Source organism: Paenibacillus sp. GYB003 (genome assembly GCF_036577625.1).
Taxonomy (GTDB): Bacteria; Bacillota; Bacilli; order Paenibacillales; family NBRC-103111; genus Paenibacillus_AB.
The window spans coordinates 1-54,019 of record NZ_JARBDC010000020.1 but is presented as its reverse complement, the minus strand read 5'-3'; the positions used below and the strand labels follow the sequence as shown (position 1 = coordinate 54,019).

Sequence of the window (54,019 nt, the reverse complement as noted above, 5' to 3'; positions counted from 1 at the left end):
ATTTGGCGGCGGCGGTCGCCATCGCCTCGAGCTTCAAGGACCGGCCGACGCAGCCGTTCGACGTCGTATTCGGCGAAATCGGCTTGACCGGCGAAGTACGCGGCGTATCGCGCATCGACCAGCGGGTGAAGGAAGCGCAGAAGCTCGGCTTCAAGCGCGTCATTATGCCGCGCAAAAGCCTGAAAGGATGGACGCCTCCGCAAGGGCTCGACATTATCGGAGTGGAAACGGTGGCGGAAGCGCTCGCGGCCGCATTGGAATAACGGAAACGGCAACAGAAGTACCGGGGATCGATAAGGAGGCTTTACAGTGAAAGACGATACGAAGCGGGACGTCATGCAGCAAATTTTGCAGCTGGTGGCGCCCGGCACACCGTTTCGCGAAGGGCTGGAAAACGTGCTTCGGGCCAAAACCGGAGCGCTTATCGTAGTCGGCTACAGCCCGGGCGTCATGGAAATCGTGGACGGAGGCTTCTCCATCAATTGCGATTTCTCGCCCAACTATTTGTACGAATTGGCCAAGATGGACGGGGCGATCATCCTGAGCGAAGACATCAAGCGCATTTTGTACGCCAATACGCAGCTCATTCCGAATTCGTCGATTCCGTCGATCGAAACCGGCATCCGGCACCGGACCGCGGAGCGGGTCGCCAAGCAGACCGGAAAGCTCGTCGTGTCGATTTCGCAGCGGCGCAACGTCATTACGGTCTATCAAGGCAATTTGCGCTATTCGCTTAAAGATATCGGCGTCATCTTGACGAAAGCGAACCAGGCGATTCAAACGCTGGAAAAATACCGGGCCGTGCTCGACCAGTCGCTGACGAATTTGGGCGCCACCGAGTTCGAGGAGCTTGTCACGCTGTACGAGGTGGCGAACGTCATCCAGCGGTTCGAGATGGTGCTTCGCGTCAAAGCCGAGATTAAACGATACATCAACGAGCTCGGAACGGAAGGGCGCCTCATCAGCATGCAGCTCGACGAGCTCGTAGGCAACGTCGATCACGAAGCGCTGCTCGTCATTAAAGACTACTGCCGGGATTGCAGCGACGAGAAGACGAAGGAAATCGCCGCGGGGCTGAAAAAGCTGACGTCCGAAGAGCTGCTGGACCAGCAAAACATCATTCGGCTGCTCGGCTATCCGCATACGAATACGATGATGGAGGAAACGGTATCCCCGCGCGGCTACCGGATGCTGCACAAGCTGCCCCGTCTTCCCGCGATCATCATCCAGAATCTGGTCGAACGGTTCGAACGGCTGCCCCATATCGTCATGGCCACGATCGAAGAACTGGACGAGGTCGACGGCATCGGGGAAGTGCGCGCCCGGGCGATCAAGGAAGGTTTGAAGCGGATCCAAGAGCAATTGTTCATTGACAGACATATATAAGTTGACCTACAATCAGAAGATAGGTTCGCGTTACCCGGAGCGCGAGGACTGATTCGCGTTGCTTTGGGGCATAGTAAAGGGTAGAGGTGGAGCCTTTCATGATCAGAAATTCAATTCCCAGCATGTTTACGGTCGGTAACTTGTTTCTGGGGATTATTGCAATCATTTTGGCGTTTAATTCGGGCGCGGACAACAAAAACGCGGAGTTGGCGGCCATATTCGTCATCGTGGCGATGCTGCTTGACGGGCTGGACGGCCGCGTGGCGCGAGCGTTGAACGCGCAGAGCGAGTTCGGAAAGGAACTCGATTCTTTGTCCGATGTCATCTCGTTCGGCGTTGCGCCGGCTTTTATTATGTACGTCGTCGCTTTTCAAAATATGGAGGCTTCCGCGCTGGCGTGGATCGTGACCGCCGTCTTTCCGATATGCGGCGCGCTTCGGCTGGCCCGGTTCAACGTCATATCCGGCGTGCCCGGCTACTTCATCGGGTTGCCGATTCCGGCGGCCGGCAGCGTGCTCAGTACGCTCGCGCTGTTTCATAACGAAATTCCTTCGGCGATTTTGCTGGCCAGCACGCTCGTCTTGTCGTTCTTGATGGTCAGCACCGTGAAATATCCGAATTTCAAAAAAGTGGGCATTCCGAAAACGGCGCTGTGGCTTACGCCGATCATCGTGGCCGGGGCCGTAACGCTTGCGATCATCTATCCGGGACTTTTATCCAAGCTTATTTTCATTCCTCTGCTCATTTATGCGCTGTACGGACTGAACGGACTAAAAAAAAACGCTAGACGTATGTTTCGCCGCAGGAAACGGGCGAACCCGATCGACGAGCCGACGAAGTCGGAAACGCACGGCTGACCGTGAACCCATATCGAAAATAAAAAGCATTTATTTTCTGCGATATCAGAAAATAAATGCTTTTATTGTTTTATGGCGATTCGCCGCGGTCTTTACGATAAATTGAACAAGCCGAGCGTCGAACATTTTTGCGATTCCTTGGCGATAATATCGTCCAGGTCCAGGTCGAGCAGGTTGCACAGCGAGGACAGGTAAAACAAATGCTTGCCGAGCTGCACGGTGATCGCGTCGATGCAGTTTTCGCACAACTGCCCTTTCACGTGCGTCTGGGTCAACGCCTTCGCCTCCTCCAGACTCATGTCGTCCGGATAAGGCTGCTTGTTCGCCTCGAGCGAAATACAGCCGCATTCGGTGACCGACTTGATGACGCTGCGATTGACGGATGCGCTCGATTGCTGCGATTTGGACAAGACGTCCAGCAAACTTCGGTGACGGAGTAGCAAATCGGAAACTTGCTCTTGAAACTGCTTTAACGTTAAGCCGCTCATTCCATTCACCTCGAATTTCCATAATCTCGCTACGTTTCATTATAAAAGAATCGGTCCTAAAGTTCAATTTGCAGGAAAAAGTTTACTCGTCCCGATTAGGCGTACGGAAATTGGTTCATAATTGGTAATGAGAACAAGCATGTGTCATTATGGAGGTGAAAGTTGCATGGCGAAACGCCAACTTCAGTTTGTGCTCGCTATTGCGGGAGGCTTGCTGGGTTACGGATGGAGCGGGGCGATCGAGCAATTTTTGTTAAGATTCGTACGTCCTATACTCGGCGTGGAACAGCTTGCGGGACCGGCTTATTGGGCCGCCGGTATCGGCGCCGTTCTCTTTTATGCCGCGTCGGCGCTGCTGCTCGGGTACGGAGCGGAGCGGATACGGACGCTGGAAGACCGCATCGTCAAGACGCCGACGCTCGATCTGTTGTCGGGACTGATCGGTCTCATTCTCGGGCTCGTCATTTCGGCGCTGCTTCTGCCGGCTTTGACGAAAGCCGGCTGGGTCGGGACGGCGCTCATGTACGTATTGACTTCGTTGCTCGGCGTTTACGGATTCCGGATCGGCTACCAGAAGCGGGAAGATTTGCTGCATGTGCTGACATCGGGCTTCGGCGGCAAAAAGAAAGGGGCGCCGCAGAAGGACGAGCATAAAATTTTGGATACGAGCGTCATTATCGACGGCCGCATTGCCGACATTTGCAAAACCGGCTTCATCGAAGGAACGCTCGTCATCCCGGAATTCGTGCTCGAGGAGCTGCAGCACATCGCCGACTCCTCCGATTTGCTGAAGCGCAATCGCGGACGGCGCGGACTCGATATTTTAAACAAAATCCAGAAAGAGCTCGACGTCAAAGTATTGATCTACGAAGGGGATTTCGAGGAAATATCCGAGGTCGACAGCAAGCTGGTGCGGCTGGCCAAGGCGCTGCAGGGCAAAGTTATCACGAACGATTTCAACCTGAACAAAGTATGCGAGCTGCAGGGCGTATCGGTGCTGAACATCAACGATTTGGCCAACGCGGTCAAGCCGGTCGTGCTGCCCGGCGAAGAAATTCTCGTGCAGGTGATCAAGGACGGCAAGGAGCAGGGGCAGGGCGTCGCTTATTTGGACGACGGCACGATGATCGTCGTGGAAGGCGGACGCGAGTATATCGGCGCCACGATCGAGGTGCTCGTGACGAGCGTGCTGCAAACGTCGGCCGGCCGGATGATATTCGCCAAGCCGAAACTGTTGGAAAAAGCGCAGTAAAACGATTATGATAGGATAGGGCGGGAAACGCCCGAACATAATCGGAATCCAGCGGGGCAGGGAAGAAGCAATGGCGAGATACGGCGCCGTCATCGTGGCGGCGGGCAAAGGAACGCGGATGGGAACGTCCGAAAGCAAACAATATTTGCAGCTGCGGAACAAGCCGATTTTGGTGCATACGCTCGAGACGTTTCAGCGGATGCCGGAAATCGAAGCGATCGTGCTCGTAACCGGAAGCGAGGATATCGGACGGTGCGTCACGTACGTCGAGCGGTACGGGCTTTCGAAGGTCGCGGCCGTCGCCTCGGGCGGGGAAGAGCGCCAGCATTCGGTGCGCATCGGACTGGAGCGCTTGCCGGAAGGACTCGACGTCGTGGCGGTGCATGACGGCGTAAGGCCGTTCGTCACGGAAGCGAAAATCGCGGAATGCTTGCATAAAGCCTATGAAGCCGGAGGGGCCGTGCTCGCGGTGCCGGTTAAAGATACGATCAAAGTCGTGAGCGACTCCGGGCGGATCGACGCGACTCCGGAGCGGAAAAGCTTGTGGGCGGTGCAAACCCCACAGGCTTTTCGTCTTGGCCTGCTGCGCCAGGCGCACGACCACGCGGCCCGGGAAGGCTTCGTCGGTACGGACGACGCGATGCTGGTCGAGCGAATCGGCCATTCCGTCTATGTCGTCGAAGGGGACTATACGAACATCAAAATTACGACGCCCGACGACTTGCTGCTCGCGGAGCGTTTGCTGGACCAACTACAAGGGGAAAGGGAAGATCCGACATGATTCGAATCGGGCAAGGCTTTGACGTGCATCAATTGGCGGAAGGGCGCAAATGCATCATCGGAGGCGTGGACATTCCTTTCGAGAAAGGGCTGCTCGGCCATTCGGACGCGGACGTGCTGCTGCACGCCATCGCCGACGCCATTCTCGGGGCGCTCGGGCAAGGGGATATCGGCAAACATTTCCCGGATACCGACCCGGCGTATAAAGACGCGGACAGCGTCAAGCTGCTGGAGCACGTATGGGCGCTGGCGAAACAAACGGGCTACGCGCTCGGCAACCTCGATGCGACGATTATCGCCCAGAAGCCGAAGATGGCGCCCTATATTCCGCAAATGCAGGAGCGGATCGCGAGCGTGCTCGAAGCGGACGTGTCGCAGGTGAACGTCAAGGCGACGACGACGGAGAAGCTCGGCTTCACCGGCCGCGGGGAAGGAATCGCCGCTCAGGCGGTTGTCTGTTTGCAAAAAAATATGCTATGATCGCTTACAAATCGAACCAAAGGGAGCAGGCATGACGATGACAAGACCGATTCGCGTCCGTTACGCGCCGAGTCCGACCGGCCATCTGCATATCGGCAACGCACGGACGGCGCTGTTCAACTATTTGTTCGCGCGGCATCATAACGGCAAATTCATCATCCGCATCGAAGATACCGACGTCAAACGGAACGTGGCCGGCGGGGAAGAAAACCAGCTGACGTATTTGAAATGGCTCGGAGTCGATTGGGACGAAAGCGTGGACGTCGGCGGCCCGTTCGGCCCGTACCGCCAAACGGAGCGGCTCGACCTGTACCGGAAATACGCCGAACGGCTGATCGCGTCCGGACGGGCGTATTACTGCTACTGTACCGAGGAAGAGCTGGAGAAGGAGCGGGAGGAGCAGACCGCCCGCGGGGAAACGCCGCGCTATTCCGGCAAGCACCGGGAGACGACGGCCGAGCAGCGCCGCGCCTACGAGGCCGAAGGGCGCGTGCCGAGCATCCGTTTTCGCGTCGAGGAAGGGAAAACGTACACGTTCCGCGATCAGGTGAAGGGCGACATCGCGTTCGAATCGGACGGGATCGGCGACTTCGTCATTATCAAGAAGGACGGCATCGCGACGTACAATTTCGCCGTCGTCATCGACGACCATCTGATGGAGATCTCCCACGTGCTGCGCGGAGAGGACCATATTTCGAATACGCCGCGGCAGCTGATGATCTATGAAGCGCTTGGCTGGGAGCCGCCGCAGTTCGCGCATATGACGCTCATCGTCAACGAACAGCGGAAAAAGCTGAGCAAGCGCGACGAGTCGATCATTCAGTTTATCGAGCAGTACGACCAGCTCGGTTATTTGCCGGAGGCGATGTTCAATTTCATCGCGCTGCTCGGCTGGTCGCCGGAAGGCGAGAACGAAATTTTTTCGCGGGACGAGCTGATCGCGGCGTTCGACGCGGACCGGTTGTCGAAAAGTCCGGCGGCGTTCGACACGAACAAGCTGAGCTGGATGAACAACCATTATTTGAAAAAGGCCGATCCGGAGCGGGTGACGGAGATGGCGATTCCGCATTTGCAAAAAGCCGGCCGCATTCCCGAGCGGCTGGACGACGCGAAGCGGAATTGGGTGAAATCGCTCGTCGCGCTGTACCAGGAGCAGATGAACTGCGCCGCCGACATCGTGCCTTTGACGGACGTGTTTTTCCGGGAGGAGCCGGAGTTCGAGGAGGAAGGCCGCGCCGTGCTGGAGGAAGCCCACGTTCCCGAGGTGCTGCGCGCGTTTGCCCGGCTTATCGAGCAGGCGAGCGAGTTTACGCCGGAATCGGTTCAGGCGATGCTCAAAACGGTGCAGAAGGAAACCGGCTATAAAGGCAAACAGCTGTTCATGCCCGTACGGGTCGCGCTCACCGGGCAGACGCACGGCCGCGATTTGAACCAAACGATCGCGCTGCTCGGACAAAGCCGCGTCGCGGAGCGGCTGCGAAAGCTGTTGTCAGTGGACCGCTGATATTGTATACTTGGTTTAATTTCAAGCAGGATGAACAAAATGACAGGCGTCGAACGGGAAAGTACGTGACGACCGGGTTTTCCAGAGAGGGCAATCGGCGAACGAATCGCCGGCTGCGAGTTGCCCATTCCCGCGGTAACGGAAATGCGCCCGCGAGCCGCACCGCCGAGCTGCCCCGCGCAGGGTAGGCGCTGCCGTTAATCCGCGTTACGGATTCGAAGTGGGACAGTCCTTTGCCTCGTCCGGGTTTAGCCGGGAACGGGCGCGCGCGGCTGTCCAAGCAGAGTGGAACCGCGTCTATACGTCTCTGCAGCCTACGGGCTGCAGAGCTTTTTCGTTTTTGTGCCGAATTCGTTCCATTCGCAATCCCGGAACTACCGACCGCTGACTGCGGTTCGCATCTTCGACGAAAGAAAGCAGGTGAGTCCATGTTCCGCAACATGAGATCGGACATTCAAGCCGTATTCGACAACGACCCGGCCGCGCGCAGCATATTCGAAGTCGTGCTGACGTATTCCGGTCTGCACGCCGTCTGGGCGCACCGTGTGGCTCACGCGTTTTACCGCCGGAGATGGTTTACGGTCGCCCGCATCATCTCGCAGGTCAGCCGTTTTATGACGGGCATCGAAATTCATCCCGGGGCGAAAATCGGCAGACGGCTGTTCATCGACCACGGGATGGGCGTCGTCATCGGGGAAACATGCGAAATCGGCGACGATGTGGTATTGTATCAAGGAGTGACGCTGGGCGGAACGGGCAAAGAAACCGGGAAACGCCATCCGACGCTGGGCAACAACGTGGTCGTCGGCTCCGGCTCGAAGGTGATCGGCTCGTTTACGGTCGGAGACAATTCGAAGATCGGCGCGAACGCGGTCGTTCTGAAGGAAGTGCCGCCGAACAGCACCGTCGTCGGCAATCCCGGGCGCATCGTCAAACGAGACGGCGTCAGCATGCAGCACAAGCTGGATCACGACAAGCTGCCGGATCCGCTGATCGAATCGCTGCGGCATATGGAGAAGCAAATCGAGGATCTGAAAACAGAAGTCGAGCGGCTGCGGCAGGAGCTGCGGCAAACAAACGGAGGGGTTCATACGTATGAGTCTAAAAGTGTATAACACGATGACTCGCGTCAAAGAAACGTTCGTGCCGATCGTGCCGGGCAAAGTGAGCATGTATGTGTGCGGTCCGACCGTGTACGACTACATCCATATCGGGAACGCAAGGCCGGCCATTTTTTTCGACGTCGTCAGACGGTACCTGGAAATGAGCGGCTATGAAGTGAACTATGTCGTCAACTTTACCGACGTCGACGATAAGCTGATCCGCAAATCGGAGCAAACCGGGGAAACGGTCACCGATATCGCCGAAAAATTTATCGCCGCCTATTACGAAGATATCGAATCGCTCGGCGTGCGCAAGGCGACCGTCAATCCGCGGGTCACCGAAAATATCGGGGAAATCGTGGCGCTCATCGCCGATCTGATCGAGAAAGGGTACGCTTACGAAAGCGGCGGGGACGTCTATTTCCGCACCGAAAAATTCCCCGAATACGGGAAGCTGTCGCATCAAAACTTGCAGGAGCTGCAGTTCGGCATCCGGGTCGAGGTCGGCGAGCGCAAAGAAAGCCCGCAAGATTTCGTGCTGTGGAAAGGCGCGAAGCCGGGCGAAATTCATTGGCCGAGCCCGTGGGGCGAAGGGCGGCCCGGCTGGCATATCGAATGCTCGGCGATGGCGCGCAAATATTTGGGCGACACGCTCGACATTCACGGCGGCGGCCACGATTTGCAATTCCCGCACCACGAATGCGAAATCGCCCAGTCGGAATGCTCGACCGGCAAGCCGCTCGCCAATTATTGGATGCACAACGGCTACATTCATATCAACAACGAAAAAATGTCGAAATCGCTCGGAAACGGCGTCAACGTCAACCAGCTCGTGCAACGCGTTAAACCGCAGGCGCTGCGCTTTTTCTTCCTGTCCACGCATTACCGCAACCCGCTCAACTTCAGCGAAGACGGCCTGCAGCAGGCCGCCGGCGGGCTGGAGCGCATCGAGAACGGCGTGGCCAACCTGAAGCACCGGATCGGAGTCGCTCCGGACGGCGAAGCGGACGAAGCGGTTGCAGCCTCGGTTGCCCGGATCAAGGCGGAGTTCCGCGATAAAATGGACGACGACTTCAATACGGCCGACGCGCTTACGGCGGTATTCGATCTGATCGCGGAAAGCAACGGCTACATGACGAAGGCGGACGCGAACGCCGCGACGCTGAAGCTGCTGCTGGAGGCGATTCGGGAGCTGAACGGCGTTTTGGGCATACTAGCGGAGGAAGAGGAGCAGCTGCTGGACGAAGAAGTCGAGCGGCTGATCGCCGAGCGGACGGAAGCCCGAAAGAGCAAAAATTGGGCGCGCGCCGACGAAATCCGCGATTTGCTGACGGCGAAAGGAATCCAGCTCGAGGATACGCCGCAAGGCTTGCGCTGGCGCCGCAAATGACGGTGAACGGATGACCGACACGAATCTGTTTATGTACGACCCGGCCAAGGAGCCGAATCAATTGAATCCGCTCGTGCTGGCGTATATGGGCGACGCGGTGTTCGAAATGGCCGTCAGGCAGTTCGTCATCTCGCGCCCGAACCACCGCCCGAACCATTTGCACCGCGAGGCGGTCAAGTACGTTTCGGCGAAAGCCCAGGCGAGCGCGCTGCATGCGCTGATGCCGCTTCTGACGCCGGAAGAGACAGACGTCGTGAAGCGCGGACGCAACGCCAAGTCCGGGACGATCCCGAAAAACGCCGACGTGGCCGACTATCGCCACAGCACCGCGTTCGAGTGCCTGCTCGGCTATTTGTATTATACGAAACGGTTCGATCGGCTTGGGGAGCTGCTCGGGCTGATCCTGGAACAACCGAGGAGATAGCGACATGGAAGAATGGATTGCCGGCAAACATGCCGTGCTCGAAGCGCTCCGGTCGGGACGGACGATCCACAAAATATGGATCGCCGAACAAGCGCAAAAGCACCATACGCAGCCGATCGTGGCGGAAGCGAAAAAACTAAACCTCGTCGTCCAGTTCGTCGACAAGCGCAAGCTGGACCAGATGGTCAGCGACGTGCCGCATCAAGGCGTCGTCGCGCAGGCCGCCGCCCACGATTATGTCGACGTCGAGGAGCTCGTTGCGCGGGCGAATTCCCGCGGCGAGGCGCCGTTTTTGCTTATATTGGACGAGATCGAAGACCCGCACAATTTGGGCTCCATTCTCCGCAGCGCCGACTGCGCCGGGGTGCACGGGGTCATCATTCCGAAACGGCGCTCGGTCGGCCTTACCGCGACCGTCTCGAAGACGTCGGCCGGAGCCGTCGAGTACGTCCCCGTCGCCCGCGTGACCAATATCGCGCAGACGATCGATACGCTGAAGGAAGCGGGCATATGGGTCGCCGGCGCGGACGTGGAAGCCAGCGGGCTCGTTTACGACGCCGACTTCAAAGTGCCGCTCGCGATCGTCATCGGCAACGAAAATCGCGGCATCGGCCGGCTGATCAAGGAGAAATGCGATTTTCTCGTCAAGCTGCCGATGCACGGGCGAATCAATTCGCTGAACGCCTCGGTCGCCGCCTCGGTGTTCATGTACGAAGTCGTCCGCCAACGCGGCCGGGGCCTTTCGTAGCCCGCCGGTGTAAGGCGAGATGAAACACGTTGTCATCGTCGACGGCTATAACATCATCGGGGCCTGGCCCGAGCTGAACAAGCTGAAGGACGTCAGCTTGGAGGAGGCGCGGGACAAGCTGATCGACATGCTGGCCGACTACCAGGCTTACAAAGGCAACAAAGTATACTGCGTCTTCGACGCTTACCGGGTGCCGGGGCTCGGGGGCAAATACCGGCAGCGCCAGATCGAAGTGCTCTATACGCGGGAAAAAGAAACGGCCGACGAGCGAATCGAGAGACTCGTAGCCGATTTGCGAGGAAGAAGGGTGCAAATCCACGTCGCCACCTCCGACTCGGTCGAGCAGCACGTGACGTTCGGGCAAGGGGCTCTCCGCCTTCCGGCGCGGGAGCTGCTGTTCGCCGTCAAGGAAATTCGCAAGGAGATTCGGACGAAGATCGAGGAGACGGCTTCCCCCGCGAAAAATTCGCTCGACAGCAAGCTGTCGGACGAGCTTCGCGAGAAGTTCGAGAAGTGGCGGCGCGGCCTGTAGCCGCTTGTTGACGATGTCAGATTACATAATGTATACTAATCCTATCTTTTGTTGCTATAGCGCTAGCTTTAGCTTGCAGTCGGAGGGATACGGGTGAGCATCGACCTCAAAGAACTGAGAATGCACGAATACGACCTGATGTCCGACGAAGAAGTGGTCGAATCGGTTCGCGTAGGCAACGGCGAGGCGCTGGAGTATTTGATCAACAAATACAAAAATTTCGTTCGAGCCAAAGCCCGTTCCTATTTTTTGATCGGAGCCGACCGCGAAGATATCGTTCAGGAAGGCATGATCGGTCTTTACAAGTCGATTCGCGATTTCCGAGAGGACAAGCTTGCCACGTTCAAAGCTTTCGCCGAGCTGTGCATTACCCGGCAGATCATTACCGCCATCAAAACCGCCACGAGGCAAAAACATATCCCGCTCAACTCCTACGTTTCTCTGGACAAGCCCATCTACGACGAAGATTCCGATCGAACGCTGCTGGACGTCATCTGCGGCACTCGCGTAACCGATCCCGAGGAGCTTATTATCAACCAGGAAGAATTCAGCGGACTGGAAGACAAAATGGGCGAAATACTCAGCGACCTGGAGCGCAAAGTGCTCATGCTCTATTTGGACGGCCGCTCGTACCAGGAAATCGCCGTCGATCTGGACCGTCACGTGAAATCGATCGACAACGCGCTGCAGCGGGTCAAGCGCAAGCTGGAGCGTTACTTGGAAGTTCGCGACGTTTAAGAGGCATTCTTTCGCCCGCATCGGAGAAAGAATGCCGTTTCTATTTTTTTTCGTTTGCCCCTACGATCAAGGCGCTAGGTTTACAATCCGGGCGGAATGGCAATGCTTGTACAAGCGACCGGGCGCGGCACGCACGAGGGCGTTTTCTTGACACGCCTTGAAGTCTATGATAAATTAGTTCAGGTAGCCCTATTTTCGGGATTTTTTTTATTTGTCGCGAATACGGCTAGCCGCAGGTTTGGAGGGGTAATCGTGACGTTTCTGCAAAGAATGAAGCAAGGCTTCGGCTCGACGTTTTCCTTCTTCTCCGACAGCTGGGCTGAACTGAAGAAGGTCAAATGGCCAAGCCGCAAGGAGCTCATCAGCTACACGATCGTAGTATTTGCGACGTGCACGTTCGTAACCATCTATTTTTGGCTGATCGACCTCGGGCTGAGCGAAATCCTGCGCCTGTTCGACTAATGGGGGCTGGGTGACGATATGGAAAAAAGATGGTACGTCGTACATACCTATTCCGGGTATGAAAACAAAGTAAAAGCGAACTTGGAAAAGCGCGTCGAATCGATGAACATGCAGGACAAAATTTTCCGCGTTCTCGTTCCCATGGAAGAAGAGATCGTGAACAAGGACGGCAAGAAAAAGACCGTCATGCGGAAAGTGTACCCCGGCTATGTTCTCGTCGAGATGATTCAGACGGACGATTCCTGGTACGTCGTGCGCAACACGCCGGGCGTAACCGGATTTGTCGGCTCGACCGGTTCCGGCTCGAAACCGACGGCGCTTTTGCCGGAGGAAGTCGACAGCATCCTGAAGCATATGGGTATCGAAAACCCGAAGCCGAAGATCGACTTCGAGCTCAAGGAAACCGTCCGCGTCAAAGTCGGACCGTTCGCCAACTTCGTCGGTACGGTCGAGGACATTTTGATCGACAAGGCGAAGCTGAAAGTGCACGTCAACATGTTTGGACGGGAAACCCCGCTTGAGTTGGAATATACTCAGGTGGAAAAAATATAAGTCTTTTTTGATCGAAGCAATTCGGGGTTGCCGGACCGCTTTTAGAGGTTAAAAGCCTTGCGAAATCGGGAAGTCGATTCCGGATGCCTGTCAATCCGATTTCTAAAACAAAATCGGATCGCAGACGGTCATATTCGGTTTCCGGGGTCTATTCGTAACGGGTAGGCCTTCTGTCGTGGGAGGCGCCGCAAGGCTCCGCTCGCACCACTTTATGCGCTAGGAGGTGCAACGCATGGCTAAAAAGGTTATCAAGATGGTAAAGCTGCAAGTTCCGGCAGGGAAAGCGAACCCGGCGCCGCCGATCGGTCCGGCACTCGGTCAAGCAGGGGTCAACATCATGGCTTTCTGTAAAGAGTTCAACGCCCGTACCGCCGATCAAGCAGGCTTGATCATTCCGGTCGTCATTACGGTATACGAGGACCGTTCGTTCACGTTCGAAACGAAAACTCCTCCGGCTGCCGTTCTGCTTCGCGTAGCCGCCAAGATCGAAAAAGGATCCGGCGAACCGAACAAGAAAAAAGTGGCTACCGTGAAACGCGACGTCGTTCGTCAAATCGCCGAACAAAAAATGCAGGACCTGAACGCCGCTTCGGTCGAAGCCGCAATGCGGATGATCGAAGGTACCGCTCGCAGCATGGGCGTTACGATTCAAGACTGATGTTTCGCACGTTTTTTTTCGCGGACCTAGCGCCGCACAGTGGGAGGATTTTCCGCTAACACCACAAAGGAGGACTTTTTGACATGGCAAAACGCGGTAAGAAGTACCAAGAAGTTGCCAAACTGGTCAATGCGGACGCCAGCTACGAGCCGGCCGAAGCGATTGAACTGGTGAAGAAGGCAGCTCCCGCCAAATTCGACGAAACCGTCGAAGTTGCCGTTCGTCTCGGGGTAGACCCGAAGAAGCAGGACCAAGCCGTGCGCGGCGTAGTCGTACTTCCGAACGGTACGGGCAAAACGAAACGCGTTCTCGTGTTCGCGAAGGGCGACAAGGCGAAAGAAGCCGAAGCGGCCGGCGCGGATTTCGTAGGGGACCAAGACTTGATCAACAAAATCCAGCAAGGCTGGTTCGATTTCGACGTCTGCGTAGCTACGCCGGACATGATGAGCGAAGTCGGCAAACTCGGCCGTCTGCTCGGGGGCAAAGGCTTGATGCCGAACCCGAAAGCCGGTACGGTTACGTTCGATGTGGCGAATGCCGTGAAAGAAATCAAGGCCGGTAAAATCGAGTACCGTCTCGACCGTGCCGGACAAATTCACGCGCCGATCGGCAAAGTATCGTTTAGCGCCGAGCAGCTGCAGGAAAATTTCCGCGCGCTTGTGGAAGCACTCGTTCGTGCGAAGCCGGCGGCGGCCAAAGGCGTATACTTGCGCAACATCGCCGTCTCGTCGACGATGGGACCGAGCGTACGCGTCAACCCGCAAACGTTCAGATAAACCCGCCCGGCAAATGGTGCCATTTGCAATTTGCGAGCGGACGTGGTAATCTGTTATGGGTTTTATGAAAACGAATATGTGAACCGTAGACAGTAGGCGCCGCGAGGCTTAAAAATTTGCCTACCGAGGTGTTGCGATAAAGCTTCCGTTTCTTCGGACCGCCGAAGAAGCGAGGGCAACGTTGTGCCTCCGTCTAACCAACGGAGGCTTTTTACGTGTAGCACCGGACGGCGACATAACGCATTGGGCAAGCGAAGCCAGTTTACAGGAGGTGTACCCCCATGCCAAACGCAAATGTATTGCAAGAGAAACAACAAGTCGTGGCCGAAGTGGCGGCAAAGCTCCGCGAGAGCGCGAGCACGATCGTGGCCGACTATCGCGGCTTGAACGTGGCGCAAGTGACCGAGCTGCGCAAACGTCTTCGCGAAGCGGGCGTCGATTTCCAAGTTCTCAAAAACACGCTGGTTCGCCGCGCGACCGCGGAAGCCGAGCTGACCGACCTGGACAGCGTCCTGACCGGCCCGACGGCCGTCGCGTTCAGCAAGGACGATGCCGTTGCGGCTGCAAAAGTGCTCAGCGAATTCGCCAAAAAGAACGATGCGCTTAAAGTAAAAGGCGGCGTCGTCGAAGGCCGCGTCGTCGACATGAACCAAATCAAGGCGCTTGCGGAACTGCCTTCCCGCGAAGGTCTTCTGTCGATGCTCCTCAGCGTGCTCCAGGCGCCGATCCGCAACTTCGCGCTTGCGGTTAAAGCGGTGTCGGAGAAGCAAGAGGGCGGAGCGCAAGCTTAACTCGAACGTGAATACGAACCATCATTCGATCTTACCAATTGGAGGGTAAACTCATGAGCAAAGAGCAAATCTTGGAAGCCATCAAAGGCATGACCGTTCTTGAACTGAACGATCTCGTGAAAGCAATCGAAGAAGAATTCGGCGTAACGGCTGCCGCTCCGGTAGCGGTCGTAGCCGGCGGCGGCGCAGCTGCCGAAGCGGAAGAGCAAACGGAATTCGACGTTATTTTGGCCGAAGCCGGCGCTTCCAAAATCAACGTTATCAAAGTCGTTCGCGAAATTACGGGTCTCGGCCTGAAAGAAGCGAAAGACCTCGTTGACGGCGCACCGAAGCCGATCAAAGAGAAAGTATCCAAAGCCGACGCGGACGCGATCAAAGCAAAGCTCGAAGAAGCTGGCGCAAAAGTAGAAGTGAAGTAATTTCGGTCGAACCGGGATCCCCTTTGGAGCACGCGCTTCAAGGGGATTTCCTTTTTCGCCGGAGGCGGCCGCGGCTTTCCGCGGGATCGATCCCGGGAACAGGGAGGAAGGGCGTATGACGGAGCATTATTATTCGAAAAAGCCGACGACGGCCAGCGAGCGCGGGACGGTTACGGCCGTGCTGCGCGGAAAAACGTTTCATTTTACGACCGACGCCGGCGTATTTTCCAAGCAGGAGATCGACTTCGGCAGCCGGCTGCTGATCGGGGCGATGGACATCGCGGAAACGGACGAAGTGCTGGACGTCGGCTGCGGCTACGGCCCGATCGGTCTTGCGGCGGCCGCGCTCGCGACCCGGGGACGGGTGACGATGATCGACATTAACGAACGAGCGGTCGAGCTGGCCAAACAAAACGCGCAGCGCAACGGAATCGCGAACGCGGAAATCGTGCAAAGCGATTTGTTCGAAGCGATTGCGGACCGGACGTTTACGAAAATCGTAACGAATCCGCCGATTCGGGCGGGCAAGCAGGTGGTGCACCGCATTTTCGAATTGGCGTACGAGCATCTGTCGGAAGGGGGCCAATTGTGGGTCGTCATCCAGAAGAAGCAGGGCGCGCCTTCCGCGCTCGCCAAGCTGGAATCGCTGTTCGGAAACGTCGCGGAGGCGGACAAGGATAAAGGCTACCGCATCTACTGCGCGACGAAATAAACGTTTGCGGACTCCGGATCGGCGGGCGAAAACGGGCCGATTTTGGGGATAGGCGAAACTTGTGCTTGACGAACGCCCGACTGAGTTGTATTTGACTCGCGTCGGCTATTGTGGTAATATTATAAAATGTCAGTATTAAGATGGGTGTCATGTCTTTATTTCGCTAAAATGTCAAGTCTTTTTTTTGCAGACTACGAATAATTTTGGCGAAAGAAGTATAATGTTCGCATTTTAGGAAAATCTAACTAAATGTGAACATTGGAATGCTGCCACGTTTGCCGCGGAAAAAAGGTCTCTCTGCAATGCCGCAAGGCTTTTTGACGAGGCTTTTCTTCTTTTTTGCTTGCAAGTTTTTTCAAGTCGATGTGAGGGGTGAAGGAAAGTTGGCGGGTCATACTGTTCAATACGGACGGCGCAATCGCAGAACGTACGCACGGATTAAGGAAGTGCTGGAAGTCCCGAACTTGATCGAAATTCAACAAAAATCGTACCAGTGGTTTTTGGATGAGGGTCTTCGCGAAATGTTCCAGGATATTTCGCCGATTCAGGATTTCACGGGCAATTTGGTGCTGGAATTCATCGACTACAGCTTGGGAGAACCGAAATATTCCGTCGATGATTCGAAGGAACGTGACGTTACGTATGCTGCTCCGCTGCGCGTCAAGGTGCGTTTAATCAATAAAGAAACCGGAGAAGTCAAGGAGCAAGAAGTGTTCATGGGCGATTTCCCGCTTATGACGGAAACCGGTACCTTTATTATTAACGGTGCCGAGCGGGTAATCGTCAGTCAGCTCGTTCGTTCCCCCAGTGTTTATTTTAGCACAAAAGTCGACAAAAACGGCAAGAAAAGTTATACGGCGACCGTCATTCCGAACCGGGGCGCTTGGCTCGAGCTGGAAACGGACGCCAAGGACATCGTTTACGTACGGATCGACCGGACGCGGAAAATTCCCGTTACGGTTTTGCTTCGCGCGCTCGGCTTCGGCTCCGACGCGGAAATCATCGATCTGCTCGGCGACAGCGAATATATTCGCAACACGCTGGACAAGGACAACACCGACACGACCGAAAAGGCGCTGATCGAAATTTACGAGCGTCTCCGTCCGGGCGAGCCGCCTACGCTCGACAACGCGAAAAGCTTGCTGATCGCCCGCTTTTTCGATCCGAAGCGTTACGATTTGGCGAATGTCGGACGATATAAAATCAACAAAAAGCTTCATATCAAAAACCGTCTGTTCAACCAACGTCTCGCGGAAACGCTGGTTAACCCGGAGACGGGCGAAATCATCGCGGAGGCCGGTCAAGTGCTCGACCGCCGGCTGCTCGATCAAATATTGCCCGACCTCGAGAAAAACGTCGGCTTCGTCGAATTCGGCGTAAGCGGCGGCGTTTTGGACGTGGACCGCATTCCGCTCCAATCGATCAACGTATTCTCTCCGCTGGAAGAAGGCAAAGTCGTTAAAGTCATTTCCAACGGAGTTATTGATAAAACGGTCAAAAACATTACGCCGGCGGATATTATCGCCTCGATCAACTATTTCATGAACTTGCTGCACGGCATCGGCAGCACGGACGATATCGACCATCTGGGCAACCGGAGGCTTCGTTCCGTGGGCGAGCTGCTGCAAAACCAGTTCCGCATCGGCTTGTCGCGGATGGAACGGGTCGTCCGCGAGCGGATGTCGATTCAAGACGCCAACGTCATTACGCCGCAGGCGCTGATCAACATTCGTCCGGTCATCGCGTCCATCAAGGAGTTTTTCGGTAGCTCGCAGCTTTCGCAGTTTATGGACCAGACGAACCCGCTTGCCGAATTGACGCACAAGCGCCGTTTGTCCGCGCTCGGACCCGGCGGTTTGACGCGCGAACGCGCGGGCATGGAAGTTCGCGACGTTCACCACTCCCACTATGGCCGGATGTGTCCGATCGAGACGCCGGAAGGTCCGAACATCGGCTTGATCAACTCGCTCTCGACGTTTGCCCGGATCAACGATTACGGCTTCATCGAGGCGCCTTACCGTTGGGTCGATCCGAAGACGGGCGTCGTTACCGATCAGATCGCTTACTTGACGGCCGACGAAGAAGACAATTATGTAATCGGGCAGGCGAACGCCGAGCTTAACGAGGACGGCACGTTCGCCAACGATACCGTTATCGTGCGCTATAAGGACGATATTTTAACATTGCCCAAAGAACGCGTCGATTATATGGACGTTTCGCCGAAGCAGGTCGTTTCGGTCGCGACGGCGTTGATTCCGTTCCTTGAAAACGACGACTCCAACCGGGCCCTGATGGGATCGAACATGCAGCGGCAAGCCGTTCCGCTCCTCGTTCCGAAGGCGCCGCTCGTCGGCACCGGGATGGAGCACAAAAGCGCCAAAGACTCCGGCGTATGCGTCGTCAGCAAGCATGACGGCGTCGTGGAGCGCGTTACGGCGAACGAAGTATGGGTGCGCCGCCACGCGATGGTCGACGGCCGCCTTGTCGAAGGCGATCTGATCAAGCACAAGCTGCACAAGTTCATCCGTTCCAACCAAGGCACGTGCGTGAACCAGCGTCCGATCGTGCGCAAGGGCGACATCGTGAAAGTCGGCGACATTTTGGCCGACGGCCCGTCGACGGAACAGGGCGAGCTGGCGCTCGGCCGCAACGTCGTCGTCGCTTTCATGACCTGGGAAGGCTATAACTACGAGGACGCCATCCTGCTCAGCCAGAAGCTGGTGAAGGAAGACGTCTACACGTCGATTCATATCGAAGAATACGAATCCGAAGCCCGCGACACGAAGCTCGGGCCGGAGGAAATTACGCGCGACATCCCGAACGTGGGCGAAGACGCGCTGCGCAACCTTGACGAGCGCGGCATTATCCGCGTCGGCGCGGAAATCGGCGCAGGGGACATTCTCGTCGGCAAAGTGACGCCGAAGGGCGTTACCGAGCTGACCGCCGAGGAGCGGCTGCTGCACGCCATTTTCGGCGAGAAGGCGCGCGAAGTTCGCGATACGTCGCTGCGCGTGCCGCACGGTACGGACGGCATCGTCGTCGACGTCAAAGTGTTTACGCGCGAGAACGGCGACGAGCTGCCGCCGGGCGTCAATCAACTCGTTCGTGTATATATTGCCCAAAAACGAAAAATATCCGAGGGCGACAAAATGGCCGGCCGCCACGGCAACAAAGGCGTCATCGCGCGCATTTTGCCCGAGGAAGACATGCCGTTCCTGCCGGACGGCACACCGGTTCAAGTCGTGCTCAACCCGCTCGGGGTTCCGTCGCGGATGAACATCGGGCAAGTGCTCGAGGTGCATCTCGGCATGGCCGCGCTTCGTCTCGGCATTCATACGGCGACGCCGGTATTCGACGGCGCGCGCGAATACGACGTGTTCGACACGATGGAAGAAGCGGGCATGCAGCGGAACGGCAAGACGATTTTGTACGACGGCCGGACGGGCGAACCGTTCGAGCGGGAAGTGACCGTCGGCGTCATGTACATGATCAAGCTGGCGCACATGGTCGACGACAAAATTCATGCCCGTTCCACCGGTCCGTACTCGCTCGTTACGCAGCAGCCGCTCGGCGGTAAAGCGCAGTTCGGCGGCCAGCGTTTCGGGGAGATGGAAGTGTGGGCGCTCGAGGCATACGGCGCCGCCTACACGCTGCAAGAAATTTTGACCGTCAAATCCGACGACGTCGTCGGGCGCGTCAAAACGTACGAATCGATCGTCAAAGGCGAGAACGTGCCGGAGCCGGGCGTGCCGGAATCGTTCAAGGTGCTGATCAAAGAGCTGCAAAGCTTGGGTATGGACGTCAAGATTTTGTCGGAGAACGAAGAAGAGATCGAGATGAAAGAGCTGGACGACGAAGACGACGTGTCCGGCGACAAGCTCAACCTCAACTTGGAAGGCTCCGAAGCGGGCATCGAATGATTAGGCGCGATTCCGTAGGCTGCGCACACTGGAGGAGGGTTGCTCCATGCTCGACGTAAACAATTTCGAGTATATGAAAATAGGTCTCGCTTCGCCGGAGAAAATCCGTTCTTGGTCGCGGGGAGAAGTCAAAAAACCGGAAACGATCAACTATCGGACGCTCAAGCCGGAGAAGGAAGGCTTGTTTTGCGAAAAAATATTCGGACCGACGAAAGACTGGGAGTGCCATTGCGGCAAGTATAAGCGCGTCCGCTACAAGGGCGTCGTCTGCGACCGATGCGGCGTCGAGGTGACGCGCGCGAAAGTGCGCCGCGAACGCATGGGCCATATCGAACTGGCCGCTCCCGTTTCGCATATTTGGTATTTCAAAGGCATCCCGAGCCGGATGGGTCTCGCGCTCGACATGTCTCCCCGTTCGCTCGAGGAGATCATTTACTTCGCATCTTATGTCGTTACCGATCCCGGCGATACGCCGCTGGAGAAAAAACAACTGCTGTCCGAGAAAGAATACCGCAGCTATCGCGAGAAGTACGGCTATGCGTTCCAGGCGAGCATGGGTGCGGAAGCGGTGAAGAAGCTGCTTCAGGACATCGACATCGACAAAGAGGTCGACGCCCTCAAGGAAGAGCTGCGCACGGCTCAAGGGCAGCGCCGCAACCGCGCGATCAAGCGGCTCGAAGTGATGGAGGCGTTCCGCAATTCCGGCAACGAGCCGGAATGGATGGTGCTCGACGTGCTGCCGGTCATTCCGCCGGAGCTGCGGCCGATGGTACAGCTCGACGGCGGACGTTTCGCGACGTCCGACCTGAACGATTTGTACCGCCGGGTCATTAACCGGAACAACCGGCTCAAACGTCTGCTCGATCTCGGAGCCCCGGACATTATCGTGCAAAACGAGAAGCGGATGCTGCAGGAAGCCGTCGACGCCTTGATCGACAACGGCCGCCGCGGCCGTCCGGTTACCGGTCCGGGCAATCGCCCGCTCAAGTCGCTCAGCCATATGCTGAAGGGCAAGCAGGGACGTTTCCGCCAAAACTTGCTCGGCAAACGCGTCGACTATTCGGGCCGTTCCGTTATCGTCGTAGGACCGAGCCTCAAAATGTACCAGTGCGGGCTGCCGAAGGAGATGGCGCTCGAGCTGTTCAAGCCGTTCGTCATGAAGGAGCTCGTCAACAAAGGGCTCGCTCACAATATTAAAAGCGCGAAGCGCAAAGTCGAACGCGTCAGCCCGGAAGTGTGGGACGTGCTGGAGGAAGTCATCAAGGAGCATCCGGTATTGCTGAACCGCGCTCCGACGCTTCACCGTCTCGGCATCCAGGCGTTCGAGCCGATTCTCGTGGAAGGACGCGCGATCAAGCTGCATCCGCTCGTCTGTACGGCGTACAATGCCGACTTCGACGGCGACCAGATGGCCGTGCACGTTCCGCTGTCGGCCGAAGCGCAGGCGGAAGCCCGCATTCTGATGCTGGCGTCCGGCAACATTCTCAACCCGAAAGACGGCAAGCCTGTCGTTACGCCGTCGCAGGACATGGTCCTCGGCAGCTTCTACCTGACGATGGACAATCCGGAGGCGCACGGCACCGGCTCGATTTTCCGCAACGTATCCGAAGCGGTGTCGGCTTATCAGCGCGGGCTGGCTTCCCTGCACGCGCGCGTGGCCATTCCGGCGAAGGTGCTGAACAAAACGAGCTTTACGCCGAGGCAGCAGGAAGCGATGCTCGTGACGACGGTCGGGAAAATCATTTTCAACGAAATTTTCCCGAGCGATTTTCCGTATATCAACGAAGCGACGAAGAGCAACTTGTTTGCCGGCATTTCCGACGAATATTTCATCTTCGACAAAGGGGCCGACGTCCGGGAGTTTATCAAAAATGTCCCGTCGCGCGGAGCTGTCGGCAAGGATTACCTCGGCACCATTATCGGGGAATGCTTCCGGCAATACCATACGACGAAAACGTCGATCATTTTGGACAAAATCAAGCAAAACGGCTTCACGTACTCGACTCGCGCCGGCATTACGGTGGCGGTTTCGGACGTTATCGTTCCGAAGGAGAAGGAGACGATCTTGGCCGAATCCGAGGAGAAGGTGCGCGTCGTCATGCAGCAGTACCGTCGCGGCCTTATTACCGACGACGAACGGTACGACCGCGTCATCTCCATCTGGAGCGAAACGAAGGAACGCATTACCGACGTGCTCATGAAATCGCTCGACAAGTTCAACTCCATCATGATGATGGTCGAGTCGAAAGCGCGCGGTAACAAATCGCAAATTACGCAGCTCGGCGGTATGCGCGGACTTATGGCGACGCCGTCCGGCCGTATTTACGAGCTGCCGATCAAATCGAATTTCCGCGAAGGCCTGACCGTCTTGGAATACTTCATTTCGACGCACGGCGCCCGTAAAGGTTTGGCCGATACGGCGCTGCGGACGGCCGACTCCGGTTACTTGACCCGCCGTCTCGTCGACGTGGCGCAGGACGTCATCGTCCGCGAAGAAGATTGCGGCACGGACAAAGGGTTCGTCGTCAGCAAAATCCAGGACGGCAAAGAGGTTATCGAAGATTTGTACGACCGCATCGAAGGCCGGTACTCGTTCGAGACGGTACGCCATCCGGAAACGGGGCAAGTTATCGTCGGCCGCAACGAGCTGATCGACTCGACGAAGGCGGACGCGATTATCGCCGCAGGCGTCGAAAAGCTGCAAATCCGTTCGGTGCTCAGCTGCCGGACGCAGCACGGGGTATGCAAAAAGTGTTACGGACGCAATTTGGCTACGGGCACTCACGTCGAAATCGGCGAAGCGGTCGGCATTATCGCCGCCCAGTCGATCGGCGAGCCGGGAACCCAGCTCACGATGCGTACGTTCCATACCGGGGGCGTCGCCGGAGACGACATCACGCAAGGTTTGCCGCGGATTCAGGAGCTGTTCGAGGCGCGCAACCCGAAAGGCCAGGCGACGATTTCCGAAATCGACGGCAAGGTGAAAGACATTCGCGAAGCGAAAGACCGCCGCGAAATCGAGATCGAGGGCGAAGCCGAGTCAAAAGTATACTCGGTCACCTACGGCTCGCGCATCCGCGTAACGGTCGGCCAGCAGGTCGAAGCCGGCGACGAGCTGACGGAAGGCTCGATCGACCCGAAAGAAATGCTGCGCATCAAGGGCATTCGCGGCGTGCAAAATTACATTTTGCAGGAAGTGCAGCGCGTTTACCGGAACCAGGGCGTTGAGATCAACGACAAGCATATCGAGATCATGATTCGCCAAATGCTGCGCAAAATCCGGATTATCGACAGCGGCAGCACGGTGCTTCTGCCGGGCTCGTTCGTCGACATGCACGAATACGAAGCGGCGAACCGCGAAGTGCTGTTTTCCGGCGAAGAGCCGGCGGTCGCGAAGCCGGTGCTGCTTGGCATCACGAAGGCGTCGCTCGAAACCGACTCGTTCCTGTCGGCCGCCTCGTTCCAGGAAACGACGCGCGTCTTGACCGACGCGGCGATCAAAGGCAAGGTCGACCAGCTGCTCGGCCTGAAGGAGAACGTCATTATCGGCAAGCTCATTCCGGCCGGTACGGGGATGTCCCGCTATCGGAACATTCGGGTGAACGATCCGAATATGACGGAACCGGAAGCCGAAGAACAGCTGGAAACGGTAGCGGTAGAATCGTAAACAGTTCAATCTTGACACCGTGCCGGGCGGGATGCTAAACTATCAAAGTATGTGCCGAAGCTCCGTTTTCACTCCTGAACTTTGGAGGATAGCGTGATGTCTTATGATAAAGTGAAACAGGCGGAAAACATTTCGATAGGCACGAAACAGACGACAAAGATGGTGGAGCTTGGCAAAGCTGCCGAAGTGTTTGTCGCGGAAGACGCAGATCCGAGAATGACAGCGAAGATCGTGAACCTCTGCAAGAAGATGGGGGTTCAGGTGACATATGTCGAGTCGATGAAGCAGCTTGGCAAAGCTTGCGGCATCGAAGTGGGGGCGGCGATGGCCGCCATCGTAAACGAATAAGCAAGAAGCTGCGGCCGGAAGTCTCGCGCTGCCGCCGCGGCTTACTCCGTGTTTTTGTCGCCTGCGAAGGCGGGCGGCAAAAACATTTCGTTTGCCTAAACGCGAACCACCTGGATCTGTGGGCTTGAATCGAAAGTGCGGTGCTTGAAGGCAATCAGGGGAAGGAGGTGGCGACATGCCAACGATCAACCAATTGGTACGCAAAGGACGCAAGGCGAAGATCACGAAGTCCAAATCGCCTGCACTGCAAAGAGGGTTTAACGCTCTGAAACGCGAACAAACCGACATCAGCGCTCCGCAAAAACGCGGCGTTTGCACGCGCGTAGGCACGATGACGCCGAAGAAACCGAACTCCGCGCTGCGGAAGTACGCTCGCGTACGCTTGACGAACCGCGTCGAGGTTACGGCTTATATTCCGGGCATCGGTCATAACCTGCAAGAGCACAGCGTCGTTTTGATTCGCGGCGGACGGGTAAAAGACCTTCCGGGTGTACGTTACCATATCGTTCGCGGCGCCCTGGACACGTCCGGCGTCAACAACCGGATGCAAGCCCGTTCCAAATACGGAACGAAACGTCCGAAAGCCAAGAAATAAGCGGAATATGCGCCGCGTCGGGAACGTCCCGGTCGCGCTTTCCGTTAATGGAAAATGGATGAAACTCGCAAGAAAGGGGGATAACTATGCCTCGTAAAGGTCCAGTACCCAAAAGAGACGTATTGCCGGATCCGATTTATAGCAGCAAGCTTGTTACCCGACTTATCAATCGCATTATGATCGACGGTAAACGCGGCGTTGCGCAAACGATTTTGTACAATGCGTTCAACTTGATCAAGGAACGTTCGGGCAAAGAGCCGATGGAAGTTTTCGAGCAGGCGATCAAAAACATCATGCCGGTTCTCGAAGTCAAAGCTCGCCGCGTCGGCGGCTCGAACTACCAAGTTCCGGTTGAGGTGAAGCCGGAGCGCCGTACCGCGCTCGGACTTCGCTGGCTCGTGCACTACTCGCGTCTTCGCGGCGAGAAAACGATGGAAGAGCGTTTGGCGGCCGAAATTATGGACGCCAGCAACAACACCGGCGCTTCCGTGAAGAAACGGGAAGATACGCACAAAATGGCCGAAGCGAACAAAGCGTTCGCGCACTATCGCTGGTAATGTGCTAGAAAGACTTCTTCGGAAGTCTTTCGGCCCAAGCCTAAGGCGTACTACATCTTGAAAGGAGAAGATCGTATGGCAAGAGAGTTCTCCTTACAAAAGACGCGCAACATCGGGATTATGGCGCATATCGATGCCGGCAAAACGACCACGACCGAACGGATTCTGTTTTATACGGGCCGTACCCACAAAATCGGCGAAGTGCACGAAGGTGCGGCGACGATGGACTGGATGGAGCAGGAGCAGGAGCGCGGAATTACGATTACGTCCGCCGCGACGACTTGCCAGTGGAAAGAACACCGGATCAACATTATCGATACGCCAGGACACGTAGACTTCACGGTTGAAGTCGAACGCTCCCTGCGCGTTCTTGACGGTGCGGTTGGCGTATTCAGCGCCAAAGAGGGCGTCGAGCCCCAATCCGAAACCGTCTGGAGACAAGCGGATCGTTACGGAGTGCCGCGGGTCGCTTACGTCAATAAGATGGATATCATCGGCGCCGATTTCCTGGGCGTTATTGACCAAATGCGCGACCGCCTGAAGGCGAACGCCGTAGCCATCCAGCTTCCGATCGGGGCCGAAGCCGATTTCAAAGGCATCATCGACCTGGTCGAGCAAGTGGCTTACATGTACAAGGACGATCTCGGCAAAGACATCGAGAAAGTCGGAATTCCGGCCGACTACCAAGACAAAGTGTCCGAGCTTCGGACCGAGCTTGTGGAAAAAGTGGCCGAGCTTGACGAAGAGCTGACGATGAAGTATTTGGAGGGAGAAGAAATCTCCGTTCCGGAAATCAAAGCGGCTCTGCGCAAAGGCGTCTGCGAAGTGAAGATTTTCCCGGTCATTTGCGGATCGTCTTACAAAAACAAAGGGGTTCAGCTGATGCTGGACGCCGTCATCGACTACTTGCCGGCTCCGGTCGACGTACCGGACATTCGCGGTACGCTCGAAGACGGAACCGAAGTCGTGCGCAAATCGAGCGATACCGAGCCGTTCTCCGCGCTCGCGTTCAAAATTGCGACCGACCCTTACGTCGGCAAGCTGACATTCTTCCGCGTCTACTCGGGCGTTCTCGTTTCCGGCTCGTACGTACTTAACGCTACGAAGGGCAAGCGCGAACGGATCGGTCGTATTCTGCAGATGCACGCCAACAGCCGTCAGGAGATCAGCGAGGTTTACTCGGGCGATATCGCGGCCGCGGTAGGTCTGAAAGATACGATTACGGGCGACACGCTTTGCGACGAGAAAAATCCGGTTATCCTGGAATCGATGAACTTTCCGGAACCGGTTATCAGCATCGCCGTCGAGCCGAAAACGAAAGCCGACCAAGACAAGATGGGCGTCGCCCTCTCCAAGCTGGCTGAGGAAGATCCGACGTTCCGTTACTACACGGACGAAGAAACGGGCCAAACGATTATCCAAGGTATGGGCGAGCTCCACTTGGAAATTATCGTCGACCGGATGCTTCGCGAGTTCAAAGTCGAAACGAACGTCGGTAAGCCGCAAGTCGCTTATCGCGAAACGTTCCGCTCCCCGGCGAAAGTCGAAGGGAAATTCGTTCGCCAATCCGGCGGCCGCGGTCAATACGGTCACGTATGGATCGAATTCGAGCCGCTCGAGCCGGGAACGGGCTTCCAGTTCGAAAACAAAATCGTCGGCGGCGTAGTGCCGAGAGAGTACATTCCTGCCGTTCAAGCCGGTATCGAAGAATCGATGAAAAACGGCGTTCTCGCCGGATACCCGCTCGTGGATTTGAAAGCTACGATCGTAGACGGATCTTACCACGATGTCGACTCCAGCGAAATGGCGTTCAAAATCGCCGGTTCGATGGCGCTTAAAGCGGCTAAGGATAAATGTAATCCGGCTCTTCTCGAGCCGATCATGAAAGTCGAAGTAACCGTTCCGGACGAGTATATGGGCGACGTCATGGGCGACCTGAACTCCCGCCGCGGCCGTATCGAAGGCATGGATTCCCGCGGTGGCGCACAGATCATCCGCTCGAAAGTACCGCTCGCCGAAATGTTCGGTTACTCCACGACGCTCCGTTCGCGGACGCAAGGACGCGGCGTGTATTCGATGGAAATTTCCCACTATGAAGAAGTGCCTAAGAGTATTGCAGAAGAAATTATTGCAAAGAACAAGGGCGCATAATCATATCTCTTATTTAAGGAGGAATTGTTGTCATGGCAAAAGCGAAATTTGAACGCAACAAGCCGCACGTTAACATCGGTACGATCGGTCACGTCGACCACGGCAAAACGACGCTGACGGCTGCAATCACTACGGTTTTGGCGAAAAAATACGGCGGTAGCGCCGTAGCGTTCGACCAAATCGACAAAGCTCCGGAAGAGCGCGAGCGCGGCATTACGATCTCGACGGCACACGTCGAGTACGAAACGCCTAACCGCCACTACGCTCACGTTGACTGCCCGGGACACGCCGACTATGTTAAAAACATGATCACCGGCGCTGCTCAAATGGACGGCGCGATCCTGGTCGTATCCGCAGCTGACGGCCCGATGCCGCAAACGCGCGAGCACATCCTGCTCTCCCGCCAAGTAGGCGTTCCTTACATCGTCGTATTCTTGAACAAATGCGACATGGTTGAAGACGAAGAATTGCTCGAGCTCGTTGAAATGGAAGTTCGCGACCTGCTGAACGAGTACGAATTCCCGGGCGACGACACGCCGATCATCCGCGGTTCCGCTCGCGAAGCTTTGCAAAATCCGGACGGCGAATGGGCGAACAAAATCGTCGAGCTGTTCGAGCAAGTCGACAACTACATCCCGACGCCTGAGCGCGACACCGACAAGCCTTTCTTGATGCCGGTCGAAGACGTGTTCACGATCACGGGTCGCGGTACGGTTGCTACGGGTCGCGTAGAGCGCGGTACGGTTAAAGTCGGCGACGAAATCGAAATCGTCGGCCTTGCCGAAGAAACTCGCAAATCGGTCGTTACCGGCGTTGAAATGTTCCGCAAATTGCTCGACTCCGCTCAAGCGGGCGACAACATCGGCGCATTGCTCCGCGGCGTTGACCGTAAAGACATCGAGCGCGGCCAAGTTTTGGCTAAGCCGGGTTCGGTTAAACCGCACACGAACTTCACCGCTCAAGTATACGTCCTGACCAAAGAAGAGGGCGGCCGTCATAAGCCTTTCTTCACCGGCTACCGTCCGCAGTTCTACTTCCGGACGACGGACGTAACGGGCATCATCAACCTGCCGGAAGGTACGGAAATGGTTATGCCGGGCGACAACATCACCGTTACGGTTGAGCTGATCTCGCCGATCGCTATCGAAGAAGGCACTCGCTTCGCTATCCGCGAAGGCGGCCGTACGGTAGGCGCAGGCGCCGTTGCTACGATCCTGAAGTAAGCTTCTATTATAATAGAAGAAACAGTCCCCGACCTCGGCGTCGGGGACTTTGCTTTTTCCACCCGCGGGACGGGAAGCAAGAAAGCTGGCCTAGAAAAATCGGCCGATATGGAAACGCAAATTAGCCTCCTCTCTATTGCTTCAAGAAGCCGGTTTTTATATAATGAAAACTTCCGTGAAAATTTCTTGCTTTCCGTCCCGATTTTTTATATAATAGTGAGCGTTGGTCTGTGACGTTGCGATGATGCGAGAGGTTGCTGACACACCCGGCCCCTTTGCCATGGCGGGGTGCCAGGATATTTTCGCGGAGTATGTCCGATACAAATTGGGCGATAGAAGGAGGGAACAGTATGGCAAAGCAAAAGATTCGTATCCGCTTGAAGGCTTACGATCACAGAGTACTCGATCAATCCGCAGAGAAAATCGTCGAAACGGCGAAACGTTCCGGGGCGGGAGTATCCGGTCCGATTCCGCTTCCGACGGAAAAGCAAATCATTACGATTTTGCGCGCGGTGCACAAGTACAAGGATTCCAGAGAGCAGTTCGAAATGCGCACTCATAAGCGTCTGATCGACATCGTGAATCCGACTCCGCAAACGGTCGATGCTTTGATGCGGCTCGATCTGCCGTCCGGTGTAGATATCGAAATCAAGCTTTAACATTAGCATTCGCAGAAGAAAAGAGGTGTCAACATGAAAGGTATCTTAGGAAAAAAGCTGGGTATGACTCAGTTGTTTGCCGCTGACGGTACGGTGACTCCCGTAACGGTCATTCAAGCGGGTCCTTGCGTCGTACTGCAAAAGAAAGACCAAGACAACGACGGTTACGAAGCGATCCAAATCGGCTTCGACGACGCGAAAGAAAAGAACGCCACGAAACCGGCGCTTGGTCATGTGAAGAAAGCGGGTACCGCACCTAAGCGCTACATTAAGGAGATTCGCGGCGTGAACCTGGGCGAGTACGAAGTTGGCCAGGAGCTGAAAGCCGATCTCTTCGCCGAAGGCGAATATGTTGACGTGACGGGTACTTCCAAAGGTAAAGGTACGGCCGGCGCGATCAAACGTTGGGGCTTCTCCCGCGGACCGATGGCTCACGGCTCGAAATATCATCGCGGCGCTGGTTCCCAAGCGATCGCCCGTACGAGTAACAAAGTGCCGAAAGGCAAAAAGAACGCGGGCCGCATGGGTAACGAAACGATCACGATTCAAAAATTGCAAGTCATTAAAGTCGATGCTGAACGCAATGTCATTCTCGTGAAAGGCTCCGTACCGGGACCTAGAAACAGCTATGTCAGCGTAAGATCGACGATCAAGCAATAAGATAGCCGGAAAGGAGGAACACACATGCCAAAAGTAGCACTCTTTAACGTAAGCGGAGCGCAAGTAGGCGAAGTCGAGCTGGCGGAATCCGTATTCGGGATCGAACCGAACAAATACGTCGTTCATTCCGCGGTCGTACTGCAGCAAGCCTCGCAGCGTCTCGGCACGCATAAAACGAAAGGTCGTTCTGAAGTTCGCGGCGGCGGCCGCAAACCTTGGAAGCAAAAAGGAACCGGTCGCGCCCGTCAAGGCAGCATTCGCTCTCCGCAATGGAAGGGCGGCGGCGTCGTATTTGGACCGACTCCTCGCAGCTATGGCTTCAAGCTGCCGAAAAAAGTTCGTCGTCTTGCGATCAAATCCGTGCTTTCGTCGAAAGTGATCGACAGCGAAATCATCGTATTGGATCAACTGTCTTTGGCCGCGCCGAAGACGAAAGAGTTTGCCGCGATCCTGAACAACCTGAAAGTGGAACGGAAAGCTTTGGTTGTCACCGGCAGCTACGACGACAATGTGGCATTGTCCACGCGGAACATCCCGGGCGTGAAATTCGTTTCCGCCGAAGGAATCAACGTGCTTGACGTGCTTGCTCACGACAAATTGATTATGACGAAGGATGCAGTTCAGAAAGTAGAGGAGGTGCTTGCGTAATGAAGAACCCACGCGATATTATCAAGCGCCCGATTATTTCTGAGAAGTCCAGCGATTTGATGGCGGCGAACACGTACGTGTTCGAAGTCGACAAGCGCGCGAACAAAACGGAAATCAAATTGGCGGTGCAAGACATTTTCAAAGTCAAGGTCGAGAAAGTAAATACGTTGATCGTTCCGGCCAAACCGAAGCGTTACGGCCGTTACTCCGGTTATACGAGCGAGTGGAAAAAAGCGATCGTCTCGCTTAGCAAAGACAGCAAGCCGTTGGAATTTTTCGAGACGGTTTAAGTAAATAGAGGCAAGGAGGGAAAACAGCGTGCCTATCAAATCGTTTAAGCCGACATCGCCGTCCAAACGGCAAATGACGGTTTCTACATTCGAAGAGATTACGGCCTCCCAGCCGGAGAAGTCCTTGCTTGCTCCGCTTAAAGGGAAAGCCGGTCGTAACAATCAAGGCAAAATTACCGTTCGTCACCAAGGCGGCGGACATAAACGCAAATATCGGATCATCGACTTCAAGCGCAACAAGGACGGAATACCAGGACGCGTTGCTACTATCGAATACGATCCGAACCGTACGGCGAACATCGCGCTGATCAACTATGCGGACGGAGAAAAGCGGTACATCCTCGCGCCGAAAGGGCTGAAGGTCGGCGATACGGTATTTTCCGGTCCGGATGCGGATATCAAAATCGGCAACGCTCTTCCGCTCGAGAACATCCCGGTCGGTTCCGTCATCCACAATATCGAGCTGAAGCCGGGCAAAGGCGGCCAATTGGTACGCGCTGCAGGCGCAGGCGCACAGCTGCTCGGTAAGGAAGGCGAGTACGTTTCGATCCGGTTGTCTTCCGGCGAAATGCGCCGCATTTTGAAAGTATGCCGCGCTACGATCGGTACCGTGGGCAACGAAGACCACGAGCTGATCAACATCGGTAAAGCGGGACGCAGCCGCTGGCTCGGCAAACGCCCGACCGTTCGCGGTGTCGTCATGAACCCGGTCGATCACCCTCACGGCGGTGGCGAAGGCCGCGCTCCGATCGGACGCAAATCGCCGATGTCGCCATGGGGCAAACCGACGCTCGGATACAAAACGCGCAAGAAGAAAAAAGCGTCCAACAAGTACATTATCCGTCGCCGCACGAAGTAAGGACGGACGTCTCGTTTTGGATGAAAGGAGGATTCGGAAATGGGCCGCAGTTTGAAAAAAGGACCTTTTGTGGACGATTACTTGCTGAAAAAAGTAGAGGCCGTCGGACAAAAGAAAACGGTCATCAAAACTTGGTCGCGCCGCTCGACCATTTTCCCGCAATTCATCGGACATACGTTCGCCGTATATGACGGCAGAAAGCACGTACCGGTTTATGTAACGGAAGATATGGTCGGACATAAGCTCGGCGAATTCGCGCCGACTCGTACGTACAAAGGGCATGACGACGACAAGAAAACCGGTAAACGGTAATTGACGAATATACCGTATGTTTGAGAGGAGGTACTTCCATGCAAGCAAAGGCACATGCGAACCACATTCGCATCGCTCCTCGTAAAGTGCGACTCGTGATCGACTTGATTCGGGGCAAGAAAGTGGGCGACGCCGTCGCGATTTTGCGCAACACGCCGCGTTCCGCTTCTCCGGTCGTGGAAAAATTGCTCAACTCGGCGATTGCGAACGCCGAGCACAACTTTTCGCTCGACCCTAACAAATTGGTTGTTTCGGAAGCTTACGTGAACCAAGGTCCGACGCTGAAACGGATTCGTCCGCGTTCGCAAGGACGGGCGTTCAAAATTTTGAAACGGACCAGCCACATCACGCTCGTGGTATCTGAAAAATAAGGAGGGATAAAGTGTGGGTCAAAAGGTAAGCCCGGTTGGACTTAGAATTGGTGTTATCCGCGATTGGGAATCCAAATGGTATGCCGACAAAGAATTCGGCACGCTGCTGATGGAAGACGTCAAAATTCGCGAATATTTGAAAAACAAGCTGAAAGACTCGGCTGTTTCGCATATCGATATCGAACGTGCGGCTAACCGCGTCAACGTCACGATTCATACGGCCAAGCCCGGTATGGTCATCGGCAAAGGCGGCGCGGAAGTCGAAGTGATCCGCAATCACATCTCTGCCATGTCCGGCAAAAAGGTTCATATCAACATTGCCGAAATCAAAAATCCGGAGCTCGACGCGATTTTAGTCGCCGAAAGCATCGCTCAACAGCTGGAACGCCGCATTTCGTTCCGCCGCGCGATGAAGCAAGCGATTCAACGGACGATGAGAGCGGGGGCGAAAGGGATCAAAACCGGCGTAAGCGGTCGTCTCGGCGGCGCGGAAATCGCGCGGAGCGAAAGCTACAGCGAAGGTACGGTGCCTCTTCATACGCTTCGGGCGGATATCGACTACGGTACGGCGGAAGCACATACGACTTACGGACGGATCGGCGTTAAAGTCTGGATCTATCGCGGCGAAGTTCTTCCGGCAGCGAAGAAAAAGGATGTTCAGGAAGGAGGAAACTGATCATGTTGTTGCCTAAACGCGTCAAACACCGCAAAGAACAACGCGGCAAGATGAAAGGCCGCGCCAAAGGCGGCACGGACATCGCGTTCGGCGAATACGGCTTGCAGGCGCTCGAGCCGGCATGGGTAACGAACCGCCAAATCGAGGCAGCGCGTATCGCCATGACCCGTTACATCAAGCGGGGCGGTAAAGTATGGATTAAAATTTTCCCTTCCAAGCCGATTACGCAAAAGCCGCTTGAGGTTCGGATGGGTAGCGGTAAAGGTAACGTCGAGAAATGGGTAGCCGTTGTAAAGCCGGGTAAAATTTTGTTCGAACTGGCCGGGGTGAGCGAAGAAATCGCGCGTGAAGCGATGCGTCTTGCTTCCCACAAGCTCCCGATCAAGACGAAATTTGTGAAACGAGAAGAAGTGGGTGGTGAAGCAAATGAAAGCCAGTGAATTTCGCAACCTGACCACTGCTGAAATCGAGCAAAAGATTTCCGGATTTAAGGAAGAGTTGTTCAACCTCCGTTTTCAATTGGCGACGGGCCAACTGGACAATCCGATTCGACTTCGTGAGCTTCGCAAGGAGATTGCCCGCGCGAAGACGGTAATTCGTGAACGAGAACTCGGGATTAGCTGAAACATTTAGAGAGGAGGGCAATCGATGGAACAACAACGCAACGAACGCAAAGTGCAGATCGGCAAAGTCGTGAGCGACAAGATGGACAAAACGATCGTTGTCGCCGTTGAGACTTACAAGAAGCACAGCTTGTACCACAAGCGGATCAAATATACGAAAAAATTCAAGGCGCACGACGAAAACAACGAAGCGAAAATCGGCGATACGGTTAAAATCATGGAGACTCGCCCGCTGTCGAAAGACAAACGGTTCCGTCTCGTGGAAGTCGTCGAGAAAGCGATTCTTGTATAAATCGGACGCAGCATACACATTTGAAAGGAGGGCACTCCGATGATCCAACCATTTACACGACTGAATTCCGCCGACAATTCCGGCGCCAAGCAGCTGATGTGCATTCGCGTTCTTGGCGGTACGGGCCGTCGCGTAGGAGCAATCGGCGATCTGATCATCTGCTCCGTGAAAGAAGCAACACCAGGCGGCGTTGTCAAGAAAGGCGACGTAGTCAAAGCGGTTATCGTACGCACGAAACGGTCTACCCGTCGTAAAGACGGTTCCTATATCCGATTCGACGAAAATGCGGCCGTTATCGTCAAAGACGACAAGAGCCCGCGCGGAACCCGTATTTTCGGCCCGGTCGCTCGCGAGCTTCGCGACAAAGACTTTATGAAGATCGTCTCCCTGGCACCGGAAGTCATCTGATCGGACCGGCCAGTTCAGCTAATTGGGATCCCCGGACGGCGCCGGATCGAATGGCGTTTGATGCAGCGCTCCAAGGTCGGGGGCAAGTATTGGAGGTGTAACGAACATGCCGAAAGCGAAAAAACAGCTTGAGTCGCACAACAACAAGCTTCATGTGAAAAAAGAAGATACGGTAATCGTCATTACCGGCAAAGATAAAGGCAAAAAAGGCCGCGTCATCGCCGCTTATCCTCGCGAAAACCGCGTTCTCGTCGAAGGCGTGAACATGGTGAAGAAGCATCAGAAGCCGAACCAGCAAAACCCGCAGGGCGGAATTTTGAACCAGGAAGCGCCGATTCACGCGTCCAACGTCATGCTGCTCGATCCGAAAAGCGGTCAACCGACCCGCGTCGGCTACAAAGTGCTGGAGAACGGCAAAAAAGTGCGCGTAGCGAAAAAATCGGGCGAAGTGATCGACTAATTAACCCGTTAGGAAAGGAGGTCCATTCTGAATGGCAACTAGAATGAAAGATCGTTTCTTGAACGAAGTGACTCCTGCTCTCATGCAGAAGTTTAACTATACGACCGTGATGCAAGTTCCGAAAATCGAGAAAGTCGTCATCAACATGGGCGTCGGCGACGCGGTAGGCAACTCGAAAGTGATCGACACGGCCGTGGGCGACTTGCAAATTATCGCAGGTCAAAAGCCTGTCGTCACCCGGGCGAAAAAATCGATCGCAGGCTTCAAGCTGCGCGAGAACATGCCGATCGGGGTCAAAGTAACGCTTCGCGGCGACCGGATGTACTACTTCCTCGACAAGCTGTTCAACATCGCGCTTCCGCGCGTACGGGACTTCCGCGGCGTGTCGAAGAAAGCTTTCGACGGACGCGGCAACTACACGCTCGGGATCAAGGAACAGCTCATTTTTCCGGAAATCGAGTATGACAAAGTAGAGAAAGTACGCGGTATGGACATCGTTATCGTCACGACTGCCAAAACGGACGAAGAATCTCGCGAGCTGCTCGAACAACTCGGGATGCCGTTCGTGAAATAAGATCGGAAATCTACAGTTCGGAGGTGTAACAGTGGCAAAAACTTCGATGATCATTAAGCAGCAACGCAAGCCGAAATTCAAAGTGCAAGCTTATACGCGCTGCGAACGCTGCGGTCGTCCGCATTCCGTGTTGCGCAAGTTCAAAATTTGCCGTATCTGTTTCCGTGAATTGGCTTATAAAGGTCAAATTCCTGGCGTCAAGAAAGCAAGCTGGTAAACAACCCGTCTTTTAGGAAGGAGGTTTGCAACTAATGGTTATGTCAGATCCAATTGCAGATATGCTTACGCGCATTCGCAATGCAAACGTCGTGCGTCATGAAACGGTAGAAGTTCCCGCTTCGAAAATCAAAAGAGAAATCGCCGAGATTTTGAAGAAAGAGGGCTTTATCCGCGACGCTGAATATATCGAAGACAGCAAGCAAGGGATCATCCGTATGTTTCTGAAATACGGCCCGAATCAAGAACGCGTCATCACCGGCCTGAAACGCATCAGCAAACCGGGGCTGCGCGTATACGCGAAAAGCCAGGAAGTGCCGAAAGTGCTCGGCGGTCTCGGAATCGCCATCCTGTCCACTTCCAAGGGCGTAATGAGCGACAAAGAAGCTCGCCAGGCGAAATCCGGCGGCGAAGTGATTTGCTACGTATGGTAATCTACATCGCGTAAGAAGGAGGTGCAACGATGTCTCGTATTGGTCGTAAACCCATCGCCATCCCGGCTGGGGTAAATGTTTCTCTGGATAACACGGTTATCACGGTCAAAGGTCCGAAAGGAACGCTGAGCCGCGAACTCCATAAAGATATGAAAGTCGTCGTAGGAGACGGCGTTATCAACGTCGAACGTCCTTCCGACAACAAACTGCACCGGTCCCTTCACGGTACGACCCGCAGCGTCATCAACAACATGGTGAGCGGCGTAACGGAAGGCTACTCGAAAGCGCTCGACCTCGTAGGCGTCGGTTACCGCGCCAACAAAGCGGGCAACAAGCTCGTATTGAACGTCGGCTACTCCCATCCGGTCGAGATCGTTCCGGAAAACGGCATCGAATTCGACGTTCCGTCGAACACGAAAATTATCGTAAAAGGCATCGACAAGGAGCTTGTCGGCGCAACGGCGGCGAAAGTACGTTCCGTTCGCGAGCCGGAGCCGTACAAAGGCAAAGGCATCAAGTACGAAAACGAACGCATTCTTCGCAAGGAAGGCAAAGCCGGCAAGAAGAAGTAAGCCATTCGGCTTCCGGCCGCCCGATCCGGCTAGGATCGCTTAATCGACTAAGAGGCGCATCTTAAGGCTTCTTGGCAGAAAGGAAGGAGTGAACACCCGATGATTACGAAAGCCGACAAGAACAAGGCCCGCCAGAAAAGACATCTGCGCGTGCGCAAAAAGATCAAGGGCACGCACGATCGTCCGCGTTTGAATATTTTCCGTTCCTCCAAGCACATGTACGCACAGCTCATCGACGATGTGAACGGCGTAACGCTCGCTTCCGCATCGACGCAGGATAAAGAACTGAAAGAACAAATCGAGAACGGCGGCAACATCGACGCGGCTCAAAAGGTCGGCGCCCTCGTCGCGAAACGCGCGAAAGAGAAAGGCATCGACAAAGTGGTTTTCGACCGCGGCGGTTATTTGTACCACGGACGCGTTCAAGCGCTCGCTGACGCAGCCCGCGAAGCAGGGCTCGAGTTCTAATCGAAGGAGGTAAACGACTTGCGTGTAGATCCCAATACATTGGATTTGAAGGAAAAGCTGGTTAACCTGAACCGCGTTGCGAAAGTAGTAAAGGGCGGACGCCGTTTCAGCTTTAGCGCACTTGTCGTCGTAGGCGACGGCAACGGTTGGGTAGGCGCCGGCATCGGCAAAGCGGCGGAAGTGCCGGACGCGATCCGCAAAGGCATCGAAGACGCGAAGAAAAACTTGATCCACGTACCGATCGTAGGCACCACGATTCCGCATCAAGTAATCGGTCAATTCGGAGCCGGCCGGGTATTGCTCAAGCCTGCTTCGAAAGGTACGGGAGTTATTGCCGGCGGCCCGGTTCGCGCTGTTTTGGAACTGGCCGGCGTCGGCGACATTTTGACGAAATCGCTCGGATCTTCCAATTCCATCAACATGGTGAATGCGACTTTGGAAGGTTTGCAACGTTTGAAGCGGGCTGAGGAAGTAGCTAAGCTTCGCGGCAAAACGGTTGAAGAGCTTCTCGGTTAAGGAGGGAAACGCCATGGCCAACCAATTGCAAATCACCCTCAAGCGCAGCTTGATCGGCCGCCCGGAAAGCCAACGCGTAACCGTTAGAACGCTCGGTTTGCGGAAGCTCCATCAGACGGTCGTTCATAACGACGCGCCGTCGATTCGCGGCATGATCAACCAAGTCAGTCACTTGGTTGAAGTGAAAGAAGTGTAAGAACAACGTACCATTCGCATAACAACGGACGTTCCGGTTCGTTTTAACAAACTTGTTGAGGAGGTGCTACCATGAAGTTACACGAACTTTCACCTGCACCGGGTTCGAAAAAAACTCGCAATCGTGTAGGTCGCGGGATCGGAAGCGGAAACGGCAAAACTTCAGGTAAAGGTCACAAAGGTCAAAACGCACGCTCCGGCGGCGGCGTTCGCCTGGGCTTCGAAGGCGGACAAAACCCTCTGTATCGTCGTTTGCCTAAACGCGGCTTTAACAATCCGTTCCGTACGGAATACGCGATTGTCAACCTGAGCGAGCTGAATCAATTCGCGGCGGGAACGGAAGTCACTCCGGAACTGCTTTTGCAATCGGGTGTAGTGAAAAACCCGAAAGACGGTATCAAGATTTTGGGTAACGGCGAGCTTACTGTCGGTCTGACAGTTAAAGCGAATAAGTTCTCTGAATCTGCCGTCGAAAAGATCCAGGCTGCCGGCGGTAAAACCGAGGTGATTTGATGTTCAAGACGCTGTCCAACATCATGAAGGTACAAGATCTGAGAAGAAGAATCATCTTTACTCTTCTCCTCCTGATCGTGTACCGAATCGGCGCTTTTATCCCGGTGCCGAACATCGATTCGGAAATACTGAAGAGCATCGATCAATCGAGCAGCGGCGGCGTGTTCGGCTTGCTGAACACTTTTTCCGGCGGCGCCTTGTTCCAGTTTTCTATTTTCGCATTGGGGATTATGCCGTACATCACAGCGTCGATCATCGTGCAGCTGTTGTCGATGGACGTCATTCCCCGGTTTGCGCAATGGGCGAAAGAAGGCGAGGTCGGCCGAAAGAAGCTGTCGCAGATTACCCGTTACGGTACGATCGTGCTCGGCTTGATTCAAGCTTACAGCGTTGCTTTCGGATTTAACCGGTTGTACGGCATGCAGCTTGTGACCGACCCCGGATTTACGACGTATTTGCTGATCGCCATCGTGTTGACGGCGGGCACCGCCTTCCTGATGTGGCTCGGCGAGCAAATTACCGAGCACGGCATCGGCAACGGGATTTCGATCATCATTTTCGCCGGAATTATCGCCTCGATTCCGAACGGCATCAACATGATCTATTTGAACATGTTCGCCGAATCGGCCGAGGGAACCGTGTTCCTGAACGTTTTGAAAGTGCTGATCATCGTGCTCGTCATCGTGGCGATCGTGGTCGGCGTCATCTATGTTCAGCAAGGCGTTCGCAAAATTCCGGTGCAGTATACGAAGCGCGTCGTCGGTCGCAAAATGTACGGCGGCCAATCGACGCACATTCCGCTCAAAGTCAATGCCGCTGGGGTTATCCCGGTAATCTTCGCTTCTTCGCTGCTCGTATTTCCGCCGACGATCGCCCAGTTTTGGCGCGGAAACGTCGTAGCGGACTGGATTATCAACAATTTGTCCTACACCGCCGCGCTCGGCATGGTGCTGTACGTCCTGTTGATTATCGGTTTCACTTACTTTTACACGTTCGTGCAAATCAATCCGGTTCAGATGGCGGATCAGATGAAGAAAAACGGGGGGTATATCCCGGGTATTCGTCCGGGTAAACCGACTGCGACTTATATGACTCGCGTTATGACTCGCATTACGTTGTCCGGCGCGATATTCTTGGCGCTTATTTCGATTTTGCCGGTGTTTTTCACCAATCTGGCAGGTCTTCCCCAGCAAGTGACGATCGGCGGCACTTCGCTTCTGATCGTAGTCGGGGTCGCTCTGGAGACGATGAAGCAGGTCGAAAGCCAGCTGATCAAACGCCACTACAAAGGGTTTATCAATAAATAACGCATGTAGGACGTTTTCGCCAGCGGAAACATCCAAGAAGAGGGTGCGTATTTTGAATATTCTTTTCATGGGACCACCGGGGGCCGGCAAAGGGACGCAGGCCGAACGCATCGTCGACGAGTTCCGCGTTCCGCACATTTCGACCGGCGACGCTTTTCGGGCGGCCATGCGCGAAGGCACTCCGATGGGCGTCGAAGCGAAAAAGTTCGTCGACCAAGGCTTGCTCGTACCGGACGAAATTACGAACGGCATCGTCAGAGAACGTTTGGAGAAATCGGATTGCGACAACGGGTTTTTGCTCGACGGGTATCCGAGAACGATCGCGCAGGCGGAAGCGCTCGACGGAATGCTCGCCGATATGGGGAAACGGATCGATCACGTGATCGATTTGAAGGTCGACCGCGATCTGCTGCTCGGCCGCTTGACCGGACGGCGCGTCTGCAAATCTTGCGGCTCCAGCTACCATGTGTTGTTCAACCCTCCTAAAGTCGAGGGCGTTTGCGATAAATGCTCGGGTGAGCTTTACCAGCGTCCGGACGATACGGAAGAGAAAGTCGGCACCCGCTTGGACGAGTATACGAACAAGACGGCGCCGCTTCTCGAGTATTACGGGAAAAAGGATTTGGTACGCGAGGTAGACGGCGAGCAAGATATCGACAAAGTGACGTCGGACATTGCTTCCTTGCTGCGGGGTAAAACTCGATGATCATTTGTAAGTCAGACGCTGAACTGCAGATTATGCGGGAAGCCGGCCGGATCGTTGCGGAAACGCATCGGCTCATGGCCAAGGCAGTTCAGCCCGACATTACAACAAGGGAATTGGATCATATCGCGGAGACGTTTATTCGCAGTCAAGGCGCTGTACCATCTTTTAAAGGTTATAACGGTTTTCCTGCCAGCATCTGTGCTTCGGTCAACGAACAACTGGTTCACGGATTTCCCGGCGACAGAAAGCTGAAGGAAGGCGACATCGTTAGCATCGATATCGGAGCGCAGTATCGGGGATACCATGGCGATTCGGCCTGGACGTATCCGGTGGGCAAGGTCGACGAGACCGCCCGCAAGCTGCTTGAAGTGACGGAGCGTTCGCTGTATGCCGGACTGGCAATGGCGAAAGCGGATGTCCGCCTGTACACTATCTCGCACGCCATCGAGGCATGCGTAGAGGAGGAAGGTTTTTCGATCGTGCGCGAGTATGCGGGGCACGGAATCGGTCAAAACTTGCATGAGGAACCGGAAATTCCGAATTACGGGATGCCGGGACGCGGACCGCGTCTGAAAGCGGGCATGGTGCTTGCCGTCGAACCGATGGTTACGGCTGGCGAGCGGTACGTGCGGACGCTTGAGGACAATTGGACGGTCGTTACGGTAGACGGCTCGTTATGCGCGCATTTCGAGCATACGATCGCGATCACTTCTGACGGTTTCGAAATATTGACCAAATCCGATAGGATAGGTGAAGCCTGATGTACGTTGCGAATTCCAATTCCGGTCATTCGCCTTCAGACGTTGCGATTTCGGGCAACGGCGGGCAGGCGCTGACACCGGAAATCGGGAGAATCGTAAAGGTGCTCCGCGGGCGCGAGCAGGAGAAATACGCTGTTATCGTCCGGATCATCGACGATCGATTCGTAGCGATTGCCGACGGCAGCAAGCGCAAGTTCGACGGACCGAAAAAGAAAAACTTGCTTCATCTCGAGCTGCTCCCCGAAGTGAGCGGCGAGGTAGCCAACAGTATTTTGGAGACGGGGCGCGTAACCAACGGAAAGCTTCGTTTCGCGCTCGGCAACTATTTGCGACGCGTGCAAGCCGAAGCGCATGAGAAAGGAGAATGACCGTGGCCAAAGAAGATGTAATCGAGGTAGAAGGCAAAGTAATCGAACCTCTCCCGAACGCGATGTTCAAGGTGGAGCTCGAAAACGGACATCAAGTACTGGCTCACGTTTCGGGGAAAATCCGGATGCACTTCATCCGCATTTTGCCCGGAGACAAAGTTACAGTCGAGTTGTCGCCTTACGATTTGAGCAGAGGCCGGATCACGTATCGGTTCAAATAAACGTCAAGCAACGCTTACGAAGAAGCTTTCTTACGGAAAGCTCTCAGGAGGTAATAATCATGAAGGTCAGACCGTCGGTCAAACCGATCTGCGAAAAATGCAAAGTTATTCGTCGCAAAGGCGCCGTCATGGTCATTTGCGAAAATCCGAAGCATAAACAAAAACAAGGTTAAAAGGAGGTGCACGAACCCAAATGGCTCGTATAGCTGGAGTAGACTTGCCCCGTGACAAACGCGTGGAAATCGCGCTGACGTACATTTTCGGGATCGGCAAAACGACTTCCCAAAAAATTCTCGCCGAAACCGGCGTTAATCCGAACACTCGCGTTCGCGACCTGACGGAGGACGAAGTAAGCAAAATCCGTGAGAACATCGACAAAACGCAAAAGGTGGAAGGCGACCTTCGCCGTGAAATCGCCCTGAACATCAAGAGGCTGGTCGAAATCGGCTGCTATCGCGGCATTCGTCATCGTCGCGGTTTGCCGGTTCGCGGTCAACGCACCAAAACGAACGCTCGTACCCGTAAAGGTCCTCGTCGTACCGTAGCGAATAAGAAGAAATAATAGGGGGGATAACTCTCATGGCTAAACCTAAAAAAGCAGCGGCACGGACCAAACGTCGTGATCGCAAAAATATCGAATCCGGCGTGGCTCATATTCGTTCGACGTTCAACAATACGATCGTAACGATTACGGATCCGCACGGCAATGCGATTTCCTGGGCGAGCGCAGGCAACCTGGGCTTCAAGGGCTCTCGCAAAAGCACCCCGTACGCTGCCCAAATGGCTGCCGAATCCGCAGCGAAAGGCGCTATGGAGCACGGGATGAAAGCCGTAGAAGTGATGGTCAAAGGACCGGGCGCAGGCCGCGAAGCCGCGATCCGTTCGCTTCAAGCCGCAGGTCTCGAAGTTAACCTGATCAAAGACGTTACTCCGGTTCCGCACAACGGTTGCCGTCCGCCGAAACGTCGTCGTGTCTGATTGCAGTGGTTCCTATAGTATAAATATCCGAAACATGTGAATAATGGTTGTGGACGATAGGCATACTATACCTTTTTGCGTTTGCGGGGAATCCAGAGGGAAACGACGTTTTTAAGGAGGGTTAAGTTCATGATCGAAATTGAAAAGCCAAAAATCGAAACCGTTGAACTAGACGAAGACGGGAAATACGGCAAGTTCGTGATCGAACCGCTGGAGCGCGGATACGGCACAACGCTCGGAAACTCCTTGCGCCGCATCCTGCTTTCTTCGTTGCCGGGCGCGGCTGTCAATTCGGTTCAAATCGACGGGGTGCTGCACGAGTTTTCGACGGTGCCGGGCGTTGTGGAGGATGTGACGGAGATCATCCTGAATTTGAAAGGATTGTCTCTGAAAATCCATTCGGACGAGGAAAAGGTACTGGAGATCGACGCCGAAGGCGAAGGCAACGTCGTTGCGGGCGATATTCGCGCCGACAGCGATGTGGAAATCCTTAACCCGGATTTGCATATCGCGACGCTTGCCTCCGACGCGAGATTGCATATGCGCATTCACGCGGGCCGCGGCAGAGGCTACGTACCGGCCGATCGGAACAAGAAAGAGGACCAACCGATCGGAGTAATCCCGGTGGACTCGATCTATACGCCGATCTCCCGCGTCAACTACAGCGTCGAAAACACCCGTGTCGGTCAAGTCACGAACTACGACAAACTTACCCTCGAAGTGTGGACCGATGGAAGTGTTCGACCGGAAGAAGCCGTCAGCCTCGGCGCGAAAATTTTGACCGAGCATCTGATGCTGTTCGTCGGTTTGACCGACGAAGCGAAAGATGCGGAAATCATGGTTGAAAAAGAAGAAGACAAGAAAGAAAAAGTGTTGGAAATGACCATCGAAGAACTCGATCTTTCGGTGCGTTCCTACAACTGCTTGAAACGTGCGGGCATCAATACCGTGCAGGAGCTCATCACGAAAACCGAAGAAGACATGATGAAGGTGCGCAACTTGGGCCGCAAGTCTTTGGAGGAAGTTCAAGAGAAGCTGGAAGAGCTCGGGCTCGGCTTGCGCGCGGAAGATTGATGCTTTTGATGGACTACCAGAAGGAGGGGAATGACACATGGCATACCAAAAATTGGGTCGCGACACGAGCGCGCGCAAGGCGTTGTTTCGTGACATGGTAACCGACCTGTTCCTATACGAGCGCATTCAGACTACCGAAGCGAAGGCGAAAGAAGTTCGTTCGATCGCGGAAAAACTGATTACGCTGGCGAAGCGCGGCGATCTGCATGCCCGTCGTCAAGCGGCTGCGTTCGTACGTCGCGAACAACTGGAAGGCTCGGAGAACGATGCGATTCAGAAGCTGTTTTCCGAACTCGCAACCCGTTATTCGGAACGTCCGGGCGGTTATACGCGCATTTTGAAGCTTGGGCCTCGTCGCGGCGATGCAGCTCCGCTTGTTTATTTGGAACTGGTAGATCGAGCTTAATCGACCGGCTGAAAGGGTGGACAGAATCGTTGATTCTGCTGAAGCCCTTTTTTTGTCTTGGCAAGGTGAGGGTGGATCGTTTTTAAATGAGAAATATCGTCATGACCGTATGTTACGATGGAACCGCCTATTACGGTTTCCAGTCCCAACCGGGCGGGAATACGATTCAAGACCGGCTCGAAGCGGCGATCGGGCAGCTCACGGGAGAGAACGTCATCATCACCTCGTCGGGACGAACCGATGCGGGCGTACACGCCAGGGCACAAATCGTCAATGTTATTACCGCGTCCTCCATCCCGCTTGAGCGGTGGGCATTCGCGCTCAATTCGCGTCTGCCTCCGGACATTCGCATTCTGGAGGCGCGTATGGCGGATCCGGATTTCCACGCGCGCAGATGGGCCAAGCGAAAAACGTATCGGTATACGATCAATAACAATCGCATCCCGGACGTGTTCCAGCGACATTTGCAATTTCATCATCCGACTCCGCTCGACGTGGAAGCGATGCGCCATGCGCTCCGGACGCTCGTTGGCGAACACGACTTCACTTCGTTTTGCTCCGTCAAGTCAACCAAGCCTTCGCACGTGCGGACGATTTACGAGGCCGACATCGTCCAGGAGCCGCAATCCCCGGGAGTTATTCATATTTATATAACCGGCAACGGATTTTTGCAGCATATGGTTCGGATAATCGTCGGCACTCTTCTGCAAATCGGCGAAGGCAAGCGCAGCGCGTCGGAGATGAGCGGCATACTGGCCGCCAAAAACCGTTCGCGGGCCGGCCCGACGGCGATGCCGCACGGATTGATGCTTTGGGATGTCGTCTACTAGCGAACCGCGCGAATATTCGACTTGCGCCACACCCGGAAATGTTGTATTATAAAACTTGGCTTTTCACGACGGGTATCCCACGCCCCGCGTCGTGGAAACGAAGATTGGCCCTACGATCACTTGAAAATGCTTGTGTTTATGGAGATTCATTTAGGAGGACAATGCGAATGCGTACCACATATATGGCGAAGCCAGGTCAAGTTGAGAAGAAATGGTACATTATCGATGCCGCCGGTCAAACGCTCGGACGTATGGCCAGCGAAGCCGCTTCGATTTTGCGCGGCAAGACGAAACCGGAATTCACTCCGCATGTCGATACCGGAGATTTCGTCATTATCATTAACGCCGACAAGGTTCAACTGACCGGCAAAAAGCTGCTGCAAAAAAAATATTACCGCCACTCGCAATATCAAGGCGGTTTGAAAACGACGACGGCTCAAGAAATGCTGAATACGAAGCCTGAGCGCATGATCGAATTGGCCGTATTCGGCATGCTGCCCAAAAACCGTTTGGGCGACGCGCTGAAAACGAAATTGAAAGTATACGCCGGCTCGGAGCACCCGCATCAAGCACAGCAACCCGAAGTTTGGCAACTTCGCGGATAATTAGAGGGAGGACCTGTTCATGGCACAAGTTCAATACTATGGAACCGGCCGTCGGAAACACTCCGTAGCGCGCGTACGTCTCGTACCGGGCGAAGGCCAAATCGTTATCAATAATCGTCCGCTCGACGAATACTTCGGTCTGGAGACGCTCAAGCTGATCGTGAAGCAGCCGCTTGCGCTGACCGAGACGGTAGGCAAATACGACGTAATCGTTATTGCAAACGGCGGCGGCACGACGGGACAAGCGGGCGCGATTCGCCACGGCATTTCCCGCGCACTGCTCAAAGCCGATCCGGAATACCGCGGTTCGTTGAAGCGCGCAGGCTTCCTGACTCGCGATCCGCGCATGAAAGAACGTAAAAAGTACGGCTTGAAAGCAGCCCGCCGTGCGCCACAGTTTTCCAAACGTTAATCGTACGGGGTACGACGACAAAACCTTTTCCGTATACGCGGGAAAGGTTTTTTTCTTTTTCACCAACGGGCGGTTTTGCCATACAATAGTGTTGTGCCTAATTTTTTGGCAGCGTTCATTACAGTTCCTATTGACACTCCATAAATTAACTTTATAATGGGTTATATACATGAATTCATATAAACTAACTCGGAAATAAACCAAGGAGGATCATACGAATGAACTTGCTTGAAAAAGAAGCGCTAATACGCGATGCGGCCGAAACATTGGAATCGCAATCCCCCGAGGACATAATCGGCTGGGCAGTCGAGCGGTTTCCGAACATAACGTTCGCCTGCAGCTTCGGGGCCGAAGACGTCGTGCTTGTCGATATATTGCAGAAGGTTTCGCCGTCTACCGATATTTTTTACCTCGATACCGACCTTCACTTCAAAGAAACGTACGAAACTCGCGACCGGCTCGAAGCGCGCTACGGTCTGAAATTCATTCGGGTGAGCCCGAAGCTGACGCTTGCGGAGCAGGCGGAACGGCACGGCGACGAGCTGTGGAAGTCAAGCCCGAACGAATGCTGCAACATTCGCAAAGTCGAGCCGCTCACGTCGATTTTGGGCAAATACGACGCGTGGATTACCGGTATCCGCCGCGACCAGGCGCCGACGCGCGCCAACGCCAAAAAGATCGAATACGACGTCAAATTCGGCCTCGTCAAGTTTAACCCGATTGCGAACTGGACGTCCGAAGACGTATGGACTTATATCCGCGAACATCAGTTGATCTATAACCCGCTGCACGACCAGCATTACCCGAGCATCGGCTGCGAGAAATGCACCCGTCAAGTGATGCCGGGCGAAGATCCGCGGGCGGGGCGCTGGTCGGGCTTCGAGAAGACGGAATGCGGGCTGCACAAATAAGGAGCAAAGCGGAGGATCGATACCAATGACCGAAACGATTAAGCCTCACGGCGGGACGTTAATCAATCGAGTGGCGACGGGCGAGGAGCGCGACAAGCTGCTCCAGGAAGCCGCGAACTGGCAGCAAATACCGGTGAACGCCTGGACCGTTTCCGATCTGGAATTGATCGGCATCGGCGCTTTTTCGCCGCTAACGGGATTTATGGAGGAGAAAGACTACCGTTCGGTGCTCGACAAAATGAGATTGGCCGACGGAACCGTTTGGAGCATCCCGATCGTGCTGCCGGTCGAGGAAACGTTGGCCGGACGTTTGCTGATCGGCGAGAAAGTGGCGCTCGTCGGTGCGGAAGACCAGGTCGTCTACGGCGTTCTGGAAATTCGCAGCATTTATCAGGTCGATCAGCGCGAAGAAGCGGTTAAAGTGTTCAAAACCGACGATTTGGAGCATCCCGGCGTGCAAAAGCTGTTCGCCCGTTCGAAAACGTATGTCGGCGGTCCGATTCAAGTGGTCAATCGTCCGAAGCCGAACAAGTTCCAACAATTTTATTTCGACCCGGCGGAGACGCGCAAACGGTTCGCGCAAAACGGCTGGAAAACGGTCGTCGGTTTCCAAACGCGCAATCCGGTACACCGGGCCCACGAATATATCCAGAAGACGGCGATGGAGATCGTCGACGGATTGTTCCTCAATCCGCTCGTCGGGGAGACAAAATCCGACGATATTTCCGCCGACGTCCGCATGAGAAGCTATCTCGTGCTGTTGGAAAACTATTATCCGAAGCATCGCACGTTTTTGGGCGTATTCCCGGCCGCCATGCGTTACGCCGGGCCGCGCGAAGCGATATTCCACGCTCTCGTGCGCAAAAATTACGGCTGTACCCATTTTATCGTCGGCCGCGATCATGCGGGCGTAGGCGATTATTACGGCACGTACGAGGCGCAGGAAATATTCAAAAACTTTAGCGCCGAAGATTTGGGCATTACGCCGCTCTTCTTCGAGCACAGCTTCTTCTGTACGAAGTGCGGCAACATGGGTACGAGCAAAACGTGTCCGCATGACAAATCGCATCATATGCATCTGTCCGGCACGAAAGTGCGGGCGATGCTGCGGGAAGGCATTTGCCCGCCTGCCGAATTTACGCGGCCGGAAGTGGCGAAAGTGCTGATCGAGGGCATGTCCGATCAGCTTGTGCCTTCGTCCAATCCATAGGTATAATTGTTCACCCCTGTCCATAAGATTTCTAAGAGAAGTCTTCCGGAACTGGGGTGGATTTTGTTATGCGGAAACGAAGGGCGCGTATCGTCGTATGGCTGAACACGAACGGGATCATGAAGCTGGTCATGTCCGCTGCGCTCGTCATGCTCATGATCTTTTTGTTCATGTACGAACTGCCGTCGACTCGAACCTGGTCGTATTGGACGATGCCTTTGTCCGGCAGAGTGATCGCCGTCGACGCCGGCCACGGCGGGCCCGATGGCGGAGCGGTCAGCAAGGAAGGGCTGATCGAGAAAGAAGTAAACTTGGCCATTTCGCTATATTTGCGCGATTATTTGCAGCAAGCGGGCGCTCTGGTGATCATGACCCGGGAGGACGACCGCGATTTGGCCGGCGATGGGACGAAAGGGTACAGCAAGCGAAAGACGGAAGACTTGCTCAGCCGAGTCGAATTGATCCGGAAGCAAAAAGCGGACATGTCGATCAGCATTCATCTGAACAGCATCCCGTCGAGCAAATGGAGGGGGGCGCAGTCGTTTTATTACCCGTCCAACGCCGAAGGGAAACGGCTTGCCGAATCGATCCAGAACGAAATTCGCACTTCGCTGAACAATACCGACCGCGTGCCGAAGACGGAAGAGCAATTTTACTTGTTGAAGGCTTTGCCGATCCCCGCGGTTTTGGTCGAAGTCGGCTTTTTGTCCAACCCCGAGGAGGCGCGGCTCATGGCCGATTCCGTGTATCAGAAAAAAGTGGCCGAAGCGATTTACCGCGGAATCGTCCGTTTTGCCGCCGGGGAATAAGGCGGGCCGGAACGCGATTTCATCCTGTAACCGGACATGTGCTATAATACTCGGAGATTCGATATCGCGTTACGGGAGGCCGTCGACATGAACCGGGAACAAGTGCTGGAGAAGCTTCGCCATTTGCAGGATCCGGTATACGGAATAAGCATGGTCGAATTGAATATGATCAAAGACGTCATGGTGAAGGAAAGCGGGGTCGCCCTGAGCGTTCTACTCTCCAGCGACGATGAAGAGCGGAAAAAAGAGCTGCGTCGGGATATTACGGAAGCGCTTCGGCAGGAAGGCGCAGCGGACGTGCATATCCGCTTCCGCGCCATGTCCGATTATGAAAAAGAGGAAGCGTCCAAAAAGCGGAACGCCGCTGGGCAGGAGCCGCAGCCCGCGAAAGCGACTCCGACCGATTTGCTCGGCGCGCAATCGCGCACGACGTTCATCGCCATCGCGAGCGGCAAGGGCGGCGTCGGGAAATCGACCGTGGCGGTCAATTTGGCCGTGGCGCTGGCCCGAAAAGGGAAAAAGGTCGGCATTATCGACGCCGACATTTACGGCTTCAGCGTGCCGGATATGATGGGAATCGAGGATCGGCCGCAAATCGTCGATCAGCTCATACAACCGATCGAGCGGTTCGGCGTTAAAGTGATGTCCATGGGCTTTTTCGTTCAGGACAACGCACCCGTCATTTGGCGCGGACCGATGCTGGGCAAAATGCTGCGAAACTTTTTCGGCGAGGTCGAATGGGGCGGGCTCGATTACATGGTGCTCGACCTTCCGCCGGGAACGGGCGACGTCGCGCTCGACGTGCATCAAATGATTCCGCAGAGCAAGGAAATCATCGTGACGACGCCGCACGCCACCGCCGCTTTCGTAGCCGCTCGCGCCGGAGCCATGGCCGTTCATACGAACCACGACATTATCGGCATTGTCGAAAATATGGCGTACTACGCTTGCGGGCAATGCGGACATAAAGATTATGTATTCGGACGGGGCGGAGGCGCCAAGCTGGCCGAAGAGCTTCATACGCAATTGCTCGCGCAAATCCCGCTCGGAGCGCCGGACAATCATCCGGCCGAACCGGATTATTCGCCTTCGGTATACAAGGCGGAAACGGAAACGGGGCAAATGTATTTGGAAGTCGCGGAAGCGGTCATCCGCAGCTGCGAATGAAAGAATGTCGAACGATAAGGACCGGCCCCAACGGGCCGGTCCTTTTTGCGCGCCGTCAGCTGGACTGTTCTTGACCGCCGCCGCCCTGCTTTTGGTCTTCGCCGCCCTTGCCGCCTTGCTTTCCTTGCTGTTTGCCGCCGCCTTGACCTTGGCCTTTCGGCTGAGCCTCTTCCTCCATGACCTTCTTCAGCAGCTGCATAAGCTCCAGCCGATAAAGCGGGCTTTGCAATGCTTCTTGCATGACGGTCATGATTTGCTGGCGATACTGCGTGCCTTTCATCGTATCCATCATCATTTTTTCAAAATCGGGATTTTTCATCAGTTCCAGCATTTGCTTCTGATATTCCGGATCCTTCATCAAATCTTTTTGCAGCTGCTTGTTTTCTTTCTGGAGCGCCTTGGCGAAATCGCCGGCGAACTTCGGGTCGGTCATCATCGCCTTCAGCATTTTGTCGCTGCCGTCCCCGGTAAGGACATCCTTGACCATCACTTGCAGCTGCTGTGCGTCCTGCTCGGACAGCATTTGGATTTTGCCGCCGGCGGCGCCGCCGCTTTGCGCCGATTTCGCTTGAAGCAAGCCGGTCGCCGATTCGTCGCCCTGTTTGGACGCTTCCTTGATGGCCTTTTTGCCGTCGTCGGATTTTAAAATATCGAGAACCATCGATTTTGTATCTTTATATCCGGCAGCATTGCCGCCTTCAGGAGAACCGCCGCCCCCGCAAGAAATCAATAATGGCAACAGCAGCAAAGCGGAAATCCCGCGAACTCTTTTCCAGTTCATGGTGCTGCCTGCTCCCTTCATGTGGTTTGCGCATAGTATTTGTACTCGGAAGGTGCTTTATGTTCGGAGAACTTTGGTTTTTCCGCGTTCGCTTTTTGTTGTCCGCCTTGGTATTATTGACTATAATAGGCCTAGAATTGTTCCATAAAGGGAAGGGCATGCTGGAGGGGTTGGACGTTGACGTTAAAAAAGTGGAGTTATTTGTTTTGGACCACTTTATTGATCGGAACCGCGATCGGGATGATAACGAGCATAGCGGTCAAACTGATCGTTCCCGATTTCAATTTTCTCGGAATCTCGGTCGGTTGGTATGAATGGCTGTTTATGCTGTTCGGCGCAGGAATGATCGCCGTTCTTAGCGAAATGGGATTTTTCGCTTATTTGACGGTTCGGTATGTCGCCATGAGCTTGTTTCGCGGGAAACTGCTCTATTGGGACATTTTGCAGGTCGTCCTTATTATCATCGCGCTATTCGATATCGTGTATTTGCGCTATATCGGCGCCGCCGGTCAGGGGGGCGCGAACGGCTGGATTCAGTATGTGCTGCTTCCCGTCTTTATTTTGCTCGTATCGATCGCGGTGACGTACTGGAAAGTGAAAGAAACGAATCGCAACGCGCGGATTCCGACTTTGTTTTTTATGTGCGTCGTTACGATCTTGGAGGCGATCCCGGCATTCAATCTGAACGAGGCCGCCCATACGGTTATTATGGTTGTACCGCTGCTTGCTTGCAATGCATGGCAAATTATGCTGCTGCATCGGCTGCTGCCGGCACGAAACAACCCCGAAGCGTCGCCGAAGGCTACGTGAGCCTTTATCGCAGCGGACCGATTCGGGGCCGTTCGTTCGATGATTCGATTCGACGATGGAGAGCTAGCCGCTAGCTCTTTTTTTTACCTTTGCTTCAAAGGGCCGCGTCACTTCTTAATAAATTTTGCCGCTTGTTGAACGCTCGGCTTCTTTGTGATCGACCGACGTTTGCTGCAGAAGCTCGCTGACCGTTACGAATTCGTAGCCTTTGGCGCGAAGCTCGTCGATAATGGTCGGAAGCGCTTCGTGGGTTTGCGTGCACGTATCGCTGGCATGCATCAATACGATGTCGCCGGGATGCGCCTTCGTGACCACGCGGTTTACGATATTGGCCACGCCCTTGTTCATCCAATCGAGCGAGTCGGTATCCCATTGGATCACTTTATAATTCAGCTCGTTTGCGATCCGCAGCACCCTTTTGTCGAAATCGCCGTTCGGCAAACGAATCAAATTCGGATTTTGGCCGGTCACCTGCTTCAAAATGCCGTCAGCGGTCTGGATTTGCTCGCGGATTTCTTCGTCGCTCAGCTTGCTGTAGTTGACGTGCTTATGGCCGTGGCTGCCGATTTCCCAGCCGCCCTTGACGATTTTTTGGACGATTTCGGGATGCTGCTGGCTCCAGGGGGAAGATAGGAAAAACGTCGCTTTTTTGACCCCTTTTTCCTCCAAAATTTTCAAGATCGGTTCGGCCCGCTTGTCGCCCCAGCTGATGTCGAACGTGAGGGCGATCACTTTTTTGTCCGTCTCTACGCTGTAAATGGCGGCCGGTTCGTTTTGCGAGAATACCGTAATATTGCCGCTTTCGGAATAAACGATTCCAATTGCGAATAAAACGGCAATGAACACGATCATATAGCGCTTCAGCTTCGTGCCGTTCATGACATAAAAGAAGTTCACGGCAATTCGATACCTCCTTGGATTCCTTTCACATCCGGGCTTCGACTCGCGAAAGGGCTTGGTTATGGTTTATAGTAAAATGTATGCTCGTACCGAAATGTTATGCTCGTATTTACGGACAAACTGCTGCGATTCGGGAGGTATTATTGAGAATGACGTTAAAGTCGTTGTTTGCGCATTTTAAGGAAATGCCTAACTACTTCATCGCTTCGGCACTTGTTTTTATTGCCGGAGTGGCGCTCGGCTATGCCGATTCGGCGCGCTTCGAGGCGATACTGCAAAGTCAGGTCGAGGGGCTGCGGCAGCTGGCGCAATCGATCGCCGTCAAAGACCATTCGATGCTATGGCTGTTCGGCTTCATTTTTTTGAACAACGCCTTGAAATCGATCCTGATTATATTCGCCGGCGCTTTGTTCGGCGTGCTGCCGCTGTTCTTCCTGCTCATCAACGGCATGGTTATCGGCTACTTGGCCAGCCTGCAGGCGCAAGCCGGCGAACTCGGTTTTTTCCTTAAAGGCATTTTGCCGCACGGCGTTTTGGAAATTCCGGCGATCGTCATCGCGTGCGCCTACGGCATCAAGCTGGGCGCCATTGTGGGCAAAGGATTTCTTCGTCTGCCGAGCAGCCAGGGACGGCAAGCGTTCGCCGCCGAATGGAGCCGGTTTATGAAGGTGTCCGTGCCGCTGATCGGGCTGCTGGTCGTCACGCTGCTTGCGGCGGCGATCGTGGAAAGCACCGTAACGCCTTGGCTGATTCGGAAGTGATTAAAAAAAATTGGATCGTTTTGCAGCCGGGGCATCATAAAATTGGCAAATTGTGAGCATAACAGTAAAGCGGTGACGATAACCGGCATCCGGCGGTTACCGACTTCATTACAGGGGGCGCCTAACTTTACTATGCTCGGATTTTTGTTCAATCAAAGAGAATGCAAAGAACTCGGTTATGTGCTGCGCAAAGAGCTCGACGAGATGCTGTTCGACCTGAAAGACCACCGCTTGGAAACCGAAGTCCGCAAAGCGATCGAATCCCGGTACAAAGTCGTGTTTCGCATGTATGCGAGACTCGCTTCGCCGAAAGATCTATCGCGGTACGCGCGAAATCAAAATTATTAAAATTAATTTGCTTGCAGGCTTGACTTTAGGAAACGGAATATGTTAAAGTAACTTTCGCGACATCGGCGGCAAAGCTTGAGCGGACAAGCTTTTGAAGGTTTTCTCGAAAAAAAAGCTTGCATTCGACCGAGTGAGTATGATATATTTAAGAGGTCGTCGCTAATCGGCACTGAATGGTGCGGATGAGTTTTAAAAGCCGACTGTACTATGATTTTGCTCCTTGAAAACTGAACAACGAGCGTGCAAGTGCGGTCTCTAGCGAGACCACAACAAGCTAGTCAAGTAATGAGCAAATCGGCTCATCTAATAAGCAACACCTTATTGGAGAGTTTGATCCTGGCTCAGGACGAACGCTGGCGGCGTGCCTAATACATGCAAGTCGAGCGGACCTTTCG

71 protein-coding genes, 1 rRNA gene and 1 other annotated feature (1 of these 73 cut by a window edge) are annotated in these 54,019 nt (G+C 54.9%); of the genes, 69 read left to right on the top strand and 3 right to left on the bottom strand.

Annotation, left to right across the window (positions count from 1 at the left end; translation table 11 throughout):
- The 3 genes from radA to pssA form a co-directional block, all read left to right on the top strand.
- A protein-coding gene (radA, locus tag PV407_RS09470; protein WP_332089675.1) for a DNA repair protein RadA crosses the window boundary here: on the top strand, positions 1–263 show its final stretch. Its footprint begins 1,105 nt before the window's first position; 263 of the gene's 1,368 nt are visible here — the last part of the coding sequence; the start codon falls outside the window, past its left edge; its stop codon occupies positions 261–263.
- Positions 264–309: 46 nt separating this feature from the next.
- Entirely contained in the window at positions 310–1,386 is a 1,077-nt protein-coding gene (gene disA, locus PV407_RS09465; protein WP_332089674.1) for a DNA integrity scanning diadenylate cyclase DisA, read from the top strand.
- 98 nt (positions 1,387–1,484) lie between these two features.
- Complete coding sequence (gene pssA, locus PV407_RS09460; RefSeq protein WP_332089673.1) at positions 1,485–2,243, top strand: CDP-diacylglycerol--serine O-phosphatidyltransferase; 759 nt, start codon at positions 1,485–1,487, stop codon at positions 2,241–2,243.
- Between the two features lie 92 nt (positions 2,244–2,335).
- Here the strand turns inward: pssA and PV407_RS09455 are convergent, their stop codons facing one another.
- On the bottom strand, positions 2,336–2,731 hold the full coding sequence (locus PV407_RS09455; protein ID WP_332089672.1) for a DUF1573 domain-containing protein: 396 nt from the start codon (positions 2,729–2,731) through the stop codon (positions 2,336–2,338).
- A 166-nt stretch (positions 2,732–2,897) separates the two neighbouring features.
- On the opposite strand from PV407_RS09455, the gene PV407_RS09450 reads away from it, so the two are divergent.
- The 62 genes from PV407_RS09450 (at position 2,898) to PV407_RS09145 (ending at position 50,024) form a co-directional block, all read left to right on the top strand.
- Positions 2,898–3,983: a PIN/TRAM domain-containing protein gene (locus PV407_RS09450; protein WP_332089671.1), complete on the top strand. Its 1,086-nt coding sequence runs from the start codon at positions 2,898–2,900 to the stop codon at positions 3,981–3,983.
- A gap of 70 nt (positions 3,984–4,053) precedes the next feature.
- Positions 4,054–4,764 (top strand): 2-C-methyl-D-erythritol 4-phosphate cytidylyltransferase, encoded by a 711-nt coding sequence (ispD, locus tag PV407_RS09445; RefSeq protein WP_332089670.1) that lies wholly within the window; start codon positions 4,054–4,056, stop codon positions 4,762–4,764.
- The gene (ispF, locus tag PV407_RS09440) at positions 4,761–5,243 is read left to right on the top strand and encodes a 2-C-methyl-D-erythritol 2,4-cyclodiphosphate synthase (protein WP_332089669.1); all 483 of its coding nucleotides are present in this window, start codon (positions 4,761–4,763) and stop codon (positions 5,241–5,243) included. The genes ispD and ispF overlap by 4 nt, the downstream gene beginning before the upstream one ends.
- A gap of 37 nt (positions 5,244–5,280) precedes the next feature.
- A complete protein-coding gene (gene gltX, locus PV407_RS09435) occupies positions 5,281–6,747 on the top strand; it encodes a glutamate--tRNA ligase (protein WP_332089668.1) in 1,467 nt (488 codons plus the stop codon).
- 428 nt (positions 6,748–7,175) lie between these two features.
- Entirely contained in the window at positions 7,176–7,862 is a 687-nt protein-coding gene (gene epsC / locus PV407_RS09430; protein WP_332089667.1) for a serine O-acetyltransferase EpsC, read from the top strand.
- Positions 7,843–9,240 (top strand): cysteine--tRNA ligase, encoded by a 1,398-nt coding sequence (cysS, locus tag PV407_RS09425; protein WP_332089666.1) that lies wholly within the window; start codon positions 7,843–7,845, stop codon positions 9,238–9,240. The genes epsC and cysS overlap by 20 nt, the downstream gene beginning before the upstream one ends.
- Positions 9,241–9,250: 10 nt before the next feature.
- Positions 9,251–9,664: a Mini-ribonuclease 3 gene (locus PV407_RS09420; RefSeq protein WP_332089665.1), complete on the top strand. Its 414-nt coding sequence runs from the start codon at positions 9,251–9,253 to the stop codon at positions 9,662–9,664.
- Positions 9,665–9,668: 4 nt separating this feature from the next.
- Positions 9,669–10,412, top strand: a complete 744-nt coding sequence (gene rlmB, locus PV407_RS09415; protein WP_332089664.1) for a 23S rRNA (guanosine(2251)-2'-O)-methyltransferase RlmB — start codon at positions 9,669–9,671, stop codon at positions 10,410–10,412.
- 19 nt (positions 10,413–10,431) lie between these two features.
- Positions 10,432–10,944, top strand: a complete 513-nt coding sequence (locus tag PV407_RS09410; protein WP_332089663.1) for an NYN domain-containing protein — start codon at positions 10,432–10,434, stop codon at positions 10,942–10,944.
- 93 nt (positions 10,945–11,037) lie between these two features.
- The gene (sigH, locus tag PV407_RS09405) at positions 11,038–11,682 is read left to right on the top strand and encodes an RNA polymerase sporulation sigma factor SigH (protein WP_332089662.1); all 645 of its coding nucleotides are present in this window, start codon (positions 11,038–11,040) and stop codon (positions 11,680–11,682) included.
- 252 nt (positions 11,683–11,934) lie between these two features.
- Positions 11,935–12,144 (top strand): preprotein translocase subunit SecE, encoded by a 210-nt coding sequence (secE, locus tag PV407_RS09400; protein ID WP_332089661.1) that lies wholly within the window; start codon positions 11,935–11,937, stop codon positions 12,142–12,144.
- Between the two features lie 18 nt (positions 12,145–12,162).
- Positions 12,163–12,696 carry a transcription termination/antitermination protein NusG gene (nusG, locus tag PV407_RS09395; RefSeq protein WP_332089660.1) on the top strand — a complete coding sequence of 178 codons (534 nt, stop codon included), beginning with the start codon at positions 12,163–12,165 and terminating at the stop codon, positions 12,694–12,696.
- Between the two features lie 232 nt (positions 12,697–12,928).
- Positions 12,929–13,354, top strand: coding sequence for a 50S ribosomal protein L11 (gene rplK, locus PV407_RS09390; RefSeq protein ID WP_332089659.1), 426 nt, complete (start codon positions 12,929–12,931; stop codon positions 13,352–13,354).
- 83 nt (positions 13,355–13,437) lie between these two features.
- The gene (gene rplA, locus PV407_RS09385; protein ID WP_332089658.1) at positions 13,438–14,130 is read left to right on the top strand and encodes a 50S ribosomal protein L1; all 693 of its coding nucleotides are present in this window, start codon (positions 13,438–13,440) and stop codon (positions 14,128–14,130) included.
- A gap of 65 nt (positions 14,131–14,195) precedes the next feature.
- Positions 14,196–14,353: a sequence feature (ribosomal protein L10 leader region), on the top strand.
- Between the two features lie 58 nt (positions 14,354–14,411).
- Entirely contained in the window at positions 14,412–14,921 is a 510-nt protein-coding gene (gene rplJ / locus PV407_RS09380) for a 50S ribosomal protein L10 (protein ID WP_332089657.1), read from the top strand.
- A 53-nt stretch (positions 14,922–14,974) separates the two neighbouring features.
- Positions 14,975–15,340 carry a 50S ribosomal protein L7/L12 gene (gene rplL, locus PV407_RS09375; RefSeq protein WP_332089656.1) on the top strand — a complete coding sequence of 122 codons (366 nt, stop codon included), beginning with the start codon at positions 14,975–14,977 and terminating at the stop codon, positions 15,338–15,340.
- A 115-nt stretch (positions 15,341–15,455) separates the two neighbouring features.
- Positions 15,456–16,052 carry a class I SAM-dependent methyltransferase gene (locus PV407_RS09370; RefSeq protein ID WP_332089655.1) on the top strand — a complete coding sequence of 199 codons (597 nt, stop codon included), beginning with the start codon at positions 15,456–15,458 and terminating at the stop codon, positions 16,050–16,052.
- A 365-nt stretch (positions 16,053–16,417) separates the two neighbouring features.
- The gene (gene rpoB, locus PV407_RS09365; protein WP_332089654.1) at positions 16,418–19,972 is read left to right on the top strand and encodes a DNA-directed RNA polymerase subunit beta; all 3,555 of its coding nucleotides are present in this window, start codon (positions 16,418–16,420) and stop codon (positions 19,970–19,972) included.
- Between the two features lie 46 nt (positions 19,973–20,018).
- Positions 20,019–23,639, top strand: coding sequence for a DNA-directed RNA polymerase subunit beta' (rpoC, locus tag PV407_RS09360; protein ID WP_332089653.1), 3,621 nt, complete (start codon positions 20,019–20,021; stop codon positions 23,637–23,639).
- 96 nt (positions 23,640–23,735) lie between these two features.
- Positions 23,736–23,987, top strand: coding sequence for a 50S ribosomal protein L7ae-like protein (locus PV407_RS09355; protein ID WP_332089652.1), 252 nt, complete (start codon positions 23,736–23,738; stop codon positions 23,985–23,987).
- A 175-nt stretch (positions 23,988–24,162) separates the two neighbouring features.
- Positions 24,163–24,582 (top strand): 30S ribosomal protein S12, encoded by a 420-nt coding sequence (gene rpsL, locus PV407_RS09350; protein ID WP_332089651.1) that lies wholly within the window; start codon positions 24,163–24,165, stop codon positions 24,580–24,582.
- 86 nt (positions 24,583–24,668) lie between these two features.
- Positions 24,669–25,139, top strand: coding sequence for a 30S ribosomal protein S7 (gene rpsG, locus PV407_RS09345; RefSeq protein ID WP_332089650.1), 471 nt, complete (start codon positions 24,669–24,671; stop codon positions 25,137–25,139).
- Positions 25,140–25,214: 75 nt separating this feature from the next.
- On the top strand, positions 25,215–27,290 hold the full coding sequence (gene fusA / locus PV407_RS09340; protein WP_332089649.1) for an elongation factor G: 2,076 nt from the start codon (positions 25,215–25,217) through the stop codon (positions 27,288–27,290).
- 32 nt (positions 27,291–27,322) lie between these two features.
- Positions 27,323–28,513, top strand: coding sequence for an elongation factor Tu (tuf, locus tag PV407_RS09335; RefSeq protein WP_332089647.1), 1,191 nt, complete (start codon positions 27,323–27,325; stop codon positions 28,511–28,513).
- Positions 28,514–28,863: 350 nt separating this feature from the next.
- Positions 28,864–29,172 (top strand): 30S ribosomal protein S10, encoded by a 309-nt coding sequence (gene rpsJ, locus PV407_RS09330; RefSeq protein ID WP_006212922.1) that lies wholly within the window; start codon positions 28,864–28,866, stop codon positions 29,170–29,172.
- Between the two features lie 33 nt (positions 29,173–29,205).
- Complete coding sequence (gene rplC / locus PV407_RS09325; RefSeq protein WP_332089645.1) at positions 29,206–29,832, top strand: 50S ribosomal protein L3; 627 nt, start codon at positions 29,206–29,208, stop codon at positions 29,830–29,832.
- Positions 29,833–29,856: 24 nt separating this feature from the next.
- Positions 29,857–30,480, top strand: coding sequence for a 50S ribosomal protein L4 (gene rplD, locus PV407_RS09320; protein ID WP_332089644.1), 624 nt, complete (start codon positions 29,857–29,859; stop codon positions 30,478–30,480).
- On the top strand, positions 30,480–30,770 hold the full coding sequence (rplW, locus tag PV407_RS09315) for a 50S ribosomal protein L23 (RefSeq protein ID WP_332089643.1): 291 nt from the start codon (positions 30,480–30,482) through the stop codon (positions 30,768–30,770). The genes rplD and rplW overlap by 1 nt, the downstream gene beginning before the upstream one ends.
- A 28-nt stretch (positions 30,771–30,798) precedes the next feature.
- Positions 30,799–31,629 (top strand): 50S ribosomal protein L2, encoded by an 831-nt coding sequence (gene rplB, locus PV407_RS09310; protein ID WP_332089642.1) that lies wholly within the window; start codon positions 30,799–30,801, stop codon positions 31,627–31,629.
- 39 nt (positions 31,630–31,668) lie between these two features.
- Positions 31,669–31,941 carry a 30S ribosomal protein S19 gene (gene rpsS / locus PV407_RS09305; protein WP_332089641.1) on the top strand — a complete coding sequence of 91 codons (273 nt, stop codon included), beginning with the start codon at positions 31,669–31,671 and terminating at the stop codon, positions 31,939–31,941.
- 38 nt (positions 31,942–31,979) lie between these two features.
- Positions 31,980–32,312: a 50S ribosomal protein L22 gene (rplV, locus tag PV407_RS09300; RefSeq protein ID WP_332089640.1), complete on the top strand. Its 333-nt coding sequence runs from the start codon at positions 31,980–31,982 to the stop codon at positions 32,310–32,312.
- A gap of 13 nt (positions 32,313–32,325) precedes the next feature.
- Complete coding sequence (rpsC, locus tag PV407_RS09295) at positions 32,326–32,988, top strand: 30S ribosomal protein S3 (RefSeq protein WP_332089639.1); 663 nt, start codon at positions 32,326–32,328, stop codon at positions 32,986–32,988.
- Between the two features lie 2 nt (positions 32,989–32,990).
- On the top strand, positions 32,991–33,428 hold the full coding sequence (gene rplP / locus PV407_RS09290) for a 50S ribosomal protein L16 (RefSeq protein ID WP_139606333.1): 438 nt from the start codon (positions 32,991–32,993) through the stop codon (positions 33,426–33,428).
- A complete protein-coding gene (gene rpmC, locus PV407_RS09285; protein WP_139606334.1) occupies positions 33,415–33,612 on the top strand; it encodes a 50S ribosomal protein L29 in 198 nt (65 codons plus the stop codon). Before rplP ends, rpmC begins: the two co-directional genes overlap by 14 nt.
- Before the next feature lie 24 nt (positions 33,613–33,636).
- The gene (rpsQ, locus tag PV407_RS09280; protein WP_332089638.1) at positions 33,637–33,903 is read left to right on the top strand and encodes a 30S ribosomal protein S17; all 267 of its coding nucleotides are present in this window, start codon (positions 33,637–33,639) and stop codon (positions 33,901–33,903) included.
- Between the two features lie 39 nt (positions 33,904–33,942).
- The gene (gene rplN, locus PV407_RS09275) at positions 33,943–34,311 is read left to right on the top strand and encodes a 50S ribosomal protein L14 (protein ID WP_332089637.1); all 369 of its coding nucleotides are present in this window, start codon (positions 33,943–33,945) and stop codon (positions 34,309–34,311) included.
- A 106-nt stretch (positions 34,312–34,417) separates the two neighbouring features.
- On the top strand, positions 34,418–34,771 hold the full coding sequence (gene rplX, locus PV407_RS09270; protein WP_332089636.1) for a 50S ribosomal protein L24: 354 nt from the start codon (positions 34,418–34,420) through the stop codon (positions 34,769–34,771).
- A 31-nt stretch (positions 34,772–34,802) separates the two neighbouring features.
- Complete coding sequence (gene rplE / locus PV407_RS09265) at positions 34,803–35,345, top strand: 50S ribosomal protein L5 (protein WP_332089635.1); 543 nt, start codon at positions 34,803–34,805, stop codon at positions 35,343–35,345.
- Positions 35,346–35,376: 31 nt separating this feature from the next.
- Positions 35,377–35,562, top strand: coding sequence for a type Z 30S ribosomal protein S14 (locus tag PV407_RS09260; RefSeq protein WP_120751514.1), 186 nt, complete (start codon positions 35,377–35,379; stop codon positions 35,560–35,562).
- A 34-nt stretch (positions 35,563–35,596) separates the two neighbouring features.
- Positions 35,597–35,995 (top strand): 30S ribosomal protein S8, encoded by a 399-nt coding sequence (rpsH, locus tag PV407_RS09255; RefSeq protein WP_332089634.1) that lies wholly within the window; start codon positions 35,597–35,599, stop codon positions 35,993–35,995.
- A 29-nt stretch (positions 35,996–36,024) separates the two neighbouring features.
- Positions 36,025–36,567 carry a 50S ribosomal protein L6 gene (gene rplF, locus PV407_RS09250; RefSeq protein ID WP_332089633.1) on the top strand — a complete coding sequence of 181 codons (543 nt, stop codon included), beginning with the start codon at positions 36,025–36,027 and terminating at the stop codon, positions 36,565–36,567.
- Positions 36,568–36,666: 99 nt separating this feature from the next.
- Entirely contained in the window at positions 36,667–37,035 is a 369-nt protein-coding gene (rplR, locus tag PV407_RS09245; protein WP_332089632.1) for a 50S ribosomal protein L18, read from the top strand.
- 18 nt (positions 37,036–37,053) lie between these two features.
- The gene (gene rpsE, locus PV407_RS09240; RefSeq protein ID WP_332089631.1) at positions 37,054–37,551 is read left to right on the top strand and encodes a 30S ribosomal protein S5; all 498 of its coding nucleotides are present in this window, start codon (positions 37,054–37,056) and stop codon (positions 37,549–37,551) included.
- 13 nt (positions 37,552–37,564) lie between these two features.
- On the top strand, positions 37,565–37,747 hold the full coding sequence (rpmD, locus tag PV407_RS09235; RefSeq protein ID WP_332089630.1) for a 50S ribosomal protein L30: 183 nt from the start codon (positions 37,565–37,567) through the stop codon (positions 37,745–37,747).
- Between the two features lie 71 nt (positions 37,748–37,818).
- Positions 37,819–38,259 carry a 50S ribosomal protein L15 gene (rplO, locus tag PV407_RS09230; protein WP_332089629.1) on the top strand — a complete coding sequence of 147 codons (441 nt, stop codon included), beginning with the start codon at positions 37,819–37,821 and terminating at the stop codon, positions 38,257–38,259.
- Positions 38,259–39,566: a preprotein translocase subunit SecY gene (secY, locus tag PV407_RS09225; protein WP_332089628.1), complete on the top strand. Its 1,308-nt coding sequence runs from the start codon at positions 38,259–38,261 to the stop codon at positions 39,564–39,566. Before rplO ends, secY begins: the two co-directional genes overlap by 1 nt.
- Positions 39,567–39,618: 52 nt before the next feature.
- The gene (locus tag PV407_RS09220; protein WP_332089627.1) at positions 39,619–40,272 is read left to right on the top strand and encodes an adenylate kinase; all 654 of its coding nucleotides are present in this window, start codon (positions 39,619–39,621) and stop codon (positions 40,270–40,272) included.
- The gene (gene map, locus PV407_RS09215; RefSeq protein WP_332089626.1) at positions 40,269–41,033 is read left to right on the top strand and encodes a type I methionyl aminopeptidase; all 765 of its coding nucleotides are present in this window, start codon (positions 40,269–40,271) and stop codon (positions 41,031–41,033) included. The genes PV407_RS09220 and map overlap by 4 nt, the downstream gene beginning before the upstream one ends.
- On the top strand, positions 41,033–41,401 hold the full coding sequence (locus PV407_RS09210; protein WP_332089625.1) for a KOW domain-containing RNA-binding protein: 369 nt from the start codon (positions 41,033–41,035) through the stop codon (positions 41,399–41,401). The genes map and PV407_RS09210 overlap by 1 nt, the downstream gene beginning before the upstream one ends.
- A gap of 2 nt (positions 41,402–41,403) precedes the next feature.
- Positions 41,404–41,622 carry a translation initiation factor IF-1 gene (infA, locus tag PV407_RS09205; RefSeq protein ID WP_110843848.1) on the top strand — a complete coding sequence of 73 codons (219 nt, stop codon included), beginning with the start codon at positions 41,404–41,406 and terminating at the stop codon, positions 41,620–41,622.
- Between the two features lie 59 nt (positions 41,623–41,681).
- Positions 41,682–41,795, top strand: coding sequence for a 50S ribosomal protein L36 (gene rpmJ, locus PV407_RS09200; RefSeq protein WP_022738894.1), 114 nt, complete (start codon positions 41,682–41,684; stop codon positions 41,793–41,795).
- Positions 41,796–41,815: 20 nt separating this feature from the next.
- The gene (gene rpsM, locus PV407_RS09195; RefSeq protein WP_332089624.1) at positions 41,816–42,184 is read left to right on the top strand and encodes a 30S ribosomal protein S13; all 369 of its coding nucleotides are present in this window, start codon (positions 41,816–41,818) and stop codon (positions 42,182–42,184) included.
- A 17-nt stretch (positions 42,185–42,201) separates the two neighbouring features.
- On the top strand, positions 42,202–42,600 hold the full coding sequence (rpsK, locus tag PV407_RS09190) for a 30S ribosomal protein S11 (RefSeq protein WP_332089623.1): 399 nt from the start codon (positions 42,202–42,204) through the stop codon (positions 42,598–42,600).
- Between the two features lie 129 nt (positions 42,601–42,729).
- Positions 42,730–43,674: a DNA-directed RNA polymerase subunit alpha gene (locus tag PV407_RS09185; RefSeq protein ID WP_332089622.1), complete on the top strand. Its 945-nt coding sequence runs from the start codon at positions 42,730–42,732 to the stop codon at positions 43,672–43,674.
- Between the two features lie 37 nt (positions 43,675–43,711).
- Complete coding sequence (gene rplQ / locus PV407_RS09180; protein WP_332089621.1) at positions 43,712–44,080, top strand: 50S ribosomal protein L17; 369 nt, start codon at positions 43,712–43,714, stop codon at positions 44,078–44,080.
- Positions 44,081–44,166: 86 nt separating this feature from the next.
- On the top strand, positions 44,167–44,910 hold the full coding sequence (truA, locus tag PV407_RS09175; RefSeq protein WP_332089620.1) for a tRNA pseudouridine(38-40) synthase TruA: 744 nt from the start codon (positions 44,167–44,169) through the stop codon (positions 44,908–44,910).
- A 167-nt stretch (positions 44,911–45,077) separates the two neighbouring features.
- Positions 45,078–45,515, top strand: coding sequence for a 50S ribosomal protein L13 (gene rplM, locus PV407_RS09170; RefSeq protein ID WP_332089619.1), 438 nt, complete (start codon positions 45,078–45,080; stop codon positions 45,513–45,515).
- Between the two features lie 19 nt (positions 45,516–45,534).
- The gene (gene rpsI / locus PV407_RS09165; protein WP_332089618.1) at positions 45,535–45,927 is read left to right on the top strand and encodes a 30S ribosomal protein S9; all 393 of its coding nucleotides are present in this window, start codon (positions 45,535–45,537) and stop codon (positions 45,925–45,927) included.
- Positions 45,928–46,145: 218 nt separating this feature from the next.
- Positions 46,146–46,838: a phosphoadenylyl-sulfate reductase gene (locus tag PV407_RS09160; protein ID WP_332089617.1), complete on the top strand. Its 693-nt coding sequence runs from the start codon at positions 46,146–46,148 to the stop codon at positions 46,836–46,838.
- A 25-nt stretch (positions 46,839–46,863) separates the two neighbouring features.
- Entirely contained in the window at positions 46,864–48,048 is a 1,185-nt protein-coding gene (gene sat, locus PV407_RS09155) for a sulfate adenylyltransferase (protein WP_332089616.1), read from the top strand.
- A gap of 68 nt (positions 48,049–48,116) precedes the next feature.
- The gene (gene cwlD / locus PV407_RS09150) at positions 48,117–48,857 is read left to right on the top strand and encodes an N-acetylmuramoyl-L-alanine amidase CwlD (protein ID WP_332089615.1); all 741 of its coding nucleotides are present in this window, start codon (positions 48,117–48,119) and stop codon (positions 48,855–48,857) included.
- 87 nt (positions 48,858–48,944) lie between these two features.
- Positions 48,945–50,024 carry an Mrp/NBP35 family ATP-binding protein gene (locus PV407_RS09145; protein ID WP_332089614.1) on the top strand — a complete coding sequence of 360 codons (1,080 nt, stop codon included), beginning with the start codon at positions 48,945–48,947 and terminating at the stop codon, positions 50,022–50,024.
- A gap of 55 nt (positions 50,025–50,079) precedes the next feature.
- Here the strand turns inward: PV407_RS09145 and gerD are convergent, their stop codons facing one another.
- Positions 50,080–50,805, bottom strand: coding sequence for a spore germination lipoprotein GerD (gerD, locus tag PV407_RS09140; protein ID WP_332089613.1), 726 nt, complete (start codon positions 50,803–50,805; stop codon positions 50,080–50,082).
- Positions 50,806–50,982: 177 nt separating this feature from the next.
- Between gerD and PV407_RS09135 the strand changes: the two genes are divergently transcribed.
- The gene (locus PV407_RS09135) at positions 50,983–51,615 is read left to right on the top strand and encodes a KinB-signaling pathway activation protein (RefSeq protein WP_332089612.1); all 633 of its coding nucleotides are present in this window, start codon (positions 50,983–50,985) and stop codon (positions 51,613–51,615) included.
- A 114-nt stretch (positions 51,616–51,729) separates the two neighbouring features.
- Here PV407_RS09135 and pdaB read toward each other — a convergent pair whose 3' ends face one another.
- The gene (gene pdaB / locus PV407_RS09130) at positions 51,730–52,512 is read right to left on the bottom strand and encodes a polysaccharide deacetylase family sporulation protein PdaB (RefSeq protein ID WP_332089611.1); all 783 of its coding nucleotides are present in this window, start codon (positions 52,510–52,512) and stop codon (positions 51,730–51,732) included.
- A 152-nt stretch (positions 52,513–52,664) separates the two neighbouring features.
- On the opposite strand from pdaB, the gene PV407_RS09125 reads away from it, so the two are divergent.
- From PV407_RS09125 to PV407_RS09115, 3 genes are all read left to right on the top strand, one after another.
- Positions 52,665–53,276, top strand: a complete 612-nt coding sequence (locus PV407_RS09125) for a stage II sporulation protein M (RefSeq protein WP_332089610.1) — start codon at positions 52,665–52,667, stop codon at positions 53,274–53,276.
- Between the two features lie 132 nt (positions 53,277–53,408).
- Entirely contained in the window at positions 53,409–53,624 is a 216-nt protein-coding gene (locus PV407_RS09120) for a hypothetical protein (RefSeq protein ID WP_332089609.1), read from the top strand.
- 318 nt (positions 53,625–53,942) lie between these two features.
- Positions 53,943–54,019, top strand: a 16S ribosomal RNA gene (locus tag PV407_RS09115); the annotation flags it as partial.

Excerpts from the sequence above, each read along its gene's own strand:
- pssA (WP_332089673.1), top strand. The coding sequence starts at position 1,485 with ATGATCAGAAATTCAATTCCCAGCATGTTTACGGTCGGTAACTTGTTT.
- PV407_RS09455 (WP_332089672.1), bottom strand. The coding sequence starts at position 2,731 with ATGAGCGGCTTAACGTTAAAGCAGTTTCAAGAGCAAGTTTCCGATTTG.
- PV407_RS09450 (WP_332089671.1), top strand. The coding sequence starts at position 2,898 with ATGGCGAAACGCCAACTTCAGTTTGTGCTCGCTATTGCGGGAGGCTTG.
- ispD (WP_332089670.1), top strand. The coding sequence starts at position 4,054 with ATGGCGAGATACGGCGCCGTCATCGTGGCGGCGGGCAAAGGAACGCGG.
- ispF (WP_332089669.1), top strand. The coding sequence starts at position 4,761 with ATGATTCGAATCGGGCAAGGCTTTGACGTGCATCAATTGGCGGAAGGG.
- gltX (WP_332089668.1), top strand. The coding sequence starts at position 5,281 with ATGACAAGACCGATTCGCGTCCGTTACGCGCCGAGTCCGACCGGCCAT.
- epsC (WP_332089667.1), top strand. The coding sequence starts at position 7,176 with ATGTTCCGCAACATGAGATCGGACATTCAAGCCGTATTCGACAACGAC.
- cysS (WP_332089666.1), top strand. The coding sequence starts at position 7,843 with ATGAGTCTAAAAGTGTATAACACGATGACTCGCGTCAAAGAAACGTTC.
- PV407_RS09420 (WP_332089665.1), top strand. The coding sequence starts at position 9,251 with ATGACCGACACGAATCTGTTTATGTACGACCCGGCCAAGGAGCCGAAT.
- rlmB (WP_332089664.1), top strand. The coding sequence starts at position 9,669 with ATGGAAGAATGGATTGCCGGCAAACATGCCGTGCTCGAAGCGCTCCGG.
- PV407_RS09410 (WP_332089663.1), top strand. The coding sequence starts at position 10,432 with ATGAAACACGTTGTCATCGTCGACGGCTATAACATCATCGGGGCCTGG.
- nusG (WP_332089660.1), top strand. The coding sequence starts at position 12,163 with ATGGAAAAAAGATGGTACGTCGTACATACCTATTCCGGGTATGAAAAC.
- rplK (WP_332089659.1), top strand. The coding sequence starts at position 12,929 with ATGGCTAAAAAGGTTATCAAGATGGTAAAGCTGCAAGTTCCGGCAGGG.
- rplA (WP_332089658.1), top strand. The coding sequence starts at position 13,438 with ATGGCAAAACGCGGTAAGAAGTACCAAGAAGTTGCCAAACTGGTCAAT.
- rplJ (WP_332089657.1), top strand. The coding sequence starts at position 14,412 with ATGCCAAACGCAAATGTATTGCAAGAGAAACAACAAGTCGTGGCCGAA.
- rplL (WP_332089656.1), top strand. The coding sequence starts at position 14,975 with ATGAGCAAAGAGCAAATCTTGGAAGCCATCAAAGGCATGACCGTTCTT.
- PV407_RS09370 (WP_332089655.1), top strand. The coding sequence starts at position 15,456 with ATGACGGAGCATTATTATTCGAAAAAGCCGACGACGGCCAGCGAGCGC.
- rpoC (WP_332089653.1), top strand. The coding sequence starts at position 20,019 with ATGCTCGACGTAAACAATTTCGAGTATATGAAAATAGGTCTCGCTTCG.
- PV407_RS09355 (WP_332089652.1), top strand. The coding sequence starts at position 23,736 with ATGTCTTATGATAAAGTGAAACAGGCGGAAAACATTTCGATAGGCACG.
- rpsL (WP_332089651.1), top strand. The coding sequence starts at position 24,163 with ATGCCAACGATCAACCAATTGGTACGCAAAGGACGCAAGGCGAAGATC.
- rpsG (WP_332089650.1), top strand. The coding sequence starts at position 24,669 with ATGCCTCGTAAAGGTCCAGTACCCAAAAGAGACGTATTGCCGGATCCG.
- fusA (WP_332089649.1), top strand. The coding sequence starts at position 25,215 with ATGGCAAGAGAGTTCTCCTTACAAAAGACGCGCAACATCGGGATTATG.
- tuf (WP_332089647.1), top strand. The coding sequence starts at position 27,323 with ATGGCAAAAGCGAAATTTGAACGCAACAAGCCGCACGTTAACATCGGT.
- rpsJ (WP_006212922.1), top strand. The coding sequence starts at position 28,864 with ATGGCAAAGCAAAAGATTCGTATCCGCTTGAAGGCTTACGATCACAGA.
- rplC (WP_332089645.1), top strand. The coding sequence starts at position 29,206 with ATGAAAGGTATCTTAGGAAAAAAGCTGGGTATGACTCAGTTGTTTGCC.
- rplD (WP_332089644.1), top strand. The coding sequence starts at position 29,857 with ATGCCAAAAGTAGCACTCTTTAACGTAAGCGGAGCGCAAGTAGGCGAA.
- rplW (WP_332089643.1), top strand. The coding sequence starts at position 30,480 with ATGAAGAACCCACGCGATATTATCAAGCGCCCGATTATTTCTGAGAAG.
- rpsS (WP_332089641.1), top strand. The coding sequence starts at position 31,669 with ATGGGCCGCAGTTTGAAAAAAGGACCTTTTGTGGACGATTACTTGCTG.
- rplV (WP_332089640.1), top strand. The coding sequence starts at position 31,980 with ATGCAAGCAAAGGCACATGCGAACCACATTCGCATCGCTCCTCGTAAA.
- rplP (WP_139606333.1), top strand. The coding sequence starts at position 32,991 with ATGTTGTTGCCTAAACGCGTCAAACACCGCAAAGAACAACGCGGCAAG.
- rpmC (WP_139606334.1), top strand. The coding sequence starts at position 33,415 with ATGAAAGCCAGTGAATTTCGCAACCTGACCACTGCTGAAATCGAGCAA.
- rpsQ (WP_332089638.1), top strand. The coding sequence starts at position 33,637 with ATGGAACAACAACGCAACGAACGCAAAGTGCAGATCGGCAAAGTCGTG.
- rplN (WP_332089637.1), top strand. The coding sequence starts at position 33,943 with ATGATCCAACCATTTACACGACTGAATTCCGCCGACAATTCCGGCGCC.
- rplX (WP_332089636.1), top strand. The coding sequence starts at position 34,418 with ATGCCGAAAGCGAAAAAACAGCTTGAGTCGCACAACAACAAGCTTCAT.
- rplE (WP_332089635.1), top strand. The coding sequence starts at position 34,803 with ATGGCAACTAGAATGAAAGATCGTTTCTTGAACGAAGTGACTCCTGCT.
- rpsH (WP_332089634.1), top strand. The coding sequence starts at position 35,597 with ATGGTTATGTCAGATCCAATTGCAGATATGCTTACGCGCATTCGCAAT.
- rplF (WP_332089633.1), top strand. The coding sequence starts at position 36,025 with ATGTCTCGTATTGGTCGTAAACCCATCGCCATCCCGGCTGGGGTAAAT.
- rplR (WP_332089632.1), top strand. The coding sequence starts at position 36,667 with ATGATTACGAAAGCCGACAAGAACAAGGCCCGCCAGAAAAGACATCTG.
- rpmD (WP_332089630.1), top strand. The coding sequence starts at position 37,565 with ATGGCCAACCAATTGCAAATCACCCTCAAGCGCAGCTTGATCGGCCGC.
- rplO (WP_332089629.1), top strand. The coding sequence starts at position 37,819 with ATGAAGTTACACGAACTTTCACCTGCACCGGGTTCGAAAAAAACTCGC.
- secY (WP_332089628.1), top strand. The coding sequence starts at position 38,259 with ATGTTCAAGACGCTGTCCAACATCATGAAGGTACAAGATCTGAGAAGA.
- map (WP_332089626.1), top strand. The coding sequence starts at position 40,269 with ATGATCATTTGTAAGTCAGACGCTGAACTGCAGATTATGCGGGAAGCC.
- PV407_RS09210 (WP_332089625.1), top strand. The coding sequence starts at position 41,033 with ATGTACGTTGCGAATTCCAATTCCGGTCATTCGCCTTCAGACGTTGCG.
- rpmJ (WP_022738894.1), top strand. The coding sequence starts at position 41,682 with ATGAAGGTCAGACCGTCGGTCAAACCGATCTGCGAAAAATGCAAAGTT.
- rpsM (WP_332089624.1), top strand. The coding sequence starts at position 41,816 with ATGGCTCGTATAGCTGGAGTAGACTTGCCCCGTGACAAACGCGTGGAA.
- rpsK (WP_332089623.1), top strand. The coding sequence starts at position 42,202 with ATGGCTAAACCTAAAAAAGCAGCGGCACGGACCAAACGTCGTGATCGC.
- PV407_RS09185 (WP_332089622.1), top strand. The coding sequence starts at position 42,730 with ATGATCGAAATTGAAAAGCCAAAAATCGAAACCGTTGAACTAGACGAA.
- rplQ (WP_332089621.1), top strand. The coding sequence starts at position 43,712 with ATGGCATACCAAAAATTGGGTCGCGACACGAGCGCGCGCAAGGCGTTG.
- truA (WP_332089620.1), top strand. The coding sequence starts at position 44,167 with ATGAGAAATATCGTCATGACCGTATGTTACGATGGAACCGCCTATTAC.
- rplM (WP_332089619.1), top strand. The coding sequence starts at position 45,078 with ATGCGTACCACATATATGGCGAAGCCAGGTCAAGTTGAGAAGAAATGG.
- rpsI (WP_332089618.1), top strand. The coding sequence starts at position 45,535 with ATGGCACAAGTTCAATACTATGGAACCGGCCGTCGGAAACACTCCGTA.
- PV407_RS09160 (WP_332089617.1), top strand. The coding sequence starts at position 46,146 with ATGAACTTGCTTGAAAAAGAAGCGCTAATACGCGATGCGGCCGAAACA.
- sat (WP_332089616.1), top strand. The coding sequence starts at position 46,864 with ATGACCGAAACGATTAAGCCTCACGGCGGGACGTTAATCAATCGAGTG.
- cwlD (WP_332089615.1), top strand. The coding sequence starts at position 48,117 with ATGCGGAAACGAAGGGCGCGTATCGTCGTATGGCTGAACACGAACGGG.
- PV407_RS09145 (WP_332089614.1), top strand. The coding sequence starts at position 48,945 with ATGAACCGGGAACAAGTGCTGGAGAAGCTTCGCCATTTGCAGGATCCG.
- gerD (WP_332089613.1), bottom strand. The coding sequence starts at position 50,805 with ATGAACTGGAAAAGAGTTCGCGGGATTTCCGCTTTGCTGCTGTTGCCA.
- PV407_RS09125 (WP_332089610.1), top strand. The coding sequence starts at position 52,665 with ATGACGTTAAAGTCGTTGTTTGCGCATTTTAAGGAAATGCCTAACTAC.
- PV407_RS09120 (WP_332089609.1), top strand. The coding sequence starts at position 53,409 with ATGCTCGGATTTTTGTTCAATCAAAGAGAATGCAAAGAACTCGGTTAT.